The organism is Vibrio sp. D420a (assembly GCF_030248625.1).
GTDB classification, from domain to species: Bacteria; Pseudomonadota; Gammaproteobacteria; order Enterobacterales; family Vibrionaceae; genus Vibrio; species Vibrio fortis_A.
Genome location: NZ_JAHGAN010000003.1, coordinates 171822 through 228516, shown reverse-complemented (window position 1 = coordinate 228516; position 56695 = coordinate 171822). Strand labels below are relative to the sequence as shown.

The following is a 56695-nucleotide window of genomic DNA, read 5'->3' as shown; positions in this document are numbered from 1 at the left end:
TAAAGCGATTGCTGCGGCATTCCATTACAAGAACGAAGATGACCCTCAAGCGGTTGAACTTCAAGCAATGTTCGCAGAAAAAGGTTTTGCTGAGACATTAGCACATTATTCTGAGCTGAATATCGACTCAGAAGTTGTTAAACTAGCGGAACAAGCTTACCAAGCATTGAAATGATAAATCATCAAAGTGCCACTCCTGTGGCACTTTCTTATTACAGAGCCGTTATGCCGATACATCCTAGCCATGAAACAGAACTCCTAGAAGCACTTGCAGAGGCGACTACTGCCAATGCTTGTTTTATGGCGGCTTACGATGCTCTGGATGATACGGTTGATGCGGTTCTAAAAGGCATTTTCCAGAAAGATGACACAGCAGTGAAGTTTGTTGTCGAGCCTCTTCTTAATAGCGGAGGCCCGCTAGGCGAAATCATGGTTCGCGCGAAACTGCTGCTCGGTTTGGGCGTGATCAGTAAAGAAGTCTATGATGATCTGGAGATTTTTGTCACTTTGAAAGAGTGGGCGAAAATTCAAGGTGATGAGGTTTCATTCACTGACCCTAATGTTCTGTTTGAGTTGAATAAAACCCACGCCATTCAAAAGATCATGCCGATTGAATATGATGCTGAAATGGTTGAGTCGATGTCGGGTCCAATGCTCGATATGTTCATGGGGCGTCATAATCAAAAAGTTCAGTCGACTATCGTTTTGGCGATTACGGATCTCATCAACACTCTGTGCCGCGATAACGCATTGATTGTTTAGTCACATTCTGCATTTCAGCTGTCTATTTTCTGTGTTTTAACTAACTATCTTCTTAGTTTCAACTATCTAATTGCACTGCTTTCCCTTTCTTTGAGTATTAGCCTTTGAGTGTAGTCAGCTCGGCTTAGATCAACCTTCCCCTATGGGTTGCTAACTTGAGTTAGGGAAAGCTCGCTTCCTTCATTATCTCTCTGTTTTAGAACTTCTTTCCCTTTTGACTAACGTATTCGACGTTCGCAAATTTGTTCCCCGCTATTGTCATGAAGGCCAGTATGTGAGTTATCGATAGGCGTTACTTAGTGAAATAGCAGACACAAAAAAAGCCACCGAAGTGGCTTTTTATCTCAACAAGGCCTCAGATTATAGGTCTTGGATGTTCTCAGCTTCTAGCTCTTGGAAGTAGCGTAGAGTCTTAACTTTTAGCTCTTGTTGAGCTGGCTCATCAGCAACGATGATAGCTTTACGGTGCATTTGTAGCGCTGTAACAGTCCACATGTGGTTTACAGAACCTTCGATAGCAACTTGTAGAGCTTGTGCTTTGTTGTGACCCATAGTCAGGATCATTACTTCTTCAGCGTCTAGTAGAGTCGCAACACCGATAGTTAGTGCGTATTTTGGCACTTGGTTGATGTCGTTGTCGAAGAAGCGAGAGTTCGCGATACGAGTCTCTTCAGTTAGCGTTTTGATACGAGTACGAGAAGCTAGAGAAGAACCTGGTTCGTTGAATGCGATGTGACCGTCGATGCCGATGCCGCCCATGAACAGGTTGATTTTACCGTAAGAACGGATTTTTTCTTCGTAAGCTGCACAGTGAGCGTCGATGTCTTCTGCTTGGCCGTCTAGTAGGTTGATGTTCTCTTCTTGAATATCAACGTGGTTGAAGAAGTTTGTGTACATGAAAGTACGGTAAGACTCAGGGTGGTTAGGATCGATACCTACGTACTCATCCATGTTGAAAGTAACAACGTTTTTAAAGCTAACTTCACCCGCGTTGTATAGCGCGATTAGCTCTTTGTAAGTCGTTAGTGGTGTGCCACCAGTAGGTAGACCAAGAACGAATGGACGATCAGCTGTTGGGTTGAATGCTTTGATTGCGTCAACGATGTGACGAGCTGCCCATTTACCTACTTGTGCCGCGTTGTTTAAAGGAATAAGTCTCATTTTTGTAGCCCCTAAGATAAATAATTTATAGTGTGCTGAAACATTAATTCGCATTATAAAATAAGTGATCTGTTTCTGCCATTGTTTTAGGTCAAATTTTTAGTTTTTTAATGATATCTGTGACAGTAAGTCTCAAAATTGCACAATATGTACAGGGATATTTATCTTCGTTAAACAAGCTTCATCTGCTTGTCAAAAAAGGAATTTTTGATGGGGTTGTGAGCTGTGAATTAGTGTGAATCTGGAGATATGAAAACGGTAAATTTTTTTTGGATTGAAGATGGCGTTAATGAGTAGTGGATCTTGAAGGGGAAGCGTCGATGTGCAAAAGCCTGACAGCGAGCGTAATAACGCTATCATTATGAAATTTATAAAAATATTGTAAAGGTAGCCTTATTCGCTACACTTGTAGAAGGTGTGTTAGGAAGTAAGCTCAAGGCGCAAAAACACCTTGAGCTCAGAAGATTAATCTTCCAACACTAACTCGCTGTCGTACTCTTCTCTTGGCACTTCGCCACGTTTGCAGCCATTAAGAGTGTGGAAGCGACGACGCCCGCGAGCAAGCTGGATGTATTTCAACCAAACACGCTCTAACTTAGACTTCGCCTTGTGAGGGTGCGATAACACTTTCACAAAGTGTTTTTCTTCAGCGTTGATCGGTGCAAGTTCACCGGATTCAAGTGCTAGCATGGTATCACCAAACAAGGTTAGGATTTCTTCTTCGACAAGAGTAAAATCACCTGACTTAGCAAACCCTCTTGGGAATTTATTGGTGTCATAAAAACGTTTTTTTCCGTGTCGGAATTCGGTCTCAGACATAACAGCCTCAGTAATGTGGTTGGATTGAAATTAGTGTTTTTGTTGCTCACGCGAAAATATTGTTAAAAGGCAAAAATGGAAAACAAAACGTTTTTGCCCTTACGATAAACAATCCTAGATCTGCTAGTTAGCAGATTTATTACAGAGATGTATTTGATGGATGTGAAAGTATTTAGAACCTTTCTAGAGGTTGCAAGGGTACGTCATTTTGGTCGTGCCGCTGAAAACTTGTATTTAACTCAAGCGGCCGTGAGTGCCCGTATCAAGCAGCTTGAAGGCTATTTTGATACTCAGCTTTTTATACGCGATCGCAACAATATTAAGCTGACTTCCTCTGGCGAGCGTTTAATTGGTTATGCAGAAGTGATGGTTTCAACCCTTCAACAGGCTAAGTTTGAGCTCTCGTTGGAAAGTGGTAAGGCGCTGCAATTAACTATGGGCGGCACACCAAATATCTGGGATGCATACTTACAGAACTGTTTGAGTGTTGTAACAGACTCTTTCGGTGGTTACGGCTTTATGGCTGAAGTAATGGGTCGTGAGCAACTTAACCGCAGTCTGCTAGAGCGCACGTTGGATATGGCTTTCGCGTTTGATCAGATTAAAGCTGAGGAGCTGAACTGCAAAAAGGTCGCGGATTTAGTTCTAGTCTTGGTGTCGACCGAGCCCGATGATCTTGAGAGCGTATTCCAAAATAAATATGTATATGTTGATTGGGGCACTCGCTTTGGTTCAGAGCATGCTGAGCGTCATCCAAAAGTTCCCGCTCCTTACTTGCGCACGTCAACAGCACGTATTGCTTTGGACTTTATTCTCGAAAAAGGTGGTAGTGCTTACCTACCAGTATCTTTGGTTGAGCCGTTCATTGAATCAGGGCAGCTACATAAGGTGAAAGGTGTAGAAGACTGGTATCGTCCTATTTACCTTAGCTACCGCAAATCAAGCACCTCTGTGGATGCAATCATGCAGGTGGAAGAGCTGGTGAAAGAGATTGATCCATCGACAGCTTACACATTGCAGCAAGCAGCAGACACAGCATCTGAGTAATCATCGTTGTTAATAACAATTGTTGATTGGTGAAAGCGAACACCACGCTACATATGAAGAAATAATGGCTCCCGATTGGGAGCCATTATAGTTTTAAGCCAGCGAAGGCGAGTGACACATGTGAGATGTCATAAATTCATTAAGTTCTCAATGGACTCTTCTAACGAGTGAGACATGTAAGAGTGGATTTGATGACCGTCAGTGGCGTCGATCTCAATCATTGAGATGCCGCTCTGGGAAGTATCTTCGAGAAAGCCAAGAGACTGTTCGACAGACTGACAGGTGAGAACTTGCTTGTTCTTGAGAACAATGCGACAGGTGTGCAGATCCATAGCCAATTATTCCTTTTTATTCAGCCAGCCTCGGCATCTTAAGCGCCAAGTGACAGCTGTGACGTTGCGAGAGAAACCTTTCTTTCTTTTTAAGGGTAGCTGAACTATGTGAAAAGCAAATTAAAAAATTCAATTTAATGCATATTCACTTCCGAAAATGGCTAGCGTTCGCTTCGCTTGTCGGTACACTTTAATTCATCACTTGACGTTATAGGTTTGAAGGTAGGTATATGGAAGGCAAGATTCATCAATACAGCGATCTCAGTAGTGCTCAGTGTCAACAAGCGCGCCTTGCTAGAGACGCTCGTTTTGATGGCCTGTTTTTTATTGCGGTGAAAACAACGGGTATATTCTGTCGTCCTATCTGCCCAGCGTCACCACCGAAAGAGCAAAACGTTGAGTATTTCTCGAACCAAGCACAGGCGTTGCAAGCGGGTTATCGCCCTTGTCTGCGCTGTCGCCCAGATAGCGCCCCTTTTTCACCAGCATGGAAGGGCGTTGAGACCACTTTTCTGCGAGCGCAAAAGCTGATTGAAGAGGGCGGTTTAGCTGAGGGGAACAGCGTGGCGCTGTGTGCTCGCTTGGGCATATCCGATCGCTATCTACGTAGCTTGTTTAGTAAGTACATGGGCGTGTCGCCTAAGCAGTATGCGATCTATAACCAGCTTATGTTCGCGAAGCAGCTACTTCACAACAGTCAAATGAGCATTACTGATATCGGGTTTGCTTGCGGGTTTAATAGCACGCGCCGTTTCAATGATGCCTTTGTTAAGGTTATGAAGTTGTCGCCATCGCAGATCCGAAAGTCTGGATCTGACAATGCGACGACCAACACTGTGCGCTTACCGATTAAGGGTTCGATTAATTGGTCTCATATGCTGAACTTTTATCGCAAACGTATGATTGAGGGTGTTGAAGAGGTTGGTGAAGATTATTACCAACGTACAGTGACCATCAATGGAGCCACTGGCTGGTTTCGTATTCGCTGTGATAAAAATAGTAAACAAGCAGGCAGTGCTTTGGAAGTGGAGTTTGAGCTTAGCCAGATGAATCAGCTGCGCAATCTGATCCGCCAGATTCGTCGCATGTTTGATCTCGATGTCGACATTAATCGCGTTGAAGCGCACCTAGATAATGTAGATTCTACTCTGATTAAAGAAACCGGCATTCGTATTCCAGGAGTATGGTCGCCTTGGGAAGCGGGTGTGCGTGCGATTTTAGGTCAGCAAGTATCGGTTAAAGCCGCTATCGGTCAGTTGAATTTATTGGCTAAACAGCTGTCACCGAAAGAAGGAGTTCTCTACTTTCCAACCCCTGAACAAGTGTCGCAGGCAGACATCAGTTTTCTAAGAATGCCTCAGAGTCGCAAAGACACTTTGCACCGATTTGCGGCTTACATGGTTGAAAACCAGCATCAACACCCGAGCAAATGGCTTGATCTGAAAGGGATTGGACCGTGGACAGTGCAATATGCATTGTTGAGAGGTTTGAGCGAACCGGATCACCTGCTCATTGGCGATTTGATCGTGAAGAAATTCATCGACCAACACGCCAATATCACAGCGAACAAAGTCTCACCATGGGGTAGCTATGCGACATTCCATTGCTGGAGCCATTTCTAAACTACGCGGTTTAGTATTGAGACGAGGATAAATGACAATGATTAAACGATTTACTTACTACAATAGCCCGCTGGGTATTGTGACGATTCAAGGCTGCGATGATGGGTTATTGGGTGTTTGGTTTGAAACTCATACAACTAAGCCAGAAGAGCTTGGCTTACAAGATGATGCGTTCCAGCTGTTTACAGAAACTAAACGCCAACTCGATGACTATTTTTCTGGAAAACTGAACTATTTTTCCGTACCTGTCGCGGCGGAGGGGACGCCATTTCAGCAGTCGGTTTGGCAAGCATTAATGCGTATTCCTTTCGGTGAAACATGGAGTTACCAGCAGCTTGCTAATGAGATTGGTAATCCTAAAGCGGTTAGAGCAGTGGGTTTGGCTAACGGAAAAAATCCAGTTTCCATCATAGTACCGTGTCATCGTGTGATCGGTAAAAATGGCAAACTAACAGGCTATGCTGGTGGTGTTGAGAGAAAGTCAGCGCTGCTGAAATTAGAAGGAAGTCTATCAATAAGTTGAATAAATGCTCTTATTGTTTTCTGGTGTTTCTATAATTCCGTGCTTATCATTTACAAATTACGGAAGAAATATAAAAGCAGAAAACCTCTATGAACCGACAAATGATTACGGCGATTGGGTGTAGCAGCGTTTTATTGACTGGGTGTTTGAGCGAAACAACGAAACCATTTGAGGTCCCTCAATTGGTCCTTTTCAGCGGTATGTACGAAAACCCGGAGAACGAGAGTTATTTGATCTTTGAATCGGGTAAAGTGCGCTACCAAACCATGGATACCAGCGTTACACGCGACTACAGCGTAGATGACGACTTGATAAGCATCGAACTGAACTCAGCGAGCAGCAAAAGAGGACCTGGTTTGGTGATGCGTATTCATAATGATGGCAAAAAACTGACTTGTAACGGCTGTCCAGGCATGCAGCTGAGTAACGTTTGGACACGCGTGCCTGAATCAAAACAATAATCCGCCGAGCAGCCATTCACCTCACTCGACGGCCATTTCTCTTTCGAGCGCTTCACTCCATTTTGGCCCAGCCAAAAGCAGGTTACCTTGAGTGTCAAAATAGGCTTGAATTCATCGCGAGATGTACGGCAATACTCAGCGCATAACCAATTGCGATAACAGGCATCCATTTTAGGTGACCAAAGAAGGTGTACTTGCCGTGTGCTGCGCCCATCAACGCGACACCTGCGGCGCTACCAATTGAGAGTAAGCTCCCCCCAACTCCTGCGGTTAATGTAATGAGAAGCCAGTTACCGATCGACATGGCCGGCTCCATAGAGAGCACCGCAAACATCACCGGAATGTTATCGACAATCGCAGACAGTACTCCCACCATAATATTGGCCCAAATTGGGTTCCATTGGCTGTACATGACGCCAGACGCTAATTCTAAGTATCCGAGTAGGCTCAGGCCGCCAACACACATTACAACGCCATAGAAGAATAGCAGGGTGTCCCACTCGGCGTGTGAAACACGTCGGAATACATCAAAGGGGACCACTGAACCTAAACGCTTGAGTGCCGCTTCGTCGTGGTTAGCAATCGCAATTGCTTTCTTCTTGGCTAACGATTTAGGTAGGGTTTTGCGTAGGAAAAAGCCAAAGAACTGCAGGTATGCTAATCCCATCATCATGCCGATCACTGGTGGGAAGTGAATCACAGCGTGGAAAGCCACAGCGGTTGCAATGGTCATGATGAATAGGAATACAATTCGTTTGGCACCGCGTTTAAGCTCCACGTGCTGGTGAACGGTGTCTGGCTGTGTGGTCGGAACAAAGTAAGACATGATCAACGCTGGCGCGAGATAGTTGACCGCCGACGGAATAAACAGCGGCATAAACTCGGAGAAGCTCACGTAGCCCGCTTGCCAAACCATGAGTGTCGTAATGTCACCAAATGGGCTAAATGCGCCGCCAGCATTGGCAGCAATGACAATGTTAACACAGGCGAGGTTTACAAACTTCGGATTCGAACCTGCGACTTTGAGCACCACGGCGCACATCAGCAACGCCGTGGTCAGGTTGTCGGCAATGGGAGAGATGAAGAACGATAGAATGCCCGTAAGCCAAAACAGTGAACGATAGTTGAACCCTTTACCCACCATCCAAGCCTGCAGAGCATCAAACAGGCGACGCTCTTCCATGGCGCTGATATAAGTCATGGCCACCAATAAGAACAGTAGTAATTCGGCATATTCCAACAGGTTGTGCTCTAGTGCTTGTTGAGCTACTTCGATTTGCTGGTAATTTTGATAGGTTAAGCCAATCGCAATCCAGATAAGACCAGCCGCGAGCAGGACCGGTTTGGACTTTCTCAATTGAAGGTATTCTTCCATCATTACAAATACATAAGCGATGACGAAAATGGCAAGACACAGATAGCCGATGGAAGATTGCGTGAGGTTGAGCGAATGAGCTGCGCCTACCTCACTGGCAAAAGATAAAGAGGGAAGAATCGCCAAGAAAAAGGCGAAAATCTTTGTGCCTGCCATAATTTACGCTCCATGCAATTAGCTGAATCAGTACGCGTAAAAGCGTAGACCCAATTATTCGAGCGTAGTGTGATAGAACTCTTAATAATTCAATTGGTTAATGTTTGAAGTCATAAAAAGAAAAAGCTCTATCAACGATGGTTGATAGAGCTTGATCTTAATCGCCACTACTAGGGCGTGTTGACCTTTCGTGGTTAAGTTTTGTTCGGATGGGGACGCCTAGTCAAAAGCGTTTTAGTCGCGGCGAGGGGGAAGTAGCCTAGTCATTCTAAGCAAATCACCCTCAACAAAGAGTAAAACGCTTTTTGCGGGGGCGCCCAGCTCGAACCCTTCGGGCAGCGTTTGCTGGTCATTTCTACTGCGTTATCGGCTTTTCATGTAGGCCAGCTACACATCAAAACCTCTGCCTTGTAGAAATACCCAGCAACTCGCTGCAAAAATCAGCTCGAAAGATCAACACGCCCTATGCTGCGCTACATTCAAAGATAACGGCTTGGTCGACGGCACACACTTCTACTGGCCAGCCGTAAGACTGGTATTCTAGTGCAAGTTTGTCAGCAACAACGCGTGAAACGGTCGCACTGATCCACATGCCTTTGCCCATTACTTGGTACTTTAATGTTCTCATTTCCATAACAACCACTGCTCTCTTTCCTTCCGATTGGCTGATCGCAGTCTATAGCAGCTATCAAGGCCGAAATTTCGCATTCAGCTCAGATCTTTTCTATTAAAGCTCAGGTTTTGCTGTGCCTGATTTACCTAACTATTAGTATGAAATACTGTTGATTTTTGAACTAATATCACTAACTAAGTGACTGTATTTAATAACAAAGATAAATAGGGTGAAAATAAGCGTAAGAGATCTCTCACATCACTTTCAGAGATAATTAGAATGGGATGTTATATATTTTGAGGGATTGATATTTTTAGTGGGTGAATGTTGAGTTTTTGCGTTTTTACAAGGATTGGTTTTGTGCTCTAAATATTAAATTATTAATGGTTCTAATGTCTATATTTAAAGCTTAATCACAGTTCTAAATGTTGCTTGGTTTGTGATTGGTAATATTATCGACTAATTGATTTTGGTCATTAATCTCTACTGCATAAGTTTGCACTATCTATACGTGTTCTGTTCCACATAAAACAAGATGTATAGAGGCGATTATGACTAATCCTGTTCAAACCGATCGCAAAGTGACGATTGGTTGTTACATAGCTCTCGCATTCGCGATAGTGTTCTTTTCCGGGCTGCTCAAATCTAACGAGTGGTATGGTGTTTTTGATTTTACGACTCTAAACGGTTCATTCGGCAAGGTCGCTTATGATGTTACCGAGACGGCTGATGGCGTTCAAGCCGCGACAACTTCCTTGCGAGGTAAAGGCGGTAGCGGCGCGCGTGATGGCTTCATTTTTGCGTTAACTTTGATTCCTACCGTGATGTTCGCGCTAGGGATGATCAATGTTCTGGAACATTACGGCGCGTTAGATGCTGCACGTAAACTCTTAACGCCTCTGCTGCGTCCACTGATGGGCATTCCGGGTAACTCAGGCTTGGCGCTAATCGCGTCTTTGCAAAGTACCGATGCTGGGGCGGCTATGACAAGGCAGCTCAAAGATGAAGGGCACCTGACCAAGCGTGAAACTGACGTCTTTACCATGTTTCAATTTACTGCGGGTGCTGCCATTGTGAACTTCTTCTCCTCTGGCGCCGTGCTCTTTACCCTAACCACTATCGATGGCTCACTTGCGGTCTCATCTTCTATCGGCCTTGCCGTTGCGGTGATGTTTGTCTTTAAGTTTGTCGGTGCCAACCTATTCCGTATTTATCTGAACATCACAGAAGGTAAAGAAGACAAATCGGACTCAAGTAAAAAACAGAATATGACTGAGGAGGCAGCGTAATGAGCGAAGTAAAAGCAAAGAAACCTATGGTGACGGATGTTTTCGTTGAAGGCGCTAAAAAAGGCTGGGTGATCGCGACCACTTCGACGTTACCAAACGTGTTAATGGCGTTTGTGATTATCAAAGCGTTGCAAATCACTGGTGCACTCGATCTGATGGGCAGTGTGTTCGCCCCTATCATGGCTGTGTTCGGCCTGCCGGGTGAAGCCGCTACAGTACTCATCGGAGCTTGGATGTCGATGGGTGGCGCTGTAGGCGTTGTGATTACCCTATTTGACCAAGGCATCTTAAATGGTACCCATATCGCGATCTTAGCCCCTGCGATCTACCTAATGGGCTCTCAGGTGCAGTACATGGGACGTATCATGGGTCCTATCGGTACTGAAGGGCGTTACATTCCAGTGATGATTGCTATCTCGGTGCTGAATGCGTTTGGTGCGATGTTAGTGATGAATGTGCTTTTGTAGCCAGTTCATTTTTATATGTTGAAAGGGACCATCGAAGATTGGACTTGGTAAAAGACCAAATGCGACATTGGCGATTTTGCTTTGGTTTCTAAGATCCTGGTTTCTAAGACATTGCTCTGGTCTCTAAAAAGATAAACCCCGCTTGGCTTTCACCAAACGGGGTCTGTTCTTTTTCGTAGCCGTCCTGCTACCAACGTTGTTTCTTATTTATATTTAAATAAGGTAACGTATGCTCCCTGCATCGTTCCTTGACTTGGTTAACTCCATTAACCTATCCAATTCATCGCCTTCCTAGCGGTGTCCTTGACCTTATCATCCTGATAAGCAACTCTTCCTAGAGTACAACTTCCTTGCTGATAACCCATCCTGTGTTATCAAATCTTCTTCCTGAAGATACCTAATCCGTTAGGCTTTTTCCTGTTCCTGCCAACTCCCTGTCGACAACTTAATTAAACACCCTAGTGACTTCACTCGCAATGGAGGAAATTTATAATTCAGCTCAATAAATAGAAAGAATTGTGCGCTGATCGTTAGAAAACAATAAGTTGAGTTTGTTTTTTGAGTATATTCTGCGAAGCTTATTTGAGATCTCTCACAGCGGTTGTAAGAGATCTCTTACAAACTGACGAGCAAGCTTGGTACCTCTCTAAGTTGCTCATTATCTATTGTTATCGCTTAGAAAAAGGAAACACCATGGTTACAGCGTTATACGCCTCTTTACTCGCCCTTATTATGCTTTGGTTAGCCATTGAAGTGATCAAGCAGAGAAGGAAGAATCAGGTCGCCCATGCAGATGGTGGTGTTGAATCGCTGCAAATCGCTCGCTCTGCGCAGAGTAATGCGATGGACTATATCCCGATAACTGTGATTCTAATGGCATTGTTAGAGTTCAATGGTGCCAATATCTGGTTGATTCATATTATCGGTATCTCTTTCATCGCTGGTCGTATTATTCACGGTAAAAGTATTCTGGCGCGTAGTCTAAAAGGTAGAAAGCGAGGCATGTATTTAACCTTTGGCAGCATGGTGTCTCTGGTTGTCCTAAACTTGATTTATCTTCCATTTGATAAACTCATGTAAGGATTGCCATGGCGTTACGCCTACCTCCACCATGGATGATTGTTTTAACTGGCTTGGTGCTCAATATTCTGGCCATTGTGGTGTCGAGTCTAGTACTCGACAAAATGGTGGTTGAGCAGGCCCAATATCGTGAGCGTCAGCAGGGTAACATCTACTCTATTCAGCTGGCGTGGAACACCATAGAGACCTTAGAACGTAAGCGCGAATCCATGCTGTTACACATGGACATCAGCACCTCATCCAACTCTGCGGTCACACCTGAGTTGGAGGAAGCGATGCGAGGTCAGCTAGGTGTGTGGGTCAGTGGGGATGTTCCCGAGATCACCGTCGAAAACCTTTCTGAGATCATGATGATGATTAATCAAGCTCAGCAATCTCAACGAACGCGCATTGACGATTTCTATCTTGATAATCTAACCCTATCTGAGCTTCTTCAGGCCCTTGAAGAGCAAATGACGTTATATAAAAACATCGCCCTTTTTCTGCAGATCTTTGGCTTGGCTTTGATTCTTGCTCGCGACTTGGCGAGGCGTAATTAAAGCAGTGGCTGGTAAATTCTCTGACGAATGAAAAACAACACTCTATTGGCTCAAATTGGGGTGCTGTTTCCCTTGGTACTTTGGTAACTGATTTTTGAGTTTTTGAAAGGTGCTAAAGGCGTTGTTCGCCGACAAGCGATTCATTAACCAATCAGGCAGTATCCCACCTGCGTTTGCATAGGCGGTGTAGTTGATGTGTGTGAAACCGTTAGTGAGTGGCTGCAGAGTCCAGATAGCATCCACATCGCGAATACGAATATACCCAGATTCGTTTGCAAGGTAGTTCGACGCGTCTTTGATAGTCAGGGTAAATTGACCCTCTTCCACTTCGTATTTGGAGTAGGTAACCATGTCTCTGTCACGGGCTGGCCAAGGGGCTTTGAATTGCGTATAGACAATGTTTTCGTTAGAAGAGATCTGCATCAGCACTTCACTGTGCGATACATTATCGATCCAGTTGGGTACATTGTCGCTGTCTTCAAGTAATAACAAAAATCCGGAGTAGCTCGTTTCGACTTGCATTTGAGCTCGGACTTCTACTAAGCCATTGCCGTGGTCGCGTTTATGGATTGTTATACCATCTTCACTTTTGACAAAAGTCCAAGGTGTAGCAAAAGCTAGCGTTGAATAGGTGAAAAGGCCAACGGCAATGATCCGAAGTAGTGTCATTCTTCTTCCTGAAAAACAGAGACTTATTAAGGAAGAGTATAGGATAAACTTGGCTGGAATCGCGAGGGTTTGGTGGTAGCAGATAAAGAAAAAGGTCGTGAAGCTCCGCGCCCCACGACCCTAAATGTAGCGGTCTAGATTATTGCCCCAAACACGCTTCCCCAAGTCGAGCTGGGGCAATTTTATCAAGAACTACATTTAATTCTTTCCAATCATTGGCCATTTTGTCTGCCTGTTCTTGAGTCAGAACAGAGCCATATTGTTTCATACGATCGTGTTCCACTTTGGTGTAGTGGAAGATTGTCATGTCGACAGAAGCATCATCTTTATAGGCTTTTTCCATGTTGACGATGTTCTTTTTGCTATCATCGATAAAGACAACACTGCTAAAGCTTTGGTCTGTCTTGTCTAGGATGTACTCCAGCATCGTGCCTTTGTTCATACCTGTCGTCATCATGATGCCGTTGATGTAGCTCAGAGGACGTTTTGGATTATCGATATAGATAGGCAGTTCGTCAGAGCCTTTCTCTTTCAATGCAGTACGTGTCATGTCGTATTGAGCACGAGCCATTTCACGTTCCGTTGCATAGCGGTAATTTGGTGAGCGTGATGTCAGTGCCATCACAGTCAGACCTTTGTCTTGCCAACCTTTTACGGTTGCTGGTACGTCGTTTTCAATGATTTTCATTGGAACTAGTTCGTAAAGTAGACCGATAGAGTCTTCAAATAGACAGCCTACTTTGTCTTCCGCTGACGGTTTTACGTCTAATTTTCCGCGTTGCCATTGGTACCAAATGTCACCACCGATATCGCTTGTCGATGTAAGAAGCGTGTTGTCGATATCGATAACGATCAGCGGGCTTTCACCTTTCGCCGTCAGTTGGCTGACTTTCTCTGCAACATGTTGGAATTTGTCTGTTTCTTTTACAGTAACGTCTGCATAAGCGTTACCAGCAATAGAGAGCGCACACAGAGCAGCGAGTTGTTTTAGTTTCATTATGTTTTCCTTTAACTCTAGTTCCCTTCCGAAAGGCACCACTGATAGCCGCAAATATTTCGGAAGTTGTGAAATGTTATAACATAACAATCACGATTCACTTCAGTATCAACAATTTTTGCAGCAAAAAACGTTGGTTCGATCACGTTGGGATGGTTATAAGTAAGGAAAACAGTGTTTTAAGCGCGCAAGCAATTAACCAATAGGAATGGTGAACAAGTTCCAATGTTGTTTTGGTCCAGAGAATAGAACTGATTCTTATTTTAACTGGATATTGAAGCAACAACATTCATAATGACGGTCATATTATTACAATTATGGGCGCCTTATTTTGCAACATGCGTTACTGCCACTTTTAGTCTTCATCAGCGTGCTCAGTTCGTCGGTCTTTGCTCAACAAAACCAAGACTCGCAACCGGTTAAGCCTTATCAACCCAAAGGCGCGATCTGTGTCATTCATAATGGAGAGGGGCAAGTCGTTCTGGTTCAAGATTACCTTACGCGCACTCTTTCTTTGCCAGGCGGGTATATCGATAGTGATGAGACCTTTCGAGCTGCCGCGAAACGAGAAACGTACGAAGAGACGGGGATAAACGTCGATGTGGGTGAGAAGCTTGATATAGACGACAATCGAGTTGTCTTTGCTTGTCAGCCCAAAGAGAGCATTGGTTATATAGAACCCGCTATCGAGAACCGTTTTGGTGCTGAAATCATCCCGGCTCTCAACTCCAAGCATTTTGGCAAAGAAATTCGTCAGGTTTATCTTGCTCCTTTAACGCCAGTTGTTGTCGATAAGTACCGTTATCCAACTGATATCGACGCTCTTAAATCTTGGATCGAGACGAGCCACATCAGTGCTTTTCATGTGCTTGATGAGTTGACCGATGAAGCAAGTGAGCTTCATACCAAGCAGCTGCCACTTATGGGCTCTTTCCAAGCTTGGGTTAAGTCGATGCCTATCATTCCTAGCCTGCTCACTTTTGGTAATGGTTTAGGTGAAGGGGCATTTGCGGTTGGATTGTTGGTACTGTTATTACTGCTGTTGCCTTTACGCTATGGTCTGACGTTTGCTTTTGCTTTGTTGGCGACGGCTTATTCGGTCAATCTCCTAAAAATGGGTTTCGCAATTCCACGTCCTTTCTATTTACTTCCAAGTTTGCAGCAGGCCCAAGCCAGCGGATTTAGTTTTCCTAGCGGCCACACAACCCAAGCGGCGGCAGTTATTGGGCTGTTACTTGGTTGGGTAACAAAGCGAGGTGAGCTGCATGGCTATATCAGTTTAAGTACAGCGATAGTAAGTTGGTTTGCACTGTCGCTCCTTGCTGGCGCTGCTAGGGTTTGGTTGGGTGTTCATTACCCGATAGACATTGTCGTTGGAATCGGCTTAGGCGGCTTGATTGCTTTGATATCACTGAAGGTTTACCAGTTTAAATACGCTAATCAGAAGCGGTTAGTGGAATCAAAGCGTTTGTGGCTGTTGTTATTGATGGTCTATTTCTTTGGTACTTTGCAGTTGTTGCAACCCCTTTACGTGTTCTCATGGTTTGCTGCACTTGGGCTGTTCATTGCATTGTTGGTGCGCAGTGACCGATCGGAAACTTTGAAATTGACCCCTTGGCAACAGGTTATTGCTTCGATAGTCGGTGTTGCGGTCATTGTGGGATCGAGCCTGTCTTTAGTCTCGCCTGCAACAACCAGTATCGTGCTCTTAGCCGTAAACGCACTGGCTATCTTGATTGGGATGCTCTGGATCTTGATTGGTGCACCTTATCTCACGCGACGCTTTAAGCGTGGATAAAGAGAGACGCTGATCGATATGGAAACAAAAAACGGAAGAATCATACTCTTCCGTTTTTATTTAAGGGCAGGGAAGGGAAACGGCAGTTTTCTTTTAGAGCTTGCTAGCCTCAACGGTCTTGATAGTTGTCCAGTTGGTGTTGGCATCTTGAATAAAGACTTGAGTATCCTCCAACCAACGCTTTTGAACGGATTTATCTAAGTTCAAGTAGAGCTTACCGTCCTCAATTTTCCATGCATTAGGGTCTGTTTCGAATTTCTTACCCATTGCTACACCAAATGCACAGTAGCCGCCGTATTGTGGCGCATACGCTTGTGGATTTGCGCGGAATTGGTCGCGGTTGTCGCTGCTTGCAAACTGGTAAATGGCATTTTTATAAGTGGCCGTATATTCAGGTGAACCTTGTACTGCGCCTGCATCCGTAAAGTAGGCTACAGGATCATAACCTTTAATCGCCAAATCATTGCTATCGACGCTCATGTCGATATCTGCTGCCATCACTGAAAAACTTGCGCCAATTAGTGCTGCTGCAAGAGTGAATTTTTTACCTGCTGATTTGATAGGTGACATAGCGTATTCCTTGTCTCTGTTTGGTTAGCTTGTATGAATAAATTAGCGGACTTGTCCGGTCTATAGAGAGACAAAAGACCTAAAAAGTAAGCGAATCGTTCGGAGATGCTATGGACCTGTTGTCACAACTGATGGAATATTTTTCGATACGCACTGGTGTGTTTTACTCCGGCCGCCTTTGCGGGGTGTCATCTTTTAATGGAGAGCAAGGCACACAGGGGCACTTGCATGTCTTGACCCGCGGGGAGCTAGTGTTAGCCCGAAACGGTGGTGAGCCTAAACAGCTTTCTGAACCCTGTATTGTGTATCTACCCAACAACACCTCGCATGCAATAGAAGGCGTTGGGGAGGGAGCAGAATTGGTATGTGCTAACGTCGAGTATCGCTCCGGACAGACAAACCCACTGCTGTCTGCTCTGCCTGAGGTGATCGTGATTCCCTTTAAAAGTGCCCCGAATTTGAGCCATGTAATCGATGCGCTGTTTCGCGAGTCGACGCAGCAATCTTCGGGTCAGCAATATTTGATGGATAGGCTGAGTGATGCCTTAATGGCGTTGATTTTTCGACACCTTATAGAGGAACAGAAGATCAACAAAGGGGTCTTTTCGGCACTTGCTCACCCACGTCTAGCCTCCGTGGTTTCTGCTATACATCAGCTTCCTGCTCGTCACTATTCTGTGGTGGAGATGGCCTCTCTTGCTGCTATGTCTCGCACTCAGTTTATTGAAACATTCAAACGAGAAGTCGGGGATACTCCGGGGGATTATGTTCAGAAATGGCGAGTGTCCGTTGCTCAGTCGTTGTTGTTGCAAAATAAACCCATCAATTGGGTTGCCGATGAGGTCGGATACACAAGCTATTCAGGGTTCTCACGCGCTTTCCAGCATGTGGCAGGTGTATCACCACGGCAATGGCTGAAAGAGAGTTTAGATTAACGATAAGTGTATTTGAAAAGGGAAGCCCGCTCGTTGATCGTAATGAGCGGGTTTGTTTTTGAATAGGTTACACCAGACAATAAATCAGCGAAGCAGCACACGACGCAAAGGGCTTTTTTCAAGGGCGACGACTAAGCCGAAGCTGAGAATTATCGTCATGCTGTAAGTGAGAATATCTTTAGACAAGCCTGTAATACCGAGCATTCCGCAGATATTAAACATTACGATGATCAGTAGTAGGTGGCTCACATAAATACCAAGCATACGGCTGGAAATAGCTCGAACCCAACGCTTGTCACCAGCGGTTGGGTTTGCAAGCAACCACATAAACACGCCGATGCCCCACAGTGCCGTGCCCGCTAAGAAGTCATTGATATTGAATGCGACATCATATCCCAGCAACCAAGCCGCTTCGCCAAAGTGGATTGTCATTCCTAATGCGGCCATCGCGATGGATTGCTTGGAAGTGAGTCGCCAACTGTTTTGTCGAATCATAAAGCCAAGGGCGACTAACAGTGTGCTAAAGAAAGGACCGTTGCGTGTGAAAATCGGCGCTTCCAATTCAGTCAAAGGTGCGTAGCTACCCGCCAAGATGCCATAGAGGTATAACACCAGCGCCAAAGGCAAAATAGCTTTGGTTAGCTTCATTTCGATGAGTATTGCGAGAATCGCAACCGCGCAGATGAGGGCGGGGATGAACCATAAATGCACTAAACCACCTTCGAATAAGCTATTCAGTGGTGTCGACATCAGGAAGCCCCAGTAGCCTTCTCGCTCAGTTAGGTAACCAACTTCCATCACTTTACCGAGATTGAACGGCATCAGTAAGCTAATGATGCTCCAAGCTAACCAAACCTTGAGAAGAGGCTTGGAATAACTCGTCAATGTCTCCCATGGCGAGCGCATGAGCTTAGGTTGAATGAGGTAACCAGAAATTAGGAAGAACAGCGGAACTGCAAAACGAGCCGCTTGGTTGAGGGTATAACCTACCCATGGAACCTCATCGATTAATGCATAAGAGAGGGCCATTTGGCAGTGTAAGCCGATGATCGCCAAAATAGCCACGACACGGCCTAACTCTAGGCTGGCGATATGTGTAGACGGTTGTGTACTAGCGGTAGACATAACAAGACTCTTAGAAAAATTTTCCAAGAAGTTAGCAGTGTTCTTGGGTTTTGCTCTAGCTTTAAATCAAAAGAAAGTGTGGTTTCTACCCAGTCAAAACCTGTTTATTTGAAGCGACTCGCAGCTATATTAATCCAGTTGCTTTCAAGGTGAATATACCCAGCGTGCAAGTGATTAGTGACATCACTGTTGTCAGTGCAATGATATTGGCAGCCAAGGTTGAATTTCCTCCCATTGCTCGCGCCATCACATAGCTAGCGGCGGCGGTTGGGGCTGCGCTCATCAGGAAGATCAGCCCGAGGTCTTGCTCTTTAAAGCCAAAAAATAGCGCCGCGAGGGTAATGGTGAGTGGCGCCAGCACCAATTTATAGCTGGTGGCAAACCAAGTTGAGGCTTGGTCTTTCTTTAGAGAGCCGATATCTAACGACCCACCAGTACATAGAAGTGCCAGTGGCAGCGTCATATTAGCAAAGTACTGACCAGCATCAGACACCATTTGGGGGACGGGAATCGACAAAGCATAGAACACGACTCCGAGTGCGATGGCGATGATCAAAGGGTTCTTGGTCAGGGTTTTCACGATAACTTGTACCGCTTGTTGACCGGACTCTTGGCCTTTTGGCGTTAGGGCAACCACAGCTTGAATGTTGTAGAGCACAGTTAAAGAGGCGACATAAATCGCAGCCAGTGCAACGCCATCGTTACCATAGATATTTGCCACATAGGCTAAACCTATGATGGCGGTGTTTGCTCTAAAGCCTCCTTGAACGATCACACCTTGATCTTTTGGCTCCGAAAAAGCTAAGCGAGTCGACAGCGTAGTAAATAGGAAGAATAGGAAATTAGCGAGGACTCCGAATACCACCAACTTGCCGCTGGCAGCGAAGTCATGATCAGACTGAACGATACTTAAGAACAACATTGCAGGTAGGGTGACCTGAAAAACCACTTTTGATGCGACGTCGATAAAGTTCTCATTGATCAATCCAATGCGCTTGAGCATGACGCCGAGTACTAACATCAGGCAGATAGGCCCAGTGATCGAGGCGGAAAACGCGAATTGTTGCCAAAGAGAAGTCATGTGCAGTCCTTGCAGGAGATGAAAAAAGAGCAAATGCAGCGTTAAGCGACGATGAATTTAAACGCATTGAGTACTGTTGCATTTTTCCACAAGTCGAAGTGACACAGAAATCAAATTTGAGTAGAACCAAATAATAATTGCAAAAAAGAACGAACGTGCTAAAAATAACAGGTCTCAATTTGATGTGATGAATGATGAGCAAAGGAAAAATTACTAAAGAGCATATTTTAAGTCATGCATTTGCCCTAGCGAGCGAGAATGGTTTGGAAAGCCTGACCATTGGCGAGCTGGCGAAGCAATGCGGCATGTCGAAAAGTGGTCTTTTTGCTCATTTCAATTCTAAAGAGAACATGCAGTTAGCGGTACTTGAATACTCGAACCAAGTGTTCACAGAGCGTGTGATCATGCCCGCTCGTGAGCTGGGTGATGGCGATATTGAGGCCAAACTTAAACAATTACTCGACAACTGGCTTGGCTGGAATCACTCCTTTCAAGGCAGTTGTATGTTTATCGATGCATGGAAAGATGTAGGCAGTGACAAGTCGGTTATCCAACAAGCGTTGCAGAAAACCATCGCAGTCTGGATTGACTACCTGACGATTCAGATAACCAAAGCTATCGATAACCAGCAATTTCGAGCTGACTTAGAACCGAAACAGGCGATCTTTGAGTTGTATGGCTTGTATTTAAGCGCAAATTTATTTTACTCGCTGCATGGTCAGCAGGCGAGCCATAGCCACTTTTGGAGTGGAGTAGAGCGCTTAATCGCGAGTTGGAAGCGCGAAATCGTTACGGTAAGTCGTTAAAAAGAATACAGACAAACTGGCTCCCAATGTATGGGTGCCATTTTTTAGAATAACAAAAAGCACGGTCGTTCTTTTTCGGCTGAGCTAACAGGCCAACTCACTATAGAGTGGACAAAAGGAACGGTCATGAGTGACAAAATTTATTTCAATACCTCAACAAAATTCAGCATTAAACGCAGCCTGATTGGTGCGACAACTAACTTGCACTACATTCTTGCGCCAAGCCACGCCAAGAAAACCGCGCGTAAGCTGCTGCTAACGCCTGTGCGTTCAGAGCCGAAAAATAGCGAGCCACAAGGTTTGATTAAAGGTGAAGTTGCAACCCGCGACGGTGTGCTGAAAACCTATACACTTGGTAGTGGTCCGGTTTGGGTACTGACGCATGGTTGGTCGGGTACTGCGAGTCAGTTCTACCCTCTAATGGAACACATTGCGGCCAAAGGTTTTACCGCGCTTGCTTACGATCACCCCGCTCACGGTGGTAGTGATGGTGTTTATGGTCACATTCCTGCATTTGTGAACGGCTTGGAAGCGATTCTAGATACTGTCGAAGACGTTGCCGGTTTGGTTGGACACAGTATGGGTACCGCTTCGGCTCTGGAGTGTAAACACGCGAAGCTTGAGAACAAACCACTGCTTTTGATAGCACCAGTACTGGATTACTTAGACAACTTGTTCGGCAGCGTGGCTCGTTCAGGCTACTCGATGAAGCTGTTTGAAGCGGTGGTGGGTGAAGTTGAAGAGCAGTTTAACTACCCAATTCAATCGGTTGACCCTTACGGTAAACTGGCGCTTCGCCAATCGAATACGATTATCGTGCATGATGAAAAAGATAAGTTCACCAAGTACTCGGTCTCTGAACGCGCTGCAAACGAGATGGAGCGAGTGACTTTGGTAACCACGCAAGGTCAAGGGCATGGTCGAGTGATGAAGTGTCCACAAGTCTTTGAAAGCTTTGACACATTGATTTAATCACGTCGCTTTAGATAAATGTTAGACTCTAAAGAAGGCCAATCTGCGATGAGATTGGCCTTTGGTTTTAATTAGGCTTGGGTTTAAATTGAGCCTAGGTTCTAGCTGAATTTGGGTTTTAAATGATCTTAGTTAGCACAGCTTGCTGGGCCAATCTCTTTCCAAACACCCCATTGACCAGATTGTGAAGGATCGTCTCCTTTCGTCCACCATTTCGCTTCCCAAAGTGTATTGCCTTGAGTTACTTGGTCGCCACCATTGTAGATAGTGTTTGCATCCCAAGCATTGCTACATGTGCCGCCGCCCGTTGTTTTCTTAAGAACCTTCACCGACGCTGAAGCCACAGAGGTTTCGCTCCCATCACTGACTGTAACAGAGAAGTTCATTAGTGTGTCTTGAGTGTACTCAGCGGCAACGAAACTTACAGAGGCACCTTGAACCGTTGCGTTAAGCTCTGCGGGTACATCCCAAGTGAAGCTTAATGTATCGTTGTCCGCATCGGTTGATCCCGAAGCATCTACTACCACAACATCACCAGCATTGACCTCAGCCGGTGCAGAGATAGCAGCGACCGGAGCTGTGTTCACTGGACCAGTGTTCTTCGGTGTTACCGTCACAATCACAGTGTCTGTCGAAGTTGCGCCTTCGTTGTCCGTTACAGTAAGGCTAAAGGTGAGCGTCTCTTGTTGCGCCACTTCAGCAACATCGAAGCTTGCAACAGCGGCATTAGCGTTAGTCAGTGTTACTGCTGTACCGCTCACTTGAGACCAAGCGTAACTCGCAATGGTGCCATCGCTATCTTTTGAAGCGCTGCCATCCAGAGAAACAGAAGCTGGGCCTTCAACTGATTGGTCTGCACCTGCCGATGCGGTTGGTTTGCGGTTAACTGGGTCTGTCGTACCACCGGCTAAGCCTTCGTGCATCGCATTTAAGATATCGCCATTGTCTGCATCAATCTCCCAAGAGAAAAGACCGGCTAGGCCAAGGCTACGTACATAAGCACCTTTCGCTTTCACAGATCGGTCGTCATCAAAGGTGATCAGTTGACCTGAGGTGCGGTTCCAGACGTAAGGTGCTTCCGCTTGTTCGTCGTAGCCGTACTCAAAGCCATTGATGCCTTGATTGTTTGCCCCAAGCATATTGGCTTTAATGCCTTTGTAGTCGATGACGCCATCTTCCCAAACACCTTGTGCTGTGCTGCCCTTAAGCTTACCGTTGCCCACGCCTGTCATTGGATCAGTCGGATCGCTCAGAGTCGATGGAAGTACACCTTCCCAACCTCGACCATACATCGCTGTACCAACCACCAATTTGTTCGCAGGAACGCCTTGAGCCAGTAGTAACTGAATACCATTGTCTGTGGTGTAAGCTGGCCCCTTGTACGGTTCGCCATTTTCATCGATACCACTGCCATCACATTGGCCAGGACGCATGAAGTTGCCACAGTTGAGTGCTGTTTGATGACCTAGCACGTTGTTCCAGCCGCCGTAGAAGTCATAGGTCATTGCGAAGATGTAATCCATGTACTGAATCGCTACGCCGTAGTTCACGTCTTCAATCTTGTCGTAACCAACACCAATCGCAGATGTGAGCTCGTAGGTACGTCCTGTTTCAGCTTCGAGCTCGTCTAGCATTGCGCGTAGCTCAGCCATTAAAGCAATGTAAGCAGGACCGTCGTTCACTGGGTCACCCAAATCAGCGGCAGCACCGCCACCACCTGGGAATTCCCAGTCGATATCAACACCGTCGTAGAACTTCCAGGTGTTTAAGAATTTTTTAACGGAAGCGACGAAGGTGTCTCGGTTAGCTTTGGTCGTAAAATCAAAGAAAGGATCAGACAGAGTCCAGCCACCAATGGAAGGGATGATTTTCAAGTCTGGATTACGCTGTTTCAAAGCCATCATCATCGCGTAGTTGCCTTTGATCGGCGTGCTGTATTCATGACCCGCTTGGTTAAAGCTTTTTTGGAATGCGGCCCAAGGGTCGTGAATTACAACCTCATAATCATTGACGCCTTTACACGCTGTCATGAGCGCGTTGAAGCTGTTGCCGCCGACAGATTTCACTGACTCGTTCGGACCACAGATTGGGATAAAGCCGTAAAGGATGTGGGTCAGATTATCAGCAGGTATGTTGTCGACAGTATAGTCTCGACCATAGATACCCCATTCAACAAAGTAAGTACCCACTACCGTATTAGGATCAGTGTTGTAAGTCTTATTGTTTGGGTCGATGTTCATAGCGAGTGGAGCAAGGTGAGAACCATCGGTATCGGCAATGGTGATTTGTGCTGGTGCACTTTTGCTACATCCTGTGGCATCACAAGCCTCAATTTCCATCTGATACAAGCCACCTTGGCCGTATTCAAATGACGCGGTGGTTTGACTGCCAGTGATCGCGCCCGTCGCCACTTTTACGCCATCAAAGTAGATGTTGTAAGTGTCGCCAGAGGTGCCACTCCATTGGTTAAACTTAACCGCGATCTTGGCTTTGTCGTGGTATTTAACCATGTCGTTGTAGCCAGAGGTTGTCTCCATCGCAAGTTCAATCTTAGAGAACTGCAGGTTATTAGAACCATACATATCAATGTTTGGTGCGGTAGGTGCGGCCAGTGCGGTGCCTGATAGCGCTAGTGCTATACCGGTCGCACACGTGTTTAAACGAATCATATTTTTCTCACTCCTTGAATGTGGTTGAAGTACACAGCGATCAGTTAAATCGGTCGTTACTTCATGTCAGCCCCTAAGGTGGGGCGTCGAGTTCAGTATTCGAGAGAGTTTTAATTTCATAAGTGAAAATAAATCCGTTTTCGATGGACAACGAAAAAATCACAACTTGTTACAAAGTTGTTGCGCAGTGGGTGAGAGGTCGAGTCCATGTTTTATAAAATTATTGCAGCTAGTGGAAAAGTCTCATAGGTGAGCTTTTACGACACGACGTGATGCAATATTTTGAAGTTACATGTTTTTATGTTGAAAAATGGAAGTGATGTGGTGTTTTTGAAAGCTACTTATTTCTAAGTGCTAAACGGAAAGATGGCTTATTTACTGAATTGTTCGGCCAAAGATGCGCGTCTTTGCTGCACGGCGCTGCTGTTTAGAGGGATAGCTGTGTGCTCGTATCCTTCTTTTACAAACTGTTGTGTTGGAATCTCGGGTACTAGACGTTTCAATTGAGGTGAATTGAAGGTACCACTTATCGCATACACGGTTTCGCCTGATCCGGTATTGATGGTGATGGTTTTGCCATTGAACTTGAAGTTGGTACTGATCAGGCGATGGTTCATGACCACACCTTGCTCTGATAGAGAGAGAATATCGGTGTCATAAGGGGGCGCACCTACCTCAATCCATGTGCCGTAGACATTACTCGGATCAATAAACTTCTGATGAGTTTGATAAGCGGTATAACTGGCAAAGACAGCAGCGATAAGTCCGGCCAATAAAAGCAGATAAAACAGCGCCTGAGTCAATAAGTCCCTGCTTTTCGAATCCTTTTGTCCCATTTTGATGGCTGTTTCCTTCATCTACCAAAGGACGATTTTATTTATTGAATACTCAGTTTGCAATCAAAGTTGTCAAAGTTAGAAGCAGGATCGACATTGTGAAGCAAACTCACACTTCGGGTTAGCAGCCGTTTGCTCCAAGCTAATACCAGTTTGCTACCTAAGACGATACTGGTGCGAGTTGATTGAACACTCAAAAGCACTAACTTATGACGATTAATTGCTTGTAGGAAACGGGTGAATTAGTTAAAACAATCAAGCACGTAATTTTGGTGATGAGGCATTTGATAAGCTCACGCCGTTCTGAATAAAGACAAGGAAGTACAATGATTAAAGAAAATACCTATTTCGATGGTGGCGTTAAGTCTCTTGGTTTTTCACAAGAAGGTGAAGACGTTAGTGTAGGTGTGATGCAAGCGGGTGAGTTTACGTTTGGTACCGCTGCCCCAGAAAGAATGACAGTAGTAAAAGGTGCGCTAACGATTAAACGTGTTGGTGAAGACGATTGGTCGACGTTTAAATCAGGTGATTCGTTTGAAGTGGCGGGTGACTCTTCGTTCGACGTTAAGGTAGCAGAAGCAACAGCTTACCTTTGTGAGTACCTGTAACGTTATTGGTTGCTGAGCTCTCTTAACAACCAAGAAAAAAGCCACGCTCTAAGTGAGCGTGGCGAATCAGTGAACGATATTCTTGGCAGTGGATAACGTCACGTTTTAGTAGCCTTCCAACGAGAAGACAAAATTCTTAATAGGTTTCAAAGACACCATTGTTAAAGTCATGGATAGTTTGTTCTATCTCTTCCATGCTATTCATCACAAACGGTCCATAGTGAACAACGGGTTCATTAATGGGCTCTCCTGAAAAAATCAGTACACCAGATTCCTCGTTCGCATTTATCGCCAGAATTTCAGCCTTACTCAATAACGCCAATTGTCCTGCAATCAAAGCTTGTGATCCTAAATCAACCGAACCTTTATAAACATAAACAAACGCGTTGTGATGGCGCTCTGTTGTGAGTGTCAGAGCTTGTCCTGAATGCGCTCGCCAGTCCGAAACATTAACTGGCACTCCGGTGGTTTGAAGAGGCCCTGCTAACGGAGTAGTTTCAATTGATGTATTTCCGGCAATAAGACGCAGCAGTCCTACTTCTTCGCTACGGAACTCAGTCACTGTGTCACTCTGAAAATCATGGTATTGAGCAGGCTTCATTTTGTCGCGAGCGGGTTGGTTAATCCAAATTTGGAACCCGTGCAGTGAACCCTCTTCCATCATCGGCATTTCACTGTGAATAACACCGCGACCCGCTGCCATCCACTGAGCGCCGCCACTGCGAAGCTCACCAACATTGCCCATGTGGTCCTTGTGTTGGAAGTGACCTTGAAGCATGTAAGTCAGAGTCTCGATGCCGCGGTGAGGGTGAGGTGGAAAGCCGCCTACATAATCTTTACTCTCGTCAGATTTGAGTTCATCAATCATCAAGAAAGGTGAAAAGTTAGCGTTGTTAAAACCCGCTGCTCGTTGGATCTTTACACCATCGCCGTCGGACGTTGCCTGAGCATTCATGATTTGGGTAATACGTCGATTTTCCATGGTTGTTGCCTCCAAACTTTTCAATACCCATAGTCTAAGCAGGAAGCCCCGCTTCAAACAGAGAGCAAAATTGAAGAGCTTGTTTGAAAAATTCGAACAAGTGAAAAGGGCCGCAACATGAAGGCCCAAAGGAACTGAAAGGGGTTTTAAACAACATAGGCTAGAGCTAGTGTGATATTCGTCCACTTGAATATCAGAAAATTCGCGATTACTGACTATACTTACAATAAGGGATAGTCTAGCCAAGGAGGCGACGATGGCTGTGCAATCTAAACACAACGATAGAAGTGGCCGAGTTGGTTTTGAGAACGACTTCACCACTGACCAACGTCAGCGTTTTACTGAGGTGGCAAACGCGGCATTTCGACGTAGAAGAAAGAAAGAAGAGCTTGATAGACCCTTCTTTCAATCAGCGAAAAACGCGGCTTTGAAACCCGTTCTAAAACCAAAGAAAATGAGCCCGAGTAAACAGCGCCAAGTCGTTTGGATAGTGATTATCGGACTTGTTAGCTTATGGGCTATGTATATGGCGGGTTAGCTGGATTGTTGGTGTAATGCGGTGACATTAGTTGGTATTGTCTCTACGGATTTGCACGGCTCAAAACACTTCATGTCTTCAATTAAAGGCGTTGTCAGGTCGTCTTGATAATAAGCGAAACGGTTTTTTCCAGAGTGTTTGGCAAAGTACATTGCTTTGTCTGCACAGCGCGTCAATTCAGCAAGATCTTTAGCATCAGTTGGGTACATCGCAACACCGATACTCAAAGTGAGCTTACCGACTTGGTTATTGGTTAAATTCTCGTTTTCAAATAGGCCGCTGATTCTCTGCAAAATACCATCCAAGTCCTGCTTGCTTCTTACATCATAAAGCATCAATACAAACTCATCGCCAGCGAAACGAGCAATCGAGTAATCGTGTTTATGAGTCGATCTGTCTTTGTTGCGGACATTGTTTTTCAGGCGTTGAGCGAAGTGCTGCAACACACTGTCGCCGACGTCATGTCCAAAGCTGTCATTGATGGTCTTGAAGTTATCAATATCTAAGAACACCAAAGCAGTGACACTGTTGTTGGGGTTGACGGTGTTGAGTTTCTCAATTGCCCAACGTTCAAAACTCCAACGGTTAGCCAGCCCAGTGAGTTGATCTCGATAAGCGAGGTCCTCAATCCCTTCTTGATATAGACGCTGAATATAACCAACGGCCTTGGTGTAGTAATAAGAGGAGACATGGCATACGGCACTCATGGTTACCAAGCTAAGTGAAAATCGGTGAGTGCTATTAAACGGCAGTGCGAATTTATGAGGTATTAACGCCATCAAGCCGCTAAGAAACAGTAAGAAGGTGACGCTGAGAATTAACCCCATGCGAAATTCGTTAATAAAGATCACTGCGGCCAAAATCGGATAGAGCCAAAGCATTCGCTCCGGGATGGTTCCACTGTAGAGAAACAGCACCACACCTTGAACCAGCAATACACAGCTCAGCAAGATCTCACAATAGTGAGGTTCTTGGACCTTTTTTATGTAGATGGCGTTAATTACGGCAATAACGGCGAACATCATTTCAAAGACGGACAGGGTGTAATAGCCATCCTGGAAATAAGCCCACGTATAGAAAATGAATAACGCTGCAGAGGTAAGCGAGAAGGAGTAAACGATTTTCTGTTTTCGAGTCGAACGAATATCGGCCATCTCTTCTAAGTGTCTTCCGACCAACTTGTTCATTTTGGGTGCCGTAGTGGAAATCAATGCCCTAATCTTAGGTTAAATTGCTCCAATAAATGATACAAATAACAGCTAATTGTGTGATTAGTCTCTAAGTTTCATATAAATAAATCAGCAATTAAGTATTAACCTGCTCAATAACAGACAGCCTGTCATTTTTTCTCGCCGCAAACTAAGGTTGACTAATGAGTATGGAATGAAACAATACGCCGGTTTTATAAATCGATTGCCAAGTCAAAGGATACCCAATGAATAAGCTTTTTCGTTCTCACTGTTCAGCGGCATTGCTAAGTGCATTACCACTTAGTTTGGTGGCGGGAAGTGTGCATGCGCAACTTTCAGAAACGCCTGTGATTGGTGGTGTCTTCAGTTCAAGTGAAGTTTTGAAAAACCAGGTCGTTTCTGGTTTGAGTTACTCGGCGACTCTGACTCGTGATGCGGCTCTGTTTACTATCGCTGGTGTGACGTTAGATGCTTACATATTGGCGCTTCCTTTGGATGCGAAAACCAAGGCGCGCGTGATTGCTCAGTTATCAAATCCTGCTTATTCAATTCCGTTGGGGTACTTTCTATATAGCTATTACGACCGCTACGCGGGCATTGGCAATGAAGATGTGTTCAAAGAGTATCTGGCGACGATTTACGATGAAACTACGCTAAAGGGGTTTGAGCATAGTTTGTACCATTTTGCTCATGCACCCTCAGAGAAAGAGGCGCATTCTGAGAATCACCAACATCCTGATACTTCAACAGAAGCGACGGGGCACCATGAGGGGATTCGAGTTGATGATAAGTTCATTGCCAATATGGTGGTGATCTACGATGCATTATTCGATATCGGTGTGTGGCGAGACATGGATACCCTGCCAGACAGCTATACCTATCTGACAAACAGTGAAGAAGATTTGGCGATCATTAATAAAATCCAACCCATTGTCGTGGGTTTGATTGAAAAGGCTGCGAAAGGCATGGAGCCAAGCGACATTCGTTCAGCATTGATGACCATCGTCGAAGATGGCAAGCCTGAAAATGCCGATAAACCGAACAACAAGGCGCAAGCGCTGACAGTTACCCTGATCGATTTTGTTCGTCTCAATTTGCTTAAGGCCTATCGCCAGTTTGTCTTCAAAGATGAGAGAACCGAAGCGCTCGATGATTGGATGCAGCAAGCCCTCGACGACAATCCACAAGATTTGATTGAGTTTCTCTCTTCGCAACAAAACCGTCGCTTTGCGGTGCAAGTGACCGTTGATGGTTTGCAGCAAGGTTTGATTGAGGGTTTGGTTGATCCTAGCGTGCCGTTTATCTCGGTTGCGAATCAGCATCATCAAAATCGTGAGCAGTACAAACCTAAGCTAGAACCGGTGATTGAACCGCCGCACGTGCAGCAGGTGAGCTTTATGGCGCAACTGGCTGAACAGGCGTATCAAGACCAACACTACCTGCCTTTCTTTAAGAAGCTGTATAGCGAACATAAAACCAATATTAGTCGAGTGGGTGTATCATCGACGCCGACCATCAGTGTTCGCAATCTACCGATCATTAAAACCGGAGCTCGTGTTTCAGGTGAAGGCGGTACAGGGGTGCCGAACTTTCATTTTGTTGATCGAGATATCGACCGTGCTTATTACTTCTTTGGCAACGATGCGCTGCAGCTAGATGTGTTGATGGCAGACAATAAGGTGCAAACCATGTTTGATCGCCTTAACTACCTAAAAACATTAAATTGCAACGCTCAATACGACTGGAATGCACACACCACATACGATGGCCTAGTGAATCTCGGTTTTGGTGAATCTTTGCGTGACTACGGTGAGAAGCGCTGCTTGAAAGAGTTAGAACAGCGAGCGGATGTAGAGCTGACTTTAATGGAAATGCGCCAAGCGTTAATCGAAGATATTCAATCTTACCAAAGGATTTCAGGCTTTGATCTTTTCACTAAGCTTGCCAAAAAAGCACAGGTTGAACAGGCGATATCCCAATACGCTGAGTTAGATGGACAAGGCATGCCGGATTACACCCTGATCTATAACCCTTGGCCGGATCATTTTGCGCACTTCACGGGCCCATTCAGCGACGAAATTCTTATGCCTACTGGCGAACTTAACCGCTTGGATTACTGGCTGACGCAAGTTGAGAGTACCTATAAGGTTGCAGGCGTATATTCGCGAACTCTATGGGGTATGGCCGGAGACCACGGTTTAACACCTGTATTCTACGCACTTAACCCAGAGAAACAGGTATTAGAAGCTTTACAGCAAGAGCTTGATTACCCAATCGTGGTTGAGAAAATTTCGTCCGATGAAGGGGAAGGACCGAAGATCACTAACGCTCTTGATTACCCAAGCCTTAAGGCGGTGGATGTAGTCGTCGCTTCTACCGCTGGTGGTAATTTTATGATGGACTTCTTCAACTCACAGCAGGGTTGGAAGGTTCAACCTGTTTATCAAGAGCTGACCGATTGGGCTCCATTAGCCGCGCCTAAAGGCACCAGTATCGATATCATTGATCAGATAGCGAAACGTCTGCCTGAATCGCTAGACTATATGGTCGTGCGCGAGGAAACTTGTAATGCGGATAGTTGTTCGGTGCGAGTGATTGGCAACCGCGACAAACAGCGTTTGGATGAGCTGATCACCCGTGAAGGGAACAAGCTATTCTATGAATCATTAGAATCTGGCCAGCGTCCGAAGCTTCTGAATACTCAGCAACTTAACCCTTACCTTCCTCAACCTACGGATTCTGAGTTTGCGGTTTATTCTCGTCTCGTTGATAAGTGTTTGAATCGCGCCGTTAAGTCTCAACCGGCGACTTGGTGCAGCGCTAACGAATGGACACAATTGACTCGCTTTACGTCAAGACCTGACTCAGTAAACCAGCTAGCTAATATCTATTTGGAAGACAGAGCCGGTACTGTGAACCTGTTCCCGAAAGAGGGAATTGGTTACAACACTAAGGTTCCAGGGAGACACGCTGGTGAAGATTATCTGGAAAAAGACGCTTTCATTGGTTTCTGGGGAGAGCCAATTGGCGAAAACTCAACCCCACTGACTATCGAAGCGAATGGATCACTGGCACCGACCTTGTTTGAATACCTAACCGGTGAGCAGGTGGTGGCTAGGGAAGATGGCTGGGGCTTCCCATCTCTAATCGATAAGCTTGATATTCGAAAGTAATCGGTTGAAAAGCTTTCTGAGACGGTCTTCAGAACTGTCTCTACTTGGTGACACGAAGCGCTAGGCTGACAAAGTCCGCTTCGCTGTCATCGGTTATCTGATAGCCCAACCTTTGGTAGAAAGCGATCGCTTGCTGATTGCTCCTAAAACTCGAAAGGGTGATGGTTTCACGCTCTTCTTTAATGGTGAGCTCTTGGATATCTCTCATTACTCGATACCCTAGCTTTCGATTTTGGTATTGCGGGAATACGATCAACAAATGCACGTGATAGGCTTGCTGGTAAGGTTTGTAGCAGACTAATCCGACTCGCTCATCTTGGTCGTGTATCCAATAAAACCAGTCCGGTTGATAGTCATTGTTTATCCGCTGCCTCTGAAATTCATCATCCCATCCAAAGACGGCTTCAACATGGGAATAAAGCGCCTCTTTTATCACCGAAAACTGCGTCTCGGCTTCTGAAGGAAGAATGGGGGAGTAGCGTAATGGAAGTGATTCGACACCTTGTCTCATTGTTGAAAGAACGTCCCTGTATCTATGTATCTATCTATGTAGTTACGAACCTATGTGTCGCTGTGACTTGAATTCGATTTCTTGTTATTTGGATTCTTCAGCAAGCTGATGGTGGCGAGATAGCTGCTTGTAAAGTGTGTCTTTCAGTTCCATGCGTTCCACTTTTAGATTGTGCATGTTGTCGTCATCGATTGGGCTACCAGAAACTTCAAGTTCGCGAATGGTGTAGTCGAGTTCGTGGTATTTCTGCATGTTATTTTTGAACTTCGGGTCGTCGTGGTTAAGCTGAACGATATCGAGTTTGAATTCAGGGAAGTCTAGGATAAAAGCGTGGTTTTCATTGAGCATTCTAGTGTCCTCATTAATGTATTTGCTTACCAGTATAGAAGCATAACCATTAAAGAAATGTGTCACTGAACGCAAAGCTCGAAAGCAATAAAAAAGGGCACCAAAAGTGCCCTATCTATCTCAAAAATAACAATTATTTATTGTTCGCTCGCTGTTGAGCTTTCTTTTCAAGTTTTTGCTGTTTTCTTTGTTCGATCAGCTGTGCAGCATCACCACCGACGTGAGTTTCACCGCGAGCAGCAGAAAGCTGTACCTGCTTTTCACGCTCTCTAAAGCGTTGCTTCTGTTCTTCTGTGTGTTTGTCGATACACTTAGGGCAGCTTACACCTTTTTCGAAGTCAGCAGACTGCTTGTCTTCTTCAGTGATTGGTAAGCGACACGCGTTACACACGTCGTAGCCACTCTTTTCTAGCTGGTGGTTAACCGCAACACGGCCATCAAACACGTAGCAGTCACCTTCCCACATGCTCTCTTCTTCAGGCACTTCCTCAAGGTATTTTAGGATGCCGCCTTCAAGATGGTAAACCTCTTCAAAGCCTTGCTCTTTCATGTAAGCCGTCGACTTTTCGCAACGAATACCACCTGTACAGAACATCGCTACCTTTTTGTGTTTAGCAGGATCTAGGTTGTCCTCAACGTATTGTGGGAACTCACGGAAAGTTTCTGTGTTTGGGTTCACTGCGTTTTTGAAGGTGCCGATATCGACTTCGTAATCGTTACGAGTATCGACCAGTACTACATCAGGATCTGAGATCAGTTCATTCCAGTCTTTTGGTTTCACATATGTGCCCACAACATGGCGAGGGTCAATGCCCTCTACACCCATGGTCACGATCTCTTTCTTGAGCTTAACTTTAGTGCGGTTGAACGGCTGTTGCTCGTTGAACGACTCTTTATAGACAACATCCGCTAGACGTTCATCAAGCTTGAACCAAGCAAGCAGCGCATCGATTGACTCGCGCGAGCCTGCAACTGTGCCGTTAATGCCTTCTTGGGCAAGCAGCAGAGTGCCACGGATTTGGTTGTCGAGAAGCAGTTGAGTAAGTGGTTGGCGGATATCTTGATAATCATCCAGTGCGACAAACTTGTAGAGTGCGCATACAACATATTGAGACATGATTTTTCCTTTCGCGAGCTGGAGCGTAATTCCAGAGCAATCTCACTTGTCAGTGAGGGATTTATAAATAGTTTTCGGCGTGAGTATAGCTAAGCTTGTCGAGCACAAAAACCAACCAAAGATAGGGCTATATAGCACTGCAAACCGTAGGGCTTTTTATTTTTGATGGGATAACCCTTTTTTGGGGCAATTAAGGTGACTTTTCACTCGAAAGGTATAATGGTTATGGAGTGATATAACTTAGGTGCATGTTGATGGTGACTATAGAGCAGCAACTTTCTCGGCTTGATCTTAATTTATTGGTTTCGCTGAGCGTTTTGATTAAAGAACGTAATGTAACCCGTGCGGCGCAAACGCTTTATTTATCGCAGCCAGCGATGAGTCGGACGTTAGGGCGGTTGCGTGAGTTGTTCGACGATCCGCTTTTTTACCGAGAATCTAACGGGCTAGTGCCGACGCAAAAGGCATTGGATCTGCAAGAACCGTTAGAAGAGCTGATGCGAAGTATGCAGAGCCTGCTCGCTAAGTCTGCCTTTACTCCAGAAGAGTGTGACCAAACCTTTGCGATCTCCTTACCGCCGTTGATGAGTGGTTTTGTTAGTATTCCACTGATAACAGCCCTTAAAGAGCATGCCCCAAAGGCGAGCTTGATAGAGTTCCCTATCGCGAAAGAGTCAACACAGCAACTCGCGAATAGAGATGTCGATTTTACGATTCATGTTGAACAGCCAGAGAATGAGTCAGAATATCCATCTCAGTGTATAGCGACCACTTATCCTGTTTTGTATGTATCGCGAAGTCACCCGTTGGCAAAGCAGAAACAAGTCACGCTGGAACAGTGTCTAAGCTATCGTTTTGTCGATATGAGTCTGGATATCCGTTCTTCGTATAGCTTGGCAAATCCGCTCGACAAGTACTTAGCCAAGCAAGGCATAAAAAGAGATGTCGCCTTTCAAAGTAGCCAGCTCAACTCCTTAATTGCTGTGATGCAGAGCACCGATACCATCATGGCTTCTTCCGACAAGCTATTGACCTCTTCTTACCTCAAGGAGCAGTTGGTGCCGGTGTTCTCTATGAAAGAGTACCCAGAGTTGTGTGTGAATATTTATCTCATTGAGCATAAACGAACCTTAGACAGCGCGCCTCATCAGTGGTTGAAAGCTCTAATTCTATCTACGCTGAAAGAGTTGTCTTAGAAAGGGCGGAATGAGTGATATGCGTTTGGTGCATTTCTTAGATAATTATGAATCATTTCCGGTAATGATGCTGAATCGCTAGAGTAGTCCTCAAGTTGTTAGCTCGCACTGGATAGCAAAGTCTTATTAAACAAGGCTAAGCCGCGAGCCAAACAGTTAACTTTGATGACTTATCGCTAGTACATAAATCGGATTTGGCTAGGTAAGTTCGACTCTAAGAGAGAAGCATTATGAAAGCTATTAAACGATCTCCAATTGCTCACGTTTCAGGTGTTGTTATCGCAGGCCTGTTAATGTCGACTCCAGTATTGGCTGCACAGCAGAACGCCATCGAAGTAACGGCGGAAAACTTCACTCATGCGGAAACTGCTCGCAACTACCGTAACTGGGCGAGCAAAGGCGCGACTCAAGAATTCGTTAAGATGCAGGGCTTACCACCACGCGGTAAAGCTGCTCCTACCGTGCAAATGAACGATGATACGCTCTATGGGGTGGCGATTGTGAAACGCGTTGACGGAAAGGTCACCTTCTCGATTCCAGAAACTGATAACTACATGGCGGTTCAAGTGGTGACTGAGCGTGGTCACGGCCAGCATTACGTGGTCGAAGATGGCACTTATCAACTGCCTGTCGAGTCTGAGTATGCGTTTCTTCTTTACCGTTCAGGTACAGAAAATGGTATTGAAGCCGCCAAGGCATCACTGGATAAAGTGAACTCCTCTCAGTTCAATTTTGCTACAGACTATAAAACGCAGCCGTATGATTATGATGAGGTAGAAGCTTGGGTACAGGCATTTACCAAAGAGGTCAACGATACCAGTAACTTTACCTACACCTTCCCAAGAACGTCAGACAAGGTGACGGATCTGCACCAATGGAACTTGGAAAATGCAGCGGGTTGGGGTGGCGCAAGTCCAGAGGCGTTTGTAGGTAATAAATATTCGAACAGTCCGAAGATGAAGGCCGATGTGTGTTACACCACCACCTTCGAAGATCCAGAAAACAAGTTCTTCACCTCGATTACGGCTTATGATGGCGACAAGTATCTGATGGAAGGTGTGCGTAACATCAACTCTCACACTTGGGACAAGAACGAGGATGGTACGATTACCGTTTCTTTCAACTGTGGTGAAACGGCGAAAAACAACATCGATACCCAAGGACAAGATTATACCTTCACGTCGCGTCACTATGGGGTGAATCCAAAAGTGATGGAAGCAGATAAAGACCCAATCATCTCTGCTGTGATGACTCAATAGCGAGTGAATCGACAGCAACAAAAAACGCGCCCAATAAGTTACGTAATAACCTGTTGGGCGCGTTTTGTATTGGGTTAAAGCCAAATTAGCCTTGTTTGTTTAGCTGCTCTTTTGCTGCTTCTACTTTTGAGAAGTCTAGGCCAAGCTCTTCTACTGCTTCTTTGATAAGTGCAGGGTTTTGCATTACTTGGCCCATAAGAAGTTGTAGCTTCTCTTGAGGCAAGCCAAGCTGGCTAATGGTTGCCATTGCAGCTAGCGGGTTTTCAGTCAACGTTTTGAAAATGCTGTTGATCTGCTCATCACCGATGTTGTTCTCTTTTAATAGCGCAATAATTGGGTTCATTACCTTACCTTTAAACTAGCGACTGTTAATTTGGGGGCATTTTAGCACTGGCTGCCATTAGGATGAAACAGCAATCGCCCCAATCGTCATCAACTCTTCTAGAAGTTAGCTAATCGCCGCTAAGCCTTCTGCTAAGCGAGACACTGCTTCTCGCAGTTCATCTGGATTTGCATTAGTGAAGTTAAGGCGCAATGCCGCTTTGGCACCATTTGCATCTGGGTAGAACACAGGGCTTGGTACAACCGCAACGCCGTTACCAAGTAGGCTCTTCGCCAGTTCAAACGTATCGCACTCTGGAATCTCAACCCAAATGAACATGCCACCATCAACAGGTTTCAATACACAACCTTGAGGCAGCTTCTGCTCTAGTTCAGAGAACAGCACCTCGTAGCGAGATTTGTATAGGTAGCGGATGTTCTCCATGTGCAGGCCAAAATCTTGGTGCTTAAGAAGACCAAGCAGAAGCGCTTGCATTGGAACGCTTGAGTGTAGGTCAGCGCCTTGTTTAACCTTGATAAGTGGTTCAAGGTAGCTGCGTTTGCCGGTTACCGCGCCGATACGCAGACCTGGAGAAGCAATCTTAGAGAATGAACGCAGTACGATTGAGTGATCTGGGCAGAACGACGATACAAGTGGCAGCTCAGAGCCGGTAAAACGCAGTTCACGATAAGGTGCGTCTTCAATGAAAGCGACGTTGTATTGTTCACAAAGCGCAGCGACTTGTTGGCGGCTCTCTAGAGTCCAGCATACGCCCGTTGGGTTATGGAAATCCGGTACCGCGTAGAACATTTTCGGTGCTTGTTGTTTGAAGCAGGTTTCGAGCTCGTCTAGGTTTGGTCCGAACTCAGTTTGAGAAACAGTCACAATGTTCGCTTGTACTAAACCGAATACCTGCATTGCACCTAGGTAGCTTGGCGCTTCCATTACAACCGTATCGCCCGGATCAACATAAGCACGAGCGATCAAATCTAAACCTTGCTGTGAGCCTGTACAGATCATCGCAGTGTGTGATTCTGGCAATTGGTAGGTATCGCTAAGGTGATCGATCAGCGGGCCGTAACCTGCGGTTGAACCGTATTGAAACACTTCTGGCATGTTCGCTAAGTTTTCTAGGGTCGGCTTCATCAGCTCAATCGGAAATGTTTGTTCATCTGGCAGACCACCGGCCAAGGAGATGACGTTTTTGTCGCTCGCAGCGGCAAGAATTTCGCGAATATAGGAAGACTGGATTTGTTGTAATGATTTTGCGATTTCCATGTGTAGTTATCTCGTTGTGTCTGCTTTTTTTGTTTATCCAGTGATATTACATGGCATTGAAAAAATCGATGTGCCCATTTATGCTCTTAAATATGTCCATTTATGCTATTTAGAGAATGTCACGCCAACACATATCCAGAATCAATGATGTGCTCTTCTACATTCATCAAGACATCAGCAAGGAACTCCCTGCCAAAGAGTTAGCCGAAGTCGCCGCTTATTCAGAGCAGCATTTTCACCGAATCTTTAAGAGTGTGGTGGGAGAGTCGATTCATCAATACATCCGTCGTACCCGAATGGAGTATGCGGCGAATCAATTGATGTTTGATACCGGCTCTTCTGTTGCTGAGATAGCCAACAAGTGTGGTTTTAGCTCGCTCTCGTCGTTCAGCCGCGCATTTAAGGCGACCTTTCATATGGCGCCGGGGGAGTGGAGAAAGCACGATCTACAAACAGCAGAAAAGCCGTATCTCAAAGATGCTGAGATTGCGGCGGGTTACCATCGTGTCGCACAAAGGGAACTGCCTGCACCTAAGATTATGGAGGTGGCACCGCGTTTGGCGGCTTACGTTAGGCATACTGGATACAATCGTTCGATACGTAATGCTTGGCTTATCTTAAAAGCGTGGGCAAATGCTGAAGAGCGCGATTTTAGTCGCCAATTTGGACTGCATCACTCAAACCCTGCGTGGGTTGAAATGGACCAATGTCGTTATGTTGCCTGTATTGCGATTGATGAGCCGATTAAATATCGCAGTGTGGTCAATCAGATGGTGATACCGGGTGGTTTGCATGCGGTGTTTCGTCTTACTGGTATTTATGGTGAACTGTTGCCCCAGATTAGTCAGGTTTTAGAGCAATGGTTGCCAAGTTCAGGCTTCAAGCAGCGTTCGACACCAGCATATGTTCACTATCATCAAAACCACTTTCTCAATAATGAAGAAGCTTTTGAGTTGGACTTCTATCTCCCTGTTAGTTTTTACTAATTTCAATTCGTTAAGGAAACGCGATGTATCTTGTTCTCTACTGTCACAACATCGGCAGCACCGACTTTTCATTTTTTGAAACAGAAGATTTTGACCCAGATGAGGGTTACGTAGTCCGTGGTAAATGGCCGAATGAGAAGGCGTTTCGTGACTACCTGAAAACGGAGTTTGGTGATATGAGTGACTACAAGGTGATTGATTTGATTGCCCAAGGTGCTCAGGCAGAAGCGTTAGATGCGAAGGCGCTTGGAGAGCTCGCTGAACAACTGTGATCGTCTAAGTTACAGGTATAAAAAAGGCCACACTCCGGAGGTAGAGGTGGCCCAAATGTTTTCTTAGGCTTCCGTCTTACTTATTGTCGCTTACTTGGTCAAGTTAACCAGTGAATCGCGGGTAAGATCTTTTATTGTTTTCGCGCCTGTTAGCGTCATCGCTACACGCATTTCTTTGTCGTAAAGGTCAAGAAGGTTCTCAACACCAGCTTGGCCTTGTGCTGCTAGTGCGTACACAAATGAACGACCTAGTAGAGTACAGTCTGCACCCAGTGCCATCATACGAACTACATCAAGACCAGTACGGATACCAGAATCGACCAGAATCTTAGTGTCACCTTTTACTGCATCGGCAATCGCAGGTAGGGCTTTTGCACTTGAAAGTACGCCGTCAAGCTGACGACCACCATGGTTTGAAACCACGATACCATCGGCACCAAAGCGAACTGCGTCTTTTGCATCTTCTTCGTCAAGGATACCTTTGATCACCATTGGGCCATCCCAGAAGTCACGAATCCATTCGAGATCCTTCCACGAGATAGATGGGTCAAAGTTATCACCTAACCAGCCGATGTAATCTTCTAGCTTGGTTGGTGTGCCACGGTAAGTGGAGATATTTCCAAGGTCGTGTGGTTTACCAAATACACCCACATCGAATGCCCAGCTTGGATGACGCATTGATTGGAAAATGCGACGTACAGCTGCGTTCGGGCCGCTCATGCCTGAGTGCATATCACGGTAGCGAGCGCCTGGTACTGGCATATCTACAGTGAACACGAGAGTGGTTACGCCTGCCGCTTTTGCGCGCTCTAGAACGTTCTTCATGAAGCCACGATCTTTAAGTACGTAAAGCTGGAACCACATTGGACGTTCAATCTTAGGAGCCACTTCTTCGATTGGACAAACCGATACTGTCGACATCGTAAATGGGATGCCTTTGTTGTCTGCTGCTTTAGCCGCTTGAACTTCACCGCGACGAGCGTACATACCTGTTAGACCAACTGGAGCAAGTGCGATAGGCATTGCTAGTTTTTCACCGAACAGTTCAGTGTCTAAACTCAGTTCCGACATGTCATTAAGAACACGTTGCTTAAGCGCGATTTCAGCTAGGTCTGCTGTGTTGCGGTGCAGAGTGTGCTCGCCGTAAGAACCACCATCAATGTAATGGAAAAGGAATGGAGGTAGCTTAGATTTGGCAGCAGCTCGGTAGTCTGTAGATGCGGAGATAATCATAATCTTTATCCTAAGGTTAGGGTTCGCCTCTCTTCGAAGGCTTACTCTGTCGAATGTGGTGCCAGTTGGAACAGGCGTTTGGAAATAAAATGGCGTCAACGTACACAGTAATTGCTAGGTCGCTGGCTTCCAGAAGGTGCGTAGTCAACGAGTAACCAGTACAAACGTTCGCGGTGTCGGGGAATGAACGCTGACGCCAAGTTGGGTGGCGGTGATATGAACACCGCCGAATTTAAGCTTAACGCATTAGCGCGTCAGTAACGTTGAATCCGTAGATAACCACAAGACCAATGATGCCTGTCATTACTAGGTAGTAGAACGTTGGGATAACTGTCTTACGTAGTGTTGCACCTTCGCGGCCTAGTAGGCCTACTGTTGCTGATGCTGCAACAACGTTGTGAATCGCAATCATGTTACCTGCTGCAGCACCTACTGCTTGTAGAGCAACAACTACCGCACTCGAGATAGTCAGCGTTTGAGCGACTTCGAACTGGAATTGGCTAAACATCATGTTCGATACTGTGTTTGAACCCGCGATGAAAGCGCCCAGAGCACCCACTGTTGCACTCAATGCAGGGAAAGCAGAGCCTACAAGGTCAGCGGCGAAGTTTGCTGTTGTTACAGGCATACTCGCTAGGTCAGCCGCATTCACACCAGAGTTGATGAAGATACGAACCATAGGGATAGTGAACACCAGTACGAAACCTGCACCAATTAGTGTTTTACTTGATTCACCGAATGCCTTCGCTAGTGGCGCAGCGCTACGGCCTTGAATCAGAACAGCAACCAGAGCAACGAATACTAGGATACCGCCCGGTAGGTAAAGAGGCTGAATCGCAGTGCTTACGCCAGTTTCACCAAGAATGTTGCTGAACGATAGGCTAACGCTCTTCAGGAAGCCTTTGAACTCAGGGCTAACACGGCTAGCAACAAGAGTTACAGCAAGTAGTACGTATGGAGCCCAAGCACGAGCCATGCTCATCTTCTGCGCGCCTTTGTTCTCATCAAGGTCGATTTTTAGAGAACCTAGCCATTCAGCTGGCCACTTGTCTTCGCTCTCGAAGTCCCACTTTGATTTTGGTACTAGGAAGCCACGTTTTGCTGCTGTAACAACAATTGCAAGACCAACCAGACCACCAATTAGAGATGGGAACTCAGCACCTAGGAACACGCCAGTTAGTGCGTAAGGGATGGTGAACGCTGCACCTGCAAATAGTGCAAACGGTAGAATGTCTAGGCCTTCAGTCCAGCTCTTGTTCTTACCGAAGAAGCGAGTCAGCATCATTGCCATTAGTACCGGAATCATCACACCTACAGTTGCGTGAATCATCGCAACGCTTGATGTGATTTGTTGTAGGTAAGCGTCCCATGTTGAGCCATGAGCTACTAGGCTTTCACCGATGTTATGTGTATCTAGACCCTTGTTTACACCAACGATGATAGGCGTACCTACCGCACCGAAAGAAACTGGTGTAGATTGGATCATCATACCCATTAGTACCGCTGCAAGCGCAGGGAAACCGATAGCAACCAGTAGAGGTGCCGCGATAGCTGCTGGAGTACCAAAGCCAGATGCGCCCTCAATGAAGGAACCGAAACACCAAGCGATGATGATGGCTTGTACGCGACGGTCTGCTGAGATGTCGGTGAATCCGTTACGAATTGTTGTAATGGCTCCGGTGTGCTTCAAAGTGTTAAGTAAGAAGATAGCGCCGAACACAATCCAGAGAACCGATACAGTGATACCAAAACCTTGGAATACAGATGCCAACACACGAGTGCTCGACATGTCCCAACCAAATAGTGCGATAAGTACGGTTAGACCAAAGGCCACCGGCATCGCTTTCTTCGCTGGCCAATTTAGGCCAACCAGCAAGATAGCTGCCATAACTATTGGCGAAAATGCCAATAGAGCTAATAGAGTTTCATTCATGGGTACTTCCTCGTCCTTGCCTCAATCCATTTAGGTTTGAAGTGACTTACACGTTATTGTTTTTTGTTATTACAACGGCAGTGGTTGTAATGGGTTTGTTAATTTGGCGTGAATTTACCCCTTTATTTTTTATAGATATAGGGAAATAATGAAAATAATTAATTCCAAAATTGGCATAATAACATGCGTGCAGACGACTTAATCCTGTTTTCACAGGTAGTAGAAATGGGCTCATTTAGTAAGGTGGCAGAGCAAAATAACCTTACAAATTCGGTAGTTAGCAAAAGGATCGCTCGTTTAGAGGAAGAGATAGGTGTTCAATTATTATATCGCACAACGCGCAAATTAACGCTGACTGAGGCGGGCAAGGCGATCTTGCATGGGGCCAAAAATGTGAAGCAGGCAACCCAAGAGGCTATGGACGCTGTTTCAGGCTTTGGTGAAAATGTCAGCGGCCACATCAAAATGTCTGTCCCGAGTATTTCTGGTGATTTGATATTGGCCGACGCTGTGGCGGAGTTTTGTAACATGCATCCGGGTCTGACTGTCGATATGTCACTCGATAATCGCTTTGTTGATCTGGTGAACGATGGCTTTGACCTCGTGATTCGTACCGGATATCTGGAAGATTCAAGCTTAATTGCACGTCATATTCTCGACTCGCAATGGGTAGTATGTGCTTCGCCCTCTTATATTGCTCGCAATGGTAAACCACTCATCCCGACCGATTTAGTCAAACACAACTGCTTGCAATACGCTTATCAGACAACCGGTGCAAGTGAGTGGCAGTTCATTCGAGAGGGGCAAGGTGACAACAAATACATAGTGCGTGTTTCAGGCTCGTTTTCCACCGATAACGCGACGGCTTTGAGAAAGGCTGCGTTGGGTGGACACGGCATTGCCTATGTGCCGCGCTGTTTGGTTTATCACGATATCCGCAATGGCCAGCTGGTGGATTTGTTCCCAGATATCGTTGGTAAAAAACTGGGCATTTACGCGGTTTACCCGTTTACCCGTCAACCACCGAATAAGATCAAGATGTTGATTGAGCACATTCGTGCCCGCTATTTGGCGATTTCGCACTACTTTTAATCAGTTGGTCTTTAGTTAAGGTTACGTTTTGGTGCAATTGGTTACTTGATTTAGCCGCATCAATTCGTCATCTTATTTGCGAATTATTATCATTTGAAATCTAAGGAAGAGGGAAGAATGAACAACAACGCCTACCCACATACAAAGCAGCAGAGCGTCTCTGACGACTACTTTGGTACGCAAGTAAAGGATCCTTATCGCTGGTTGGAGGATGATACCAGTGAAGAAACGGCTGCTTGGGTAGAGTCGCAAAATGCCCTGACGTTTGGTTACCTGTCTGATATCCCTTTTCGAGATGCTTTGCGTGAACGTATTGCTAAGGCACAGGACTACAAGAAGAGTTCTCAACCTTTTGTACGCGGTGAGTATACCTACTTCTATAAAAATGATGGGTTACAAAATCACAGCATTCTTTATCGCAGCAAGGATGGCAGCGAGCCAGAAGTTTTCTTAGATCCAAACACATTCTCGCAAGACGGAACGACCTCATTAGGCTCAGTGTCATTTTCCAAAGATTATAGCTTGGTGGCTTATAGCATCTCTGAAGGCGGCAGTGACTGGCGCAAGATTTTTGTAATTGATGCAGAAACCAAGCAGCAGCTAGAGCCAGAAATTGTTGATGCAAAGTTCACAGGCGTATCTTGGCTTGGCAATGATGGCTTTTATTACTCTAGTTACGACAAACCCGATGGTAGCCACCTTTCTGCGCGAACTGAGCAGCATAAGCTCTATTATCACGAGCTAGGAACGCCTCAGAGCAGCGATAGGGTGGTATTTGGTGCCGAACCTGAGCAAGCGCATCGTTACGTCCATGGATACACCACAGAAGACGACAACTACCTGATCATTTTGGCTCAAGAGTCGACATCGGGTAATCGTATGTTCTACATCGATTTATGTAGCGAGTCGCAATCAATCCACACAGTGGTCGATCACGTCGACAGTGATACCTATTTGATTGATAACCAGGGTAGCCAATTCATTCTGTACACCAACCTTGATGCGCCAAACGGTCGTGTGGTGAGCCTAGATACTGAGACTCAGCAATGGAATGATATTATCCCGGAGCGAGAGCAACCGCTGGATATCACAACCGGTGGTGGTTACTTGTTGGCACACTACATGGTGGATGTGCTGTCAAAGTATGAGCAGTTTGATTACCAAGGTAACAAGGTGCGTGATATCGAATTGCCAGCGCAAGGAGCGGCAAGTGGACTCGGTGGTGAGCGAGAGCAAAAAGAGCTTTACTACACCTTTACCAACTATGTGACGCCGCCAACCATCTTTTCGTTTGATGTAGAGACGGGCGAGTCTAAAGTGTTTGAAAAATCACAAGCGCCGTTTGAGAGTGAACAGTACCAGTCAGAGCAAGTGTTCTACAGCTCAAAAGACGGCACTCGAGTGCCAATGCTTATCTCTTATAAAAAGGGGACTAAGCTTGATGGCGCTGCACCAACGATTTTGTATGGCTATGGCGGCTTCAATGTCAGCCTCCCTCCTTCGTTCTCTGGCAATGTCGCGAGCTGGCTAGAGCTTGGTGGTATCTATGCAGTGCCTAACCTGCGTGGTGGCGGCGAATATGGTAAAGCGTGGCACAACGCCGGCACACAGCAGCAGAAACAGAACGTGTTTGATGATTTCATTGCAGCGGCTGAGTTCTTGATTGAGAACAACTACACGAGTTACAGCAAATTAGCGATTCGAGGCGGCTCTAACGGTGGCTTGTTAGTTGGAGCTTGTATGACTCAGCGCCCTGAGCTGTTCCAAGTGGCACTGCCTGCCGTTGGTGTGCTGGATATGCTGCGTTACCACACCTTTACCTCTGGTGAGGGCTGGGCTTACGACTACGGCACGTCTGCGCAAAGCAAAGAGATGTTTGAGTACCTACTGGGCTATTCACCGGTTCATAATGTTAAAGAAGGCCAATCTTACCCGGCTACATTGGTGACAACAGCGGACCACGATGATCGTGTTGTCCCTGCGCACTCCTACAAGTTTATCTCTGAGCTGCAGCTTAAACACCAAGGTGAGCAACCCGTGATGATTCGTATTGATGTGAATGCGGGCCACGGCGCAGGTATGCCGCTCAACAAAGCGATTGATCTATCGGCAGATACTTATGCCTTTACTCTTTGGAATATGGGGGTTAAGGAGTTGAGCGTTTAGCTATCGCTCATTCTTTTGGTGTAAAAAAGAGGTACAAAAAAAGTCGCATCCGTGCGACTTTTTTCATTTTTGGCGGCCAAACCAATTTGCTATATCCACTCTGTAGCAATCCATTAATGCAAATTTTCAGAATGTATTTTTATGACGTTGTTAATGTGAATTAGTTCCACTTACGCAGCATCTTTTTTTGGTTTTTCATCAAGATCGAACGATGCATCGATGAGTTTCTGCGTGTATTCATGCTGTGGATTTTGGAAAATGTCTTCCGCTGTACCTTGCTCCATCACTTCACCCTTCTGCATCACCAATACGCGATCGGATAGGGCTTTTACCACCGACAAGTCATGACTGATGAACAAGAAGCCAATGTTGTGTTTGGCTTGAATGTCTTTCAGAAGATCAATCACGGTTAGCTGTACTGAACGGTCAAGTGCCGACGTTGGCTCATCCAACAAGATGAACGAAGGCTCTAGAATCAGTGCTCGTGCAATCGCGATACGTTGACGTTGTCCGCCCGAGAATTCATGTGGATAACGGTTGATTGAATTCGGTTCTAAGCGAACTTCAAGTAGTGCTTTACGTGCACGTTCCAAACGCTCTTTCTTACTCAGATGAGGCTGGTGGACGGTCAATCCCTCAGTGATGATCTCACCGACTGTCATACGTGGTGATAACGAGCCGTATGGGTCTTGGAACACCATCTGCACATCTTTCTTAAGGTTGTGGCGCTCTTTATCAGTTAGCAGACTCACGTCTTGGCCTTTGTAAACAATGCGACCAGTAGATGGCAGAAGACCGATTAGAGCACGACCTAAGGTTGACTTACCTGAACCTGACTCACCAACAATGCCCAAGGTTTCACCCTGCTTAAGCTTAAGCGAGATGCCTTTCACAGCCTCAAAGTATTGGCAACGGCTTTTAATAAAGTGCGGCTTAACGAGGAACTTAACGCGAATATCGTCCGCTTCCAGTAGTTGTGGCGCTGACTCTTCAATCGGTGTTTTTGAACCTTTTGGTACTGAGTTGATCAGCATGCGAGTGTATTCGTGTCTTGGTGCTTCAAACAGCGGGACAGTCTCGCCTTCTTCGACCAATTCACCCTTACACATTACTAAAACGCGATCAGCGAAGTGTTTTACTACACCTAAATCGTGGGTAATGAACAGAATCGCCATGCCCATCTTGGCTTGGATCTCTTTGATAAGAGACAGTACTTCAGCCTGTACCGTTACATCTAGAGCTGTTGTCGGTTCATCTGCGATAAGAATGTCTGGCTCATTAATCAGCGCCATAGCGATCATGATGCGTTGCAGCTGACCGCCTGAAAACTCGTGAGGGTATTTAGTGTAGGCTTGGCTTGGGTTTGGTAGATGCACCAGATCAAACAACTCTAACACGCGCTCTTTCGCTTGCGCTTTTGATACGTTGCGGTGACACATGATGGCTTCAGCCACTTGAATGCCGACACGTAGGTAAGGGTTTAGCGACGTCATCGGCTCTTGGAAGATCATGCCGATACGATCACCACGTACCGCTTGCATCTCACGCTCAGATTTATCGAGAATCGATTCGCCTTCAAACTCGATGTACGACTCTGGATGGATGATGGCGTTATCAGGTAATAGGCTCATAAGAGCGTTGGAAGATACCGATTTACCAGAACCGGACTCACCCACAATTGCGAGGGTTTCGCTAGGGTTGAGTGTGAAGTTAATACCCTTTACCGCATCAATGATTCCATCATTGGTTTTAAAACTCACGGAAAGGTTATTGACCTTAAGGATGGCTTTGTCTGACATGATACGTCCTTATTCAGTTTAAGACATTAGGTGATGGGTAGGCGTCGTGTGTCGACTTCAATTGTCCAAAGTAGTGATGCGCTCTTTGAAGTTGCTCTAGCTCTAACATCCAGTGAGCGTTGCGTTGTGCGCTGCAAAAAGCGATCAAATGTCTGAGGAGTTCTTCGCTCTGCTGTTCTAGCAGCGAATGAGTACGCTTGATTAGGGAGTTATCTTCTAAAGAAATGAACTGCATCAAGGCGTAGGTTTGATTCAATGTGTCAAAGGCATCTTGCTGCTGACCCAGCTTATTAAGGATTTCTGCTTGAGAAATACTGGCGTCGCGTAGTCCTGTCAATAAGCAAGCAAACTGACAAGGTTTGACATCGTTTTGGAAAGCGGCATTTTGAATATGGTGTGGAAGCGAACTCAGAACATCGCCATACAGACGTTGAGCTTCTGGCCAATGGCCCTGCTCCATGAGTTGTTCCGCTTTAAGGTAGTGCATCCAGCATCGTTCTAAATCCATCTTCTCAGCCTCTAAATTATAAGACCAAAGAATGTTAATGATATTTATTATCAAATGCAAACAAAAACCATTTGGTTTTGTTTCAAATGTTAAATCATTTTAGTGTCACTGATTTCTGTTAGTTTCATTGATTTACGACGAAATCGTTCGTTATTTGTTCAGTTGAACCGCGATGTAGTGTAAGTCACTAAATTTAGAAGAAATTACATCTACACTTATTTGAACTATACCCATAAGAAAAGGATTAAGGAGGCGGCGATGGCGATTCAAAGACTCAACTCAGAGCAACTGTATCAGGTAGCTGAACTTGAAAAGTTGCCTTGTAAGTCGACCAAGGAACTGGCTCCCATTGATGAGATAGTTGGACAAGAACGCGCGCAGAAAGCGGTCGAGTTCGCTATGTCGATCAAGGAAAAGGGTTACAACATTTATGCGATTGGCCGTAATGGTCTTGGTAAACGAACCATGATCTTGCGTTACCTTAATCGTCACCCACAAGAGCCTGACCAGCTATTCGACTGGTGTTATGTCGCGAACTTCGACGATATTCGTACCCCGAAAGTACTCAAGTTACCGAGCGGTGTGGGCACGAGCTTGAAACAAGATATCGAAAAGCTGATGCGCAAGCTCCTAAAAGCGATGCCGTTGGCGTTTGATAACGAGATGTACTTTGGCCGCGCAGATACGCTGAAGAACCAGCTTGCTAGCAAACAGCAGGTGGCACTTGAGGCGATCAGTCTAGAGGCGAAAGAGAAGGGCATTAACCTGACTATTACCTCGAAAGGTGACTATCAGTTTGTGGCGATGAACGGTGAAGAGCTACACACGGAAGAGACATTCGACCAACTCTCTATTGAAGAGCAAGAACAGTTCGACAAGAGTATTGATGCACTCGAAGTAGGGTTGCGCACCATCTCTAGAGAGCTCACCGAGCTAGAAGAGACCTACACAGAGAAGATCCAGAAGCTGAATGACGACACTACTCGTGATGTAATCACTCACTTTATCAAACAGTTGAAGCAGGATTACAGCAAGTACCCAGAGATCAAAAAGTACCTCACGGCACTGCGCAAAGACATCGTCGAGAATGCGGAAATCTTCCTAGAAGAAAGCAATGAACAGGCGGAGATCGCCACAGCTTCTCTAGATAAAAAACTGCCTCGCCGCTACAAAGTCAACGTATTGGTCAGCCAGAAAGAGCAGCAACTGCCAATCGTTGTCGAAGACAATCCGAACTACCACTCGCTGTTTGGTTATGTTGAGACGGCGACCTTCAAGGGGACGGTATTTACTGATTTCTCTTTGATTCGTGCTGGTAGCTTACACCGCGCGAATGGTGGTGTGTTGCTGATGGATGCGGTGAAGGTGCTAGAGCAGCCTTACGTTTGGGATGGTCTCAAGCGTGCGCTTCGTTCCCGTCAATTGAGCCTGACTTCGTTAGAGAAAGAGGTCACCTTAACAGGGGCGGTTTCACTTGACCCCGAGCCGATCCCACTGGATGTGAAGATCATTCTGTTCGGTGATTATCGCACTTACCAACTGCTTCAGCATTACGATGCGGAGTTTGGTGAGCTATTTCGCGTGACTGCCGATTTCGAAGATGAAATGAAACGCACCGCGGATTCAGAGCTGCACTACGCGCGCTTTATTTCGAGTATCGTTCATGACAACGGCATGCTGCATTGTGACCGCAAAGCAATTGCCCGCATCATCGAGCACAGCTCTCGTCAGGCTGGCGATCAGAGCAAGCTGTCTTTACACTCGGCTCATATCGCGAACCTGTTGCGTGAGTCCAACTATGTAGCCAAAGGCTCAAACTCGAATCTAATTCGAGCAGGTCACGTTGAACAAGCATTGGCAAATCAGCAGCTGCGTGTGGGTCGATTGCAAGACAGCGTGATGGAGACCTTTACCAACGGCACAACTCTGATGCGTGTTGAAGGAGAAGCCGTCGGACAAGTGAATGCGCTGTCGGTGCTGAGTACGACTGACCATATGTTTGGCGCGCCAAACCGCATCACAGCGACGACTGCTTACGGTGATGGCGAGGTGATCGATATTGAGCGAAACGTTGATCTTGGTGGCAGCATCCACTCGAAAGGGGTGATGATCTTGTCGGCTTACCTCTCTTCGGTGTTTGGTAAAACCGCAAAAGTGCCACTAACCACCAACATCACCTTCGAGCAGTCGTATGGCGGGGTTGATGGAGACAGTGCGAGTATGGCCGAGTTCTGTGCCGTTGTGTCTGCTTTCTCAAAACAGCCTAACCGTCAAGACATCGCGATTACGGGCTCGATGAACCAGTTTGGTGAATCGCAGCCTATTGGTGGCGTGAACGAGAAAATCGAAGGCTTCTTCGATGTGTGTGAAATCAAAGGGCGCAGTAATACTCAAGGCGTCATTATTCCACGCTCTAATGTGCACAATCTGATGCTACGTAGCGATATCGTGAAGGCGGTAGAGAAAGGTGAGTTTAACATCTGGGCTATTGAGCATGTGACTGAAGCTATCGAGCTGTTTACGGGTAAACCTGCGGGTGAGCCAAGTGACGAAGGTAGCTATCCAATTGATACCATCTTTGGTATTGCTCAAGCTAAACTCAATGCGCTGAGAAAATAGCGAGATAGATACAAGTAAAAGGTTAGTCTAGCTTGTGTCATCGTCCTTAACGAAAACAGCCATCAAATACGATGGCTGTTTTTATTTAGGTATACGTTTGGAAGTTTGGCACTTGGAAGATTGGTGCTGGGTGACTTTTAACTTTGTCTTAGACGTAATTTCGTCCCATCAAACTTCAATTTGCTTAGCAGGTTGCGTGCATTAGCGCGCCCAACCTCGTCAAATTCGACGCCATATCGGGCATAGTGGGTCGATTTTTGAAGGTTACAGATCACCCCTTTCAGTGGGGGAAGTAATGGACCGTTGTAGTTATCCGGCGCTATCTCAATCGATACTCGCTCTGCAACCTGTAGGTTTCTAGAGGTCGGCGAGGTAACGAATCGACAGCCGCTTTTCGACAGATCGCGGATCTCGCAATCTGTACGCTGATCATTGATGTTGATTCGACCCGCTAGATTTACCTCATAACGCGTCTCTTTGCGTAGCTGAGTGACCTGCATGGTGCTTGGTGTCGATAGAATCAATAGCGGAAACGGCTCTCCGATATTGTGATGAATCTGGCTTCTAAAGTGGATCAGTGCGCCTTCACCTCGTAAAGAGTATGCGCGAACGGTCATCCAAAAGCCCTCTTGAAAGAAAAAGCCAAGATCGTCTGATGAGACTTCAGGGACTTCAATCAAGATGCAGTTTTCACTGTGAGTGCCAATGAATTTGGTGGTGGCTAAGAATTTGCTGCCAACTGGGGTAGTTATGTTGAGAGTCAGTTCACTGCCGTGCTCAATCATCGCCAACGCATCCGTGCTGTTGATGGTTGATACGGTGCGATTTCGCGGATCTTGCAGTGATTGGTTCGGCTCCACAGGCCTCTTTAGTGGTGCGTTCATTGTGTTTTCTCCATGCGCCAACATGCGTTGTCTGACAATAGACTGTTCTTACGTGCTAGATTTAGGTAAGTGAGGTGATTGAATGTTGAATCTGTTGTGGCTGTGTCCGTTTCAGATTTATTTGTAATTCCCACTACATCGTTTTATTTATATGCACGTGCGTTAGTCTATTAACATCAATCCAAGACTTCAATTGTTTATCGTTTAGCATGTCGAATATTTATAGGAGTTGAGAATGCAGGCAGTAAAATGGGATCAGGAAGCCCAAAAAATAACGGTAGAGCTAGCTCCCGAACAGTATGCTGTGGTGAAATATCAGCAACAAGGACAGGTGCTTCACATTACCTCAACTCGCGTTCCGGATGAGCTACAAGGGAAGGGCATGGGCAAAGTGATGATGGAAGCGGTACTTCCAGAGATCGAAAAGGCGGGCTTTAAAATTGTCCCTGTCTGCAGCTATGTTGTGCACTACATGGCAAGGCAAAAACAGTGGTCTCATCTACTTTCGGATGAGGCATAACGAGAAAAGTATGTCTTGTTCAACCACAGATTCTACAACACGATTGTACAATGCTATTGCCCACTCTATTCATGGTTCTGAGCATCATCGAGTCGAAGTGATTCAGCGCTTATGGGGAGGCTACGGAGAGCTAGTTCGTTTGCACTTCCCAGACGCACGGGACGTGACCAGTGTTATCGTTAAACATGTCGCATTGCCGGATAAAACCGAACATCCTAAGGGGTGGAATACTCAGCTTTCACACCAGAGAAAAGTAAAGTCATATCAGGTTGAAACCTCATGGTATCAAGGTTTTACTCAAAAATACGATCCACATTGCCCGGTTCCTGTTGGTTTGCAATGTCAACAAACTGAGGGTGAGTGGCTGATCGTCATGCAAGACCTCAAAACGCTCGGTTTCCCAAACACATCCAACTTTGATGTGCTAGCGAGTGAAGTCGAGGGTTACAGTCTTGAAGAGGTGCAGCAACGTAATGCTTGTTTACGCTGGCTTGCGCATTTCCACGCGAAACATATCAACTTAAACCCGAGTGATGTATCGAGTTTGTGGGAAACTGGCACCTATTGGCATTTAGCAACGCGACCGGATGAACTGAGTGTATTGGATGATCAAGCTCTCAAGAAAAACGCTGAGAAGATTGATCTTAAATTGAAAGAGTGCCCTTACCCAACATTAGTGCATGGCGACGCCAAGCTAGCCAACTTCTGTTTTGATGTTGAAAATAAAAATGCGGCAGCAGTCGACTTTCAATACGTAGGGCTTGGCTGTGCCATGAAGGATGTGGCGCTGTTTATGAGCAGTGCGATTAGGCCAAGAGATTGTGCCGAGCTAGAGAGCGAGGTGTTAAATGTCTATTTTGAGCAGCTTTCTCACGCGTTGACATTCTATCAGCCACAATTAAATGCAGTGCAAGTCGAAGCGGCTTGGCGCCCTATGTTTGCAACCGCGTGGGCCGATTTTCAACGCTTTGTTAAGGGTTGGAGCCCAAATCACTGGAAGATTAACCCATACACTGAACAGCTAACAAAAAAAGCGCTCAGTGAGATGAACGAACAGGAGTTTGTTGATGTTCGATAAAACTGCAAGCTGGAAGACGCCGCAGAACTTTTTATTGCTGATTTCGATTATTGTCCCGATCGCGTTTTCTAGCTGGATGGCGCTGTTAAACAACTTTGTTGTTGAGCGAGCTAACTTTGACGGTGCTGATATCGGGCTACTTCAGAGTGTACGTGAAATCCCTGGCTTTCTGGCATTTACGGTTGTGTTTGTATTGGCCTTTATCCGAGAGCAGCGATTCATGTTGGTCTCGCTGGCTATGCTGACTGTTGGCACGGCAATCACGGGGTTGTTTCCAACATTAACAGGGCTTCTTCTCACAACCATTCTGATGTCGACAGGTTTTCACTACTTCGAAACGTTAAAGCAGTCCCTCTCGCTGCAGTGGCTCAGCAAAGAAGAGGCGCCAGAGATGCTGGGTAAGATGATCTCAGTCGGTGCGCTGGCTTCTCTTGTTACCTACGGCTCAATTTGGGTGATGCTGGAGCAACTGAAGCTGGATTTTGTATGGGTTTACGGCATTACCGGTGGGATAGGCTTCTTACTCGTATTAGTAATGACCTTTGGTTTTCCTGAATTTAAAACCGAGACTCAGCAGAACAAAAAGTTGGTACTGCGTAAGCGCTACTGGCTCTACTATGCACTGACCTTTATGAGCGGAGCTCGTCGACAGATCTTTACTGTATTTGCTGGTTTCTTGATGGTAGAGAAGTTTGGCTATTCTGCAGCTGATGTGACGCTACTGTTCTTGATTAACTACCTATTCAATTTCTTGTTTGCAAAACGTATTGGTAAGTTCATCGGAGTCGTTGGTGAGCGCAAAGCCCTGATGTTTGAATACATTGGCTTGATTGGCGTGTTCGTCGGCTATGGCTTGGTGCAGAGCGCTGAGTGGGCTGCTGCGCTGTACGTGATTGATCATCTGTTCTTTGCACTGGCATTGGCGATTAAAACCTACTTCCAGAAGATCGCAGATCCAGCAGATATGGCTTCAACGGCAGGGGTTTCTTTTACTATCAACCACATCGCAGCCGTTGTTATCCCGGTGGTATTCGGTGTTATCTGGCTAGCTTCTCCAGCAACTGTATTTTTTATTGGTGCTGCGATGGCGGGTGTCTCTTTGCTACTGTCTCTGAACATTCCTAAGATTCCGGAAGATGGCAATGAGGTGCGTTACTTTAGTTGGCGATAGCAATAGATTGCTTGATGAAGTTTGAATAAAACAAAAGCTCCAATGTCGCCATTGGAGCTTTTTTGTATCTGAATGGATTTAACTACAGCGTTGGTTTTATGAGGCCAGTTTATTACTGACTTACCTTTAACCCGCTGCGTAGTTTGAACATGTTCTTTGGCGCTTTGGTCAGTAAGATACCAAACAGTAGCGGTAACATAAGAATCAATGACTGTTCCGCGAGCATTTCACCGTTGATAACGGCTGAAATCACGAGCGCAACCACTGGGAAAATTAGGAAACAGATTGAAGCTTGGAAAGGCGTCGACACTTGTCCTAGTTTGAAGTAAGCCACAATGCCACCGACGCTTGCTACAAAGCCCAAGTAGACAACGGCAGAGATTGAGTCCCAAGTAAACGCAGACACATCGACGTTTTCACCAACAGCAGACACTACGAATAAGAAAATAGCAGCGATGAAGCTTGGTACTGCGTTGTAAGTCAATACTTCAATGTCTTTACAGTGCTTCTGAACCAGTACGTACATGACTGCGTGAATCGCAACCGCTAGACCAAGAGAAACGGTACCAATCAGGTAGTCTTCACCGCCCATTTGCATCTCATTCCCTAGGATGAGACATAGGCTGATAACGGCTGTGATAAGGCCAAAAATCTGGTGCTTAGCAAGGCGCAAACCTAGGAACAGACCGGACATTAACATCACGGCGACAGGCATGTTGGCAAAGATAATGGAAGCGAGACCTGAAGAGATGTACTGCTCACCATAGATCATTAGGGTAAACGGAATCGCAAAGTACATCAGAGCGACAATTAAGATCCATTGACGCTTGCCTTTTGGAAACAACAAAGGCTGGTTGAATACTTTGGCTAGTGCGGTTAGCAGAGGTGCCGCTAAGAGGAAACGCAGTGCCGTAGCAAAGATTGGTGGGATAGAGTGCAAAGCAACTTCCATCGCAAACCAAGTGGTGCCCCAAATAAGACACACAGACAAAAAGAGCAAAACAGTAAAAGACTTCGAATTCATGGTGACTTCCTAATACTTATAATTGTAAATCATAGGCTTGTGCCGCCTAATTGATGTGCCACAGTATAAGGAGCTCGCAAGAGAAAAAATTTGCCTTTTTATCTCTAATTTGGAAGTTTAATAAAATTAATTTCTTTTTATTGTTTTATTTTTAGAAAATATTTCCAATCAAGTAAGTTAATGTAATGTCATTGTTCTTTGTGAGGGTATGTTGAGTGCTTGAATGGAAAAATCCCCTTTATCCAAGATACGAAAATAAAGGGGTGAGAGTTACCAAATAAATAAAACCCGTGTGAAACGGGTTTTATTTAAGTTTGAAGGGGTTATCTTGCTTTTAGCGGCTTGTTCGGTGCGGGTACCGTTTTAGGTTGTCGAATCGCAAGGATGACTTGAGGGAGTAGCGACATCACGATCATACCTGTCATTAACGAGTACTGAGCGGCAGTGAATGACTCACCCATCAGCAACATACCCATTACGATACCAGCGACTGGGTTAGCAATACCACCAAAGGTAAAGTCGACCACTGACATACGCTGCAGAAGCCAAACGTACATGCCGTAACCCAGTGCCGTATTCAAACCAATCACCCATAGCAGACCCATAAAGTTACGAGAATCGAAGTGGGTTACCGCGTTGACGTAAGGTTGTGGGTCAATGAAAGCGTGAGTCGCCGAAGCCACAGACAAGATCACACCACCAAGAATCAATTGCCAAGTCAGTACTTTCCACCAGTGCATGCGATCGCCGAGTGATTTAGTAATGCTGCTGCCGACAATGATACACATGATAGCGGCAAACATAGCACCTAACCCGACAGGGCTGAGCGAGATTTGACTTGGATTGAACAGCATCCACGCCAGTGAAATTAGACCGACACCCGACAGAGCTTGAATCAGGTTAGGGCGTTGCTTTTTAACAACCCAATGGAAAATCATTGCGAATACAGGCACTGAGATCATACCTACGCCTGAAATGGCAGAAGGCAGGGTGAGAGCCATAACAAAAATCAGACCGAAGAAGGTCGCAATATTGATTAAACCTAGTGTGAAAATGATCTGCCACTCGCCTTTTTTAGGTAGAGTAGGTTTCACGGCAAGCAATAATAACCCTGCAGGCAAAGCACGCAGAGCACCAAGTAGTAATGGTGGCCACTCCTGTAGCGTAAACTGCGTCACTGCATAAGTTGTACCCCAGAAGAAGGCGGGGATCATTGCTAATAATATATTCATCTAAAATATCTTTACGTTAAGATAACTCTTGGTGTGAAGAGTATACCCATAACTAGTGGTTGTAAAGTATCTTTATGTTAAACTAGTTTGAAGCAACTAAGACTAATAACGGAGCGTGATTGCAAATGGATGCTATTGACCGCGTGGTAGAACAATGGGCAAAGGAAAAGCCCGACCTAGAGACAGAGCCGATGGCGATTATGGGCCGAGTAATGCGTATCGCCAAATACATGGAGACACAAGTTGCCGACCTTCATAAACAGTATGATATGAAGTTGGGCGAGTTTGATGTATTGGCGACGTTACGACGCTCTGGTAAGCCTTATCGGCTCACCCCATCAGAGCTGATTGGTTCAATGATGTTGACCTCTGGTGCAATGACTAACCGCCTAGATAAGTTAGAAGCCAAAGGGCTTATCAGCCGCGAGCACAGCAAAGAAGATCGTCGCAGCGTGAGTGTTAAGCTCACAAGAAATGGCCTGACCCTGATTGATGAAATGATGACAGAACATGTTGAGATGCAGAAGAAGTTGGTGAAAACCCTCTCTGCAAGTCAGAAGAAGAATACTAATCAACTGCTGAAAACATGGCTAAGTGCATACGAATAAGTTCTCTGACACTGCACTATTGATAGTCGTTAAATGACTGCCGCCAAGTTAAAACGAAAAACCGAAGCTTAGTGCTTCGGTTTTTTTATTGGTAGTAGATACCCATTTAAAGGTAACTCAGTAAGTCGGTACTCCATTAGGCTTGCAGCATCTCATCGCTGTAAAGGTCTGCACAGCCAATTCCATTAATCGCACAGCTTTCGTCGATATCCGAGATATCACCACTGACGCCAATGGCACCGAGTACCGTTCTATCTTTATCTCTGATGAGTAGCCCCCCAGGTACTGGCACCATGTTCCCGTGTGCGAGCACGTTGACTGCGGAGATAAATGCTGGTCTGTTA

General features: G+C 45.7%; 55 protein-coding genes (2 of these 55 only partly in view). 28 read left to right on the top strand and 27 right to left on the bottom strand.

What is annotated here, in order from left to right:
- Positions 1-175 carry the 3' end of a mannitol-1-phosphate 5-dehydrogenase gene (locus tag KI743_RS04800; protein ID WP_285465382.1) on the top strand. Its footprint begins 974 nt before the window's first position, so 175 of the gene's 1149 nt are visible here — the last part of the coding sequence; the start codon falls outside the window, past its left edge; its stop codon occupies positions 173-175.
- Positions 176-225: 50 nt separating this feature from the next.
- A complete protein-coding gene (locus KI743_RS04795) occupies positions 226-762 on the top strand; it encodes an MltR family transcriptional regulator (protein ID WP_191907534.1) in 537 nt (178 codons plus the stop codon).
- Between the two features lie 360 nt (positions 763-1122).
- Here KI743_RS04795 and nagB read toward each other — a convergent pair whose 3' ends face one another.
- Positions 1123-1923: a glucosamine-6-phosphate deaminase gene (gene nagB / locus KI743_RS04790; protein WP_032553615.1), complete on the bottom strand. Its 801-nt coding sequence runs from the start codon at positions 1921-1923 to the stop codon at positions 1123-1125.
- Between the two features lie 465 nt (positions 1924-2388).
- Positions 2389-2742: a DUF413 domain-containing protein gene (locus KI743_RS04785; protein ID WP_032553614.1), complete on the bottom strand. Its 354-nt coding sequence runs from the start codon at positions 2740-2742 to the stop codon at positions 2389-2391.
- Positions 2743-2898: 156 nt separating this feature from the next.
- Between KI743_RS04785 and KI743_RS04780 the strand changes: the two genes are divergently transcribed.
- Entirely contained in the window at positions 2899-3789 is an 891-nt protein-coding gene (locus KI743_RS04780; protein WP_285465381.1) for a LysR family transcriptional regulator, read from the top strand.
- A gap of 128 nt (positions 3790-3917) precedes the next feature.
- Here KI743_RS04780 and KI743_RS04775 read toward each other — a convergent pair whose 3' ends face one another.
- A complete protein-coding gene (locus KI743_RS04775; protein ID WP_032553612.1) occupies positions 3918-4121 on the bottom strand; it encodes a hypothetical protein in 204 nt (67 codons plus the stop codon).
- 230 nt (positions 4122-4351) lie between these two features.
- On the opposite strand from KI743_RS04775, the gene KI743_RS04770 reads away from it, so the two are divergent.
- The 3 genes from KI743_RS04770 (at position 4352) to KI743_RS04760 (ending at position 6727) form a co-directional block, all read left to right on the top strand.
- Positions 4352-5743 (top strand): DNA-3-methyladenine glycosylase 2 family protein, encoded by a 1392-nt coding sequence (locus tag KI743_RS04770; RefSeq protein ID WP_285465380.1) that lies wholly within the window; start codon positions 4352-4354, stop codon positions 5741-5743.
- A 37-nt stretch (positions 5744-5780) separates the two neighbouring features.
- Positions 5781-6266, top strand: a complete 486-nt coding sequence (locus KI743_RS04765) for a methylated-DNA--[protein]-cysteine S-methyltransferase (RefSeq protein ID WP_285465379.1) — start codon at positions 5781-5783, stop codon at positions 6264-6266.
- Positions 6267-6355: 89 nt separating this feature from the next.
- Positions 6356-6727, top strand: a complete 372-nt coding sequence (locus KI743_RS04760; protein ID WP_032553610.1) for a hypothetical protein — start codon at positions 6356-6358, stop codon at positions 6725-6727.
- A 94-nt stretch (positions 6728-6821) separates the two neighbouring features.
- Here KI743_RS04760 and nhaD read toward each other — a convergent pair whose 3' ends face one another.
- A complete protein-coding gene (nhaD, locus tag KI743_RS04755; protein WP_285465377.1) occupies positions 6822-8258 on the bottom strand; it encodes a sodium:proton antiporter NhaD in 1437 nt (478 codons plus the stop codon).
- A 463-nt stretch (positions 8259-8721) separates the two neighbouring features.
- Positions 8722-8892, bottom strand: a complete 171-nt coding sequence (locus tag KI743_RS04750; protein WP_285465375.1) for a hypothetical protein — start codon at positions 8890-8892, stop codon at positions 8722-8724.
- A 530-nt stretch (positions 8893-9422) separates the two neighbouring features.
- Between KI743_RS04750 and KI743_RS04745 the strand changes: the two genes are divergently transcribed.
- The 4 genes from KI743_RS04745 to KI743_RS04730 all read left to right on the top strand — a co-directional run bounded on the left by KI743_RS04745 (position 9423) and on the right by KI743_RS04730 (position 12246).
- Complete coding sequence (locus KI743_RS04745; protein WP_285465373.1) at positions 9423-10160, top strand: nucleoside recognition domain-containing protein; 738 nt, start codon at positions 9423-9425, stop codon at positions 10158-10160.
- Positions 10160-10627, top strand: a complete 468-nt coding sequence (locus tag KI743_RS04740; protein ID WP_285465371.1) for a YjiG family protein — start codon at positions 10160-10162, stop codon at positions 10625-10627. Before KI743_RS04745 ends, KI743_RS04740 begins: the two co-directional genes overlap by 1 nt.
- Positions 10628-11320: 693 nt before the next feature.
- A complete protein-coding gene (locus KI743_RS04735; RefSeq protein ID WP_285465368.1) occupies positions 11321-11707 on the top strand; it encodes an MAPEG family protein in 387 nt (128 codons plus the stop codon).
- 8 nt (positions 11708-11715) lie between these two features.
- Positions 11716-12246 (top strand): DNA mismatch repair protein, encoded by a 531-nt coding sequence (locus tag KI743_RS04730; RefSeq protein ID WP_150868349.1) that lies wholly within the window; start codon positions 11716-11718, stop codon positions 12244-12246.
- A gap of 42 nt (positions 12247-12288) precedes the next feature.
- Here KI743_RS04730 and KI743_RS04725 read toward each other — a convergent pair whose 3' ends face one another.
- Positions 12289-12915 (bottom strand): START domain-containing protein, encoded by a 627-nt coding sequence (locus tag KI743_RS04725; RefSeq protein ID WP_032553600.1) that lies wholly within the window; start codon positions 12913-12915, stop codon positions 12289-12291.
- 139 nt (positions 12916-13054) lie between these two features.
- Positions 13055-13912 carry a DUF2608 domain-containing protein gene (locus tag KI743_RS04720; RefSeq protein ID WP_285465366.1) on the bottom strand — a complete coding sequence of 286 codons (858 nt, stop codon included), beginning with the start codon at positions 13910-13912 and terminating at the stop codon, positions 13055-13057.
- 331 nt (positions 13913-14243) lie between these two features.
- Here KI743_RS04720 and KI743_RS04715 point away from each other — a divergent pair, with 331 nt between their 5' ends.
- Entirely contained in the window at positions 14244-15710 is a 1467-nt protein-coding gene (locus KI743_RS04715) for a bifunctional NUDIX hydrolase/phosphatase PAP2 family protein (RefSeq protein ID WP_285465364.1), read from the top strand.
- Positions 15711-15803: 93 nt separating this feature from the next.
- Here the strand turns inward: KI743_RS04715 and KI743_RS04710 are convergent, their stop codons facing one another.
- Complete coding sequence (locus KI743_RS04710; RefSeq protein WP_032553596.1) at positions 15804-16280, bottom strand: YHS domain-containing (seleno)protein; 477 nt, start codon at positions 16278-16280, stop codon at positions 15804-15806.
- Between the two features lie 110 nt (positions 16281-16390).
- Here KI743_RS04710 and KI743_RS04705 point away from each other — a divergent pair, with 110 nt between their 5' ends.
- Positions 16391-17215, top strand: coding sequence for an AraC family transcriptional regulator (locus KI743_RS04705; protein WP_285465361.1), 825 nt, complete (start codon positions 16391-16393; stop codon positions 17213-17215).
- An 84-nt stretch (positions 17216-17299) separates the two neighbouring features.
- Here KI743_RS04705 and KI743_RS04700 read toward each other — a convergent pair whose 3' ends face one another.
- Both KI743_RS04700 and KI743_RS04695 read right to left on the bottom strand, forming a co-directional pair.
- Positions 17300-18340, bottom strand: coding sequence for an acyltransferase (locus KI743_RS04700; RefSeq protein WP_285465360.1), 1041 nt, complete (start codon positions 18338-18340; stop codon positions 17300-17302).
- Between the two features lie 124 nt (positions 18341-18464).
- Positions 18465-19421, bottom strand: a complete 957-nt coding sequence (locus tag KI743_RS04695) for an AEC family transporter (protein ID WP_032553590.1) — start codon at positions 19419-19421, stop codon at positions 18465-18467.
- Positions 19422-19615: 194 nt separating this feature from the next.
- On the opposite strand from KI743_RS04695, the gene KI743_RS04690 reads away from it, so the two are divergent.
- Positions 19616-20227, top strand: coding sequence for a TetR/AcrR family transcriptional regulator (locus KI743_RS04690; protein ID WP_285465358.1), 612 nt, complete (start codon positions 19616-19618; stop codon positions 20225-20227).
- Positions 20228-20353: 126 nt separating this feature from the next.
- Positions 20354-21199, top strand: a complete 846-nt coding sequence (locus tag KI743_RS04685) for an alpha/beta hydrolase (protein WP_285465356.1) — start codon at positions 20354-20356, stop codon at positions 21197-21199.
- Positions 21200-21327: 128 nt separating this feature from the next.
- On the opposite strand, the gene KI743_RS04680 is transcribed toward KI743_RS04685, so the two are convergent.
- Both KI743_RS04680 and KI743_RS04675 read right to left on the bottom strand, forming a co-directional pair.
- Complete coding sequence (locus KI743_RS04680; RefSeq protein ID WP_285465354.1) at positions 21328-23868, bottom strand: glycosyl hydrolase family 18 protein; 2541 nt, start codon at positions 23866-23868, stop codon at positions 21328-21330.
- Between the two features lie 371 nt (positions 23869-24239).
- The gene (locus KI743_RS04675; protein WP_150868368.1) at positions 24240-24704 is read right to left on the bottom strand and encodes a DUF2850 domain-containing protein; all 465 of its coding nucleotides are present in this window, start codon (positions 24702-24704) and stop codon (positions 24240-24242) included.
- A 326-nt stretch (positions 24705-25030) separates the two neighbouring features.
- Between KI743_RS04675 and KI743_RS04670 the strand changes: the two genes are divergently transcribed.
- Entirely contained in the window at positions 25031-25312 is a 282-nt protein-coding gene (locus KI743_RS04670; RefSeq protein ID WP_032553586.1) for a pyrimidine/purine nucleoside phosphorylase, read from the top strand.
- A 136-nt stretch (positions 25313-25448) separates the two neighbouring features.
- Here KI743_RS04670 and KI743_RS04665 read toward each other — a convergent pair whose 3' ends face one another.
- On the bottom strand, positions 25449-26294 hold the full coding sequence (locus KI743_RS04665) for a pirin family protein (protein ID WP_285465351.1): 846 nt from the start codon (positions 26292-26294) through the stop codon (positions 25449-25451).
- Positions 26295-26550: 256 nt separating this feature from the next.
- Between KI743_RS04665 and KI743_RS04660 the strand changes: the two genes are divergently transcribed.
- Positions 26551-26832 (top strand): hypothetical protein, encoded by a 282-nt coding sequence (locus KI743_RS04660; protein WP_032553583.1) that lies wholly within the window; start codon positions 26551-26553, stop codon positions 26830-26832.
- Here the strand turns inward: KI743_RS04660 and KI743_RS04655 are convergent.
- Positions 26829-28019 (bottom strand): GGDEF domain-containing protein, encoded by a 1191-nt coding sequence (locus KI743_RS04655; RefSeq protein ID WP_373417804.1) that lies wholly within the window; start codon positions 28017-28019, stop codon positions 26829-26831. The two genes, KI743_RS04660 and KI743_RS04655, sit on opposite strands and share 4 nt — an antisense overlap.
- Before the next feature lie 248 nt (positions 28020-28267).
- Here KI743_RS04655 and KI743_RS04650 point away from each other — a divergent pair, with 248 nt between their 5' ends.
- Positions 28268-31195, top strand: a complete 2928-nt coding sequence (locus KI743_RS04650; protein ID WP_285465348.1) for an alkaline phosphatase family protein — start codon at positions 28268-28270, stop codon at positions 31193-31195.
- Positions 31196-31235: 40 nt separating this feature from the next.
- Here KI743_RS04650 and KI743_RS04645 read toward each other — a convergent pair whose 3' ends face one another.
- The 3 genes from KI743_RS04645 to KI743_RS04635 form a co-directional block, all read right to left on the bottom strand.
- Positions 31236-31706: an N-acetyltransferase gene (locus tag KI743_RS04645; RefSeq protein WP_285465346.1), complete on the bottom strand. Its 471-nt coding sequence runs from the start codon at positions 31704-31706 to the stop codon at positions 31236-31238.
- 84 nt (positions 31707-31790) lie between these two features.
- A complete protein-coding gene (locus tag KI743_RS04640) occupies positions 31791-32054 on the bottom strand; it encodes a YdcH family protein (RefSeq protein WP_032553577.1) in 264 nt (87 codons plus the stop codon).
- A 133-nt stretch (positions 32055-32187) separates the two neighbouring features.
- Positions 32188-33171 (bottom strand): rhodanese-related sulfurtransferase, encoded by a 984-nt coding sequence (locus KI743_RS04635; protein ID WP_150868379.1) that lies wholly within the window; start codon positions 33169-33171, stop codon positions 32188-32190.
- Positions 33172-33425: 254 nt separating this feature from the next.
- On the opposite strand from KI743_RS04635, the gene KI743_RS04630 reads away from it, so the two are divergent.
- Together KI743_RS04630 and KI743_RS04625 are read left to right on the top strand one after the other, a co-directional pair.
- Positions 33426-34367, top strand: coding sequence for a LysR substrate-binding domain-containing protein (locus KI743_RS04630; protein WP_285465345.1), 942 nt, complete (start codon positions 33426-33428; stop codon positions 34365-34367).
- 230 nt (positions 34368-34597) lie between these two features.
- Positions 34598-35626, top strand: a complete 1029-nt coding sequence (locus KI743_RS04625) for a hypothetical protein (RefSeq protein WP_285465344.1) — start codon at positions 34598-34600, stop codon at positions 35624-35626.
- Positions 35627-35711: 85 nt separating this feature from the next.
- Here the strand turns inward: KI743_RS04625 and KI743_RS04620 are convergent, their stop codons facing one another.
- Entirely contained in the window at positions 35712-35969 is a 258-nt protein-coding gene (locus tag KI743_RS04620; protein ID WP_032553574.1) for a DUF2999 family protein, read from the bottom strand.
- Between the two features lie 105 nt (positions 35970-36074).
- The gene (locus KI743_RS04615; protein ID WP_285465342.1) at positions 36075-37226 is read right to left on the bottom strand and encodes a PLP-dependent aminotransferase family protein; all 1152 of its coding nucleotides are present in this window, start codon (positions 37224-37226) and stop codon (positions 36075-36077) included.
- 116 nt (positions 37227-37342) lie between these two features.
- On the opposite strand from KI743_RS04615, the gene KI743_RS04610 reads away from it, so the two are divergent.
- Both KI743_RS04610 and KI743_RS04605 read left to right on the top strand, forming a co-directional pair.
- Positions 37343-38212 (top strand): GyrI-like domain-containing protein, encoded by an 870-nt coding sequence (locus tag KI743_RS04610; RefSeq protein WP_285465341.1) that lies wholly within the window; start codon positions 37343-37345, stop codon positions 38210-38212.
- Between the two features lie 23 nt (positions 38213-38235).
- On the top strand, positions 38236-38484 hold the full coding sequence (locus KI743_RS04605; protein ID WP_285465339.1) for a hypothetical protein: 249 nt from the start codon (positions 38236-38238) through the stop codon (positions 38482-38484).
- A gap of 90 nt (positions 38485-38574) precedes the next feature.
- On the opposite strand, the gene lldD is transcribed toward KI743_RS04605, so the two are convergent.
- A complete protein-coding gene (gene lldD, locus KI743_RS04600) occupies positions 38575-39717 on the bottom strand; it encodes an FMN-dependent L-lactate dehydrogenase LldD (RefSeq protein ID WP_150868387.1) in 1143 nt (380 codons plus the stop codon).
- A 238-nt stretch (positions 39718-39955) separates the two neighbouring features.
- Entirely contained in the window at positions 39956-41650 is a 1695-nt protein-coding gene (locus KI743_RS04595) for an L-lactate permease (protein WP_032553568.1), read from the bottom strand.
- A gap of 183 nt (positions 41651-41833) precedes the next feature.
- Here KI743_RS04595 and KI743_RS04590 point away from each other — a divergent pair, with 183 nt between their 5' ends.
- Positions 41834-42742, top strand: coding sequence for a LysR family transcriptional regulator (locus tag KI743_RS04590; protein WP_032553566.1), 909 nt, complete (start codon positions 41834-41836; stop codon positions 42740-42742).
- A 117-nt stretch (positions 42743-42859) separates the two neighbouring features.
- The gene (locus KI743_RS04585; RefSeq protein WP_285465336.1) at positions 42860-44908 is read left to right on the top strand and encodes a prolyl oligopeptidase family protein; all 2049 of its coding nucleotides are present in this window, start codon (positions 42860-42862) and stop codon (positions 44906-44908) included.
- 170 nt (positions 44909-45078) lie between these two features.
- On the opposite strand, the gene KI743_RS04580 is transcribed toward KI743_RS04585, so the two are convergent.
- Positions 45079-46707, bottom strand: a complete 1629-nt coding sequence (locus KI743_RS04580) for an ABC transporter ATP-binding protein (protein ID WP_285465334.1) — start codon at positions 46705-46707, stop codon at positions 45079-45081.
- Between the two features lie 13 nt (positions 46708-46720).
- Complete coding sequence (locus KI743_RS04575; RefSeq protein ID WP_285465332.1) at positions 46721-47215, bottom strand: hypothetical protein; 495 nt, start codon at positions 47213-47215, stop codon at positions 46721-46723.
- 258 nt (positions 47216-47473) lie between these two features.
- Between KI743_RS04575 and KI743_RS04570 the strand changes: the two genes are divergently transcribed.
- Positions 47474-49834: a Lon protease family protein gene (locus KI743_RS04570; protein ID WP_285465331.1), complete on the top strand. Its 2361-nt coding sequence runs from the start codon at positions 47474-47476 to the stop codon at positions 49832-49834.
- Positions 49835-49971: 137 nt separating this feature from the next.
- On the opposite strand, the gene KI743_RS04565 is transcribed toward KI743_RS04570, so the two are convergent.
- Positions 49972-50718, bottom strand: a complete 747-nt coding sequence (locus KI743_RS04565) for a flagellar brake protein (protein ID WP_285465329.1) — start codon at positions 50716-50718, stop codon at positions 49972-49974.
- 235 nt (positions 50719-50953) lie between these two features.
- On the opposite strand from KI743_RS04565, the gene KI743_RS04560 reads away from it, so the two are divergent.
- The 3 genes from KI743_RS04560 to KI743_RS04550 are packed head-to-tail and all read left to right on the top strand — an operon-like array spanning position 50954 to position 53487.
- Positions 50954-51238, top strand: coding sequence for a GNAT family N-acetyltransferase (locus tag KI743_RS04560; RefSeq protein ID WP_285465327.1), 285 nt, complete (start codon positions 50954-50956; stop codon positions 51236-51238).
- Positions 51228-52316 (top strand): phosphotransferase, encoded by a 1089-nt coding sequence (locus tag KI743_RS04555; protein WP_373417802.1) that lies wholly within the window; start codon positions 51228-51230, stop codon positions 52314-52316. The genes KI743_RS04560 and KI743_RS04555 overlap by 11 nt, the downstream gene beginning before the upstream one ends.
- Positions 52306-53487: an MFS transporter gene (locus KI743_RS04550; RefSeq protein ID WP_285465324.1), complete on the top strand. Its 1182-nt coding sequence runs from the start codon at positions 52306-52308 to the stop codon at positions 53485-53487. The genes KI743_RS04555 and KI743_RS04550 overlap by 11 nt, the downstream gene beginning before the upstream one ends.
- 112 nt (positions 53488-53599) lie before the next feature.
- Here KI743_RS04550 and KI743_RS04545 read toward each other — a convergent pair whose 3' ends face one another.
- Both KI743_RS04545 and KI743_RS04540 read right to left on the bottom strand, forming a co-directional pair.
- Entirely contained in the window at positions 53600-54511 is a 912-nt protein-coding gene (locus KI743_RS04545) for a DMT family transporter (RefSeq protein WP_285465322.1), read from the bottom strand.
- Positions 54512-54834: 323 nt separating this feature from the next.
- A complete protein-coding gene (locus tag KI743_RS04540) occupies positions 54835-55743 on the bottom strand; it encodes a DMT family transporter (RefSeq protein ID WP_285465321.1) in 909 nt (302 codons plus the stop codon).
- Between the two features lie 125 nt (positions 55744-55868).
- On the opposite strand from KI743_RS04540, the gene KI743_RS04535 reads away from it, so the two are divergent.
- Complete coding sequence (locus KI743_RS04535; protein WP_150868408.1) at positions 55869-56351, top strand: MarR family winged helix-turn-helix transcriptional regulator; 483 nt, start codon at positions 55869-55871, stop codon at positions 56349-56351.
- A gap of 136 nt (positions 56352-56487) precedes the next feature.
- Here KI743_RS04535 and KI743_RS04530 read toward each other — a convergent pair whose 3' ends face one another.
- On the bottom strand, positions 56488-56695 hold the end of the coding sequence (locus KI743_RS04530) for a heme-binding protein (protein WP_032553543.1). 233 nt of this gene lie beyond the right edge of the window; 208 of the gene's 441 nt are visible here — the last part of the coding sequence; the start codon falls outside the window, past its right edge; it ends in the stop codon at positions 56488-56490.

What these genes read in the sequence shown, in the direction of transcription:
- KI743_RS04610 (WP_285465341.1), top strand. Translation starts at nt 37,343, where the DNA reads ATGTCACGCCAACACATATCCAGAATCAATGATGTGCTCTTCTACATT.
- KI743_RS04665 (WP_285465351.1), bottom strand. Translation starts at nt 26,294, where the DNA reads ATGGAAAATCGACGTATTACCCAAATCATGAATGCTCAGGCAACGTCC.
- KI743_RS04675 (WP_150868368.1), bottom strand. Translation starts at nt 24,704, where the DNA reads ATGGGACAAAAGGATTCGAAAAGCAGGGACTTATTGACTCAGGCGCTG.
- KI743_RS04740 (WP_285465371.1), top strand. Translation starts at nt 10,160, where the DNA reads ATGAGCGAAGTAAAAGCAAAGAAACCTATGGTGACGGATGTTTTCGTT.
- KI743_RS04730 (WP_150868349.1), top strand. Translation starts at nt 11,716, where the DNA reads ATGGCGTTACGCCTACCTCCACCATGGATGATTGTTTTAACTGGCTTG.
- KI743_RS04705 (WP_285465361.1), top strand. Translation starts at nt 16,391, where the DNA reads ATGGACCTGTTGTCACAACTGATGGAATATTTTTCGATACGCACTGGT.
- KI743_RS04735 (WP_285465368.1), top strand. Translation starts at nt 11,321, where the DNA reads ATGGTTACAGCGTTATACGCCTCTTTACTCGCCCTTATTATGCTTTGG.
- KI743_RS04660 (WP_032553583.1), top strand. Translation starts at nt 26,551, where the DNA reads ATGGCTGTGCAATCTAAACACAACGATAGAAGTGGCCGAGTTGGTTTT.
- KI743_RS04670 (WP_032553586.1), top strand. Translation starts at nt 25,031, where the DNA reads ATGATTAAAGAAAATACCTATTTCGATGGTGGCGTTAAGTCTCTTGGT.
- KI743_RS04550 (WP_285465324.1), top strand. Translation starts at nt 52,306, where the DNA reads ATGTTCGATAAAACTGCAAGCTGGAAGACGCCGCAGAACTTTTTATTG.
- KI743_RS04615 (WP_285465342.1), bottom strand. Translation starts at nt 37,226, where the DNA reads ATGGAAATCGCAAAATCATTACAACAAATCCAGTCTTCCTATATTCGC.
- nhaD (WP_285465377.1), bottom strand. Translation starts at nt 8,258, where the DNA reads ATGGCAGGCACAAAGATTTTCGCCTTTTTCTTGGCGATTCTTCCCTCT.
- KI743_RS04690 (WP_285465358.1), top strand. Translation starts at nt 19,616, where the DNA reads ATGAGCAAAGGAAAAATTACTAAAGAGCATATTTTAAGTCATGCATTT.
- KI743_RS04575 (WP_285465332.1), bottom strand. Translation starts at nt 47,215, where the DNA reads ATGGATTTAGAACGATGCTGGATGCACTACCTTAAAGCGGAACAACTC.
- KI743_RS04725 (WP_032553600.1), bottom strand. Translation starts at nt 12,915, where the DNA reads ATGACACTACTTCGGATCATTGCCGTTGGCCTTTTCACCTATTCAACG.
- KI743_RS04585 (WP_285465336.1), top strand. Translation starts at nt 42,860, where the DNA reads ATGAACAACAACGCCTACCCACATACAAAGCAGCAGAGCGTCTCTGAC.
- KI743_RS04565 (WP_285465329.1), bottom strand. Translation starts at nt 50,718, where the DNA reads ATGAACGCACCACTAAAGAGGCCTGTGGAGCCGAACCAATCACTGCAA.
- KI743_RS04695 (WP_032553590.1), bottom strand. Translation starts at nt 19,421, where the DNA reads ATGACTTCTCTTTGGCAACAATTCGCGTTTTCCGCCTCGATCACTGGG.
- KI743_RS04570 (WP_285465331.1), top strand. Translation starts at nt 47,474, where the DNA reads ATGGCGATTCAAAGACTCAACTCAGAGCAACTGTATCAGGTAGCTGAA.
- KI743_RS04635 (WP_150868379.1), bottom strand. Translation starts at nt 33,171, where the DNA reads ATGTCTCAATATGTTGTATGCGCACTCTACAAGTTTGTCGCACTGGAT.
- lldD (WP_150868387.1), bottom strand. Translation starts at nt 39,717, where the DNA reads ATGATTATCTCCGCATCTACAGACTACCGAGCTGCTGCCAAATCTAAG.
- KI743_RS04795 (WP_191907534.1), top strand. Translation starts at nt 226, where the DNA reads ATGCCGATACATCCTAGCCATGAAACAGAACTCCTAGAAGCACTTGCA.
- KI743_RS04625 (WP_285465344.1), top strand. Translation starts at nt 34,598, where the DNA reads ATGAAAGCTATTAAACGATCTCCAATTGCTCACGTTTCAGGTGTTGTT.
- KI743_RS04630 (WP_285465345.1), top strand. Translation starts at nt 33,426, where the DNA reads ATGGTGACTATAGAGCAGCAACTTTCTCGGCTTGATCTTAATTTATTG.
- KI743_RS04655 (WP_373417804.1), bottom strand. Translation starts at nt 28,019, where the DNA reads ATGAACAAGTTGGTCGGAAGACACTTAGAAGAGATGGCCGATATTCGT.
- nagB (WP_032553615.1), bottom strand. Translation starts at nt 1,923, where the DNA reads ATGAGACTTATTCCTTTAAACAACGCGGCACAAGTAGGTAAATGGGCA.
- KI743_RS04650 (WP_285465348.1), top strand. Translation starts at nt 28,268, where the DNA reads ATGAATAAGCTTTTTCGTTCTCACTGTTCAGCGGCATTGCTAAGTGCA.
- KI743_RS04680 (WP_285465354.1), bottom strand. Translation starts at nt 23,868, where the DNA reads ATGATTCGTTTAAACACGTGTGCGACCGGTATAGCACTAGCGCTATCA.
- KI743_RS04605 (WP_285465339.1), top strand. Translation starts at nt 38,236, where the DNA reads ATGTATCTTGTTCTCTACTGTCACAACATCGGCAGCACCGACTTTTCA.
- KI743_RS04710 (WP_032553596.1), bottom strand. Translation starts at nt 16,280, where the DNA reads ATGTCACCTATCAAATCAGCAGGTAAAAAATTCACTCTTGCAGCAGCA.
- KI743_RS04540 (WP_285465321.1), bottom strand. Translation starts at nt 55,743, where the DNA reads ATGAATATATTATTAGCAATGATCCCCGCCTTCTTCTGGGGTACAACT.
- KI743_RS04700 (WP_285465360.1), bottom strand. Translation starts at nt 18,340, where the DNA reads ATGTCTACCGCTAGTACACAACCGTCTACACATATCGCCAGCCTAGAG.
- KI743_RS04720 (WP_285465366.1), bottom strand. Translation starts at nt 13,912, where the DNA reads ATGAAACTAAAACAACTCGCTGCTCTGTGTGCGCTCTCTATTGCTGGT.
- KI743_RS04745 (WP_285465373.1), top strand. Translation starts at nt 9,423, where the DNA reads ATGACTAATCCTGTTCAAACCGATCGCAAAGTGACGATTGGTTGTTAC.
- KI743_RS04640 (WP_032553577.1), bottom strand. Translation starts at nt 32,054, where the DNA reads ATGCTCAATGAAAACCACGCTTTTATCCTAGACTTCCCTGAATTCAAA.
- KI743_RS04535 (WP_150868408.1), top strand. Translation starts at nt 55,869, where the DNA reads ATGGATGCTATTGACCGCGTGGTAGAACAATGGGCAAAGGAAAAGCCC.
- KI743_RS04760 (WP_032553610.1), top strand. Translation starts at nt 6,356, where the DNA reads ATGAACCGACAAATGATTACGGCGATTGGGTGTAGCAGCGTTTTATTG.
- KI743_RS04590 (WP_032553566.1), top strand. Translation starts at nt 41,834, where the DNA reads ATGCGTGCAGACGACTTAATCCTGTTTTCACAGGTAGTAGAAATGGGC.
- KI743_RS04555 (WP_373417802.1), top strand. Translation starts at nt 51,228, where the DNA reads ATGAGGCATAACGAGAAAAGTATGTCTTGTTCAACCACAGATTCTACA.
- KI743_RS04750 (WP_285465375.1), bottom strand. Translation starts at nt 8,892, where the DNA reads ATGGAAATGAGAACATTAAAGTACCAAGTAATGGGCAAAGGCATGTGG.
- KI743_RS04545 (WP_285465322.1), bottom strand. Translation starts at nt 54,511, where the DNA reads ATGAATTCGAAGTCTTTTACTGTTTTGCTCTTTTTGTCTGTGTGTCTT.
- KI743_RS04765 (WP_285465379.1), top strand. Translation starts at nt 5,781, where the DNA reads ATGATTAAACGATTTACTTACTACAATAGCCCGCTGGGTATTGTGACG.
- KI743_RS04785 (WP_032553614.1), bottom strand. Translation starts at nt 2,742, where the DNA reads ATGTCTGAGACCGAATTCCGACACGGAAAAAAACGTTTTTATGACACC.
- KI743_RS04580 (WP_285465334.1), bottom strand. Translation starts at nt 46,707, where the DNA reads ATGTCAGACAAAGCCATCCTTAAGGTCAATAACCTTTCCGTGAGTTTT.
- KI743_RS04770 (WP_285465380.1), top strand. Translation starts at nt 4,352, where the DNA reads ATGGAAGGCAAGATTCATCAATACAGCGATCTCAGTAGTGCTCAGTGT.
- KI743_RS04595 (WP_032553568.1), bottom strand. Translation starts at nt 41,650, where the DNA reads ATGAATGAAACTCTATTAGCTCTATTGGCATTTTCGCCAATAGTTATG.
- KI743_RS04560 (WP_285465327.1), top strand. Translation starts at nt 50,954, where the DNA reads ATGCAGGCAGTAAAATGGGATCAGGAAGCCCAAAAAATAACGGTAGAG.
- KI743_RS04685 (WP_285465356.1), top strand. Translation starts at nt 20,354, where the DNA reads ATGAGTGACAAAATTTATTTCAATACCTCAACAAAATTCAGCATTAAA.
- KI743_RS04775 (WP_032553612.1), bottom strand. Translation starts at nt 4,121, where the DNA reads ATGGATCTGCACACCTGTCGCATTGTTCTCAAGAACAAGCAAGTTCTC.
- KI743_RS04645 (WP_285465346.1), bottom strand. Translation starts at nt 31,706, where the DNA reads ATGAGACAAGGTGTCGAATCACTTCCATTACGCTACTCCCCCATTCTT.
- KI743_RS04780 (WP_285465381.1), top strand. Translation starts at nt 2,899, where the DNA reads ATGGATGTGAAAGTATTTAGAACCTTTCTAGAGGTTGCAAGGGTACGT.
- KI743_RS04620 (WP_032553574.1), bottom strand. Translation starts at nt 35,969, where the DNA reads ATGAACCCAATTATTGCGCTATTAAAAGAGAACAACATCGGTGATGAG.